We start from the raw sequence: 57,671 nt of genomic DNA on the forward strand, positions 1-57,671 counted from the left end.
AAACAATAAATACATTATCTTTTTGACGGATGGTGAACCTACTTTTTCCATCTTTAATGAAAAAATGACCTATAATAAACAAGTACAGGTAGGTACGAAGACTGAATGTATCCTAGGTATCTTATTTTGTAGTGAAAAACCTGTTTACGAAACAAAACAAGTTACTGAGGATGTTCCTGTGCATTATGAATTATATGGTTCCGGTAAAAGCATGACAAACAAAGTGTATTATGAATTAAATGGAACCAGATATAATAAGAGCATGTCGGTTACAGCAACTGTAAACAATATCAGAAGTCATGGAGTCTCAATGGCCAATAAACTAGCGGAGAAAAATATTAAGCTATTTTCCATTGGTTTCGGCAGTGACTCTGAAGTGGATATGGCCTATTTGCGTGAGCTTTCATCGAAAACCGGGGTTACCGCACGACAAGCTAATACAGATAATATTTCTGGTATTTTCCAGGATATTTCAAAAGACGTTGCCACTCCTGCTATTGATGGGGAAGTATCAGTCGATTTAAGTAAGTTTAACGGAAAAGTAAGTTTAGTAGACGGAACAGACGCAAGACTTGAAGGAAATACGGCTATTTATAAATTCAACTTTAATTTTCCATTCAATCAAGAGGTTAATCAATCAAAGGATATCAGCTTCCCATTCAGTTTTTCTGAAACAGGTACGTATACGTTCGATAATATTTATATGACTTACAGAAACCTTGATGGTACTATTGTCACACTCAAACACGAACCAGTTACAATCGAGGTTAAACCGGATGCACCACCAGGCTTTAAAGGCTCAATGACATTAAATGGAGTTACGAATACCGTTGATAATTTAATCAAAATTTCAAACGTTAAGCAAACAACGAACCAATTTAATGTGACATATAGTTTGTCTCCATATGGGCTTATAAATAATACCGTTAAGGGAACATTAAGCAATTTGAGAATTATACAACCATTGCCTGAAGGTATTTCTTTAATCCCGTCACCAGGTATTAAACTTATTACTTATAATGGCAAACCGGCAGTGCAGATTGATCTATCTCAGATTATCAATTATGAAAATGGGGCTTTTAGTCCAACCCAAGTTCCTGCGGTTCTTAATTTACAAGCTGATTGGGCACTGAGTAATACCGTGATGCCAAAAGCCATTTTGCAATTTAAAGATAGCAGGTTTACGCAAACACAAGAGACCTCTATTCCTGCCTCCAATCAGGTCATTAATATGAAGGTTAGATTGAATCAGTTTCCTGATATCATATATGAAGGAGATTCGTTTGGAATCATTACAAAAATAAATGATACATTAAAGAACACAATTTCCCAAACAGATTTTCCAAATAATTATGGTTTGAAAAACAAACCTGTTAAGGAAATGGTTTTCGGTCAAGATGGTACATCGATCATCATTACCTATTTTGATGACGAAACAGCAACCATCCATTTAAAACCTGATTTTGAGCTCAAAGGAAAAGACACCGGTAAGCAATATAATTCCGGGGATACAGCCAATGAGTTTGTCGATGTGAAATTATCAAAACTGATTCCGGGTAAAGAAGTGAAGTATTACTACTCGATTAATCAACAGCCATGGGTAGAATTTAATCCGAATGATGTTATTCCGATAACAAAATCAGGAGATAATACTATCACGATTAAAGCTGAAGGCGGGTTTGCTTTAGATAATCAGCCGATTACAAAAACCATTAAGATTTTAAAGAAAATTGAATCTGTCTCGGTTGCCCCGAATCCAATTGAGGTTGAAGTAGGTAAATCGGTTGAATTTACAGTGACGATCCTTCCAAATGATGCAACCAATAAAGACTTAACTATTTCTATAGCTAATGAGGAAGTTGCAAACTTATTGGATGCAAATCAAATATTTGGTGTAAAGGAAGGTACTACGGTACTAATTATTAAACCTAAAGATGGTTCCGATATTACCGTTACGGTTCCGATTCATGTAAAAGATCCATATGTCGCCTTAAAAGAAATTAAATTTAAAAAGGCTGTATTTAAAATTCCTAAGAATGAAAAGATCCCAGTCGAAGATCTACTGATTTTCAATCCAGCCAATGCCACCAATAAGGCGATAGCTGATGTAACAACCACCATGAAAGATAAAGTGGCGGTTACAAAAGAAAATGGAACTTGGTATATTATCGCTAAAGACATCGGTTATTCAACGGTAAAGGCAACGGCAGTGAAACAAAAAGACGGCAGCGAGCCAAGTGATTCCGCATTATTCGAAGTAGTAAACAGTGATCAGCCGTCTGATGATAATGGTGAAGATGGCGCAGGCCGTTGGTAATAAAAAACTCGTTCCCTTTGTTCGGGAACGAGTTTTTTACTCTACAATTAGTTCATCTGAATAGATTTGCAGATGGTCTACAATCGGCAGGGCCTCTATTCTTTGCAGGAGTATGTCGCTATTATAATTGACAATAAAACGGGAATACATATCTGTTTGAGTAAGACTTGGTGGTAAATCTTTTATATCTGTGACTTCCCCCCGAATTGCATTGATCTCTAGCCTGTCCTTGGCAAAAAGTCCGCCATCAATATAAAAGAGCGAACCAACACCATAGAGGATGGCATTCGATTCCGTATAGAAAAAGGCTTTTAAAGGTTTAATCGTATTTTCTTTCTCAGGTAAATAAGGTTTTGCACTTTCTTTAGAAGGTTGGAAATTTTTAAATTCATTAATCCTTGTAATCGTTAACTTACCATTGGCTAATAAGATTAATTGTTTTTCATTATCATTTGTGCCAAGGATGTTCACATTAGAAATCGATGCTTCATTTTCAACATAGACAACCGAGTCGAAAATAACCTCATCATTTTCACTTATTATTGGCTTGACCGCTAATTCATCATTACCATTAATGGTCAGCGAGCCGGCTGTCGCAATGTTCTTGTTGATATTTATAGAAGTATCAATTGGCTTAATCATAATATTGTTACCGGCTAGAATATCGGCATTTACGATAATGTCATTATTTGCGCTGGCTCCCATAGTTAATTTATTTCCACAAATGACTACACCATTTACTTCTATTTGTCCGCTATTTCCACTGGATTCTATATCTATATTGTTTGCCCCAACGATATTCCCATTTAGCAGAATCGTACCACCAAAGTTAACAATATGAATATCACCAGTCACATAAATATTGCTTAAGTTAATATTTTGATAGCTTACAATATAAAGATCTCCTTTTACAACGAGCTGTTGATCTAATGTAATATCATTACCACTGCTCATAATGACCAAGTCACCATTGACGCTAATCGGATCAACTATAGGCGGTGTGCTTCCCATAATATAGCTGTCCTTCGCTGTAGTAACTCCATTTGGCAGATTAATCGGGGCCTCTTTCCCATCTTTTTTAATAATTCCGAAATCTGATAGCGGCCGATTATTTTCCGTGTATTGAGCATTAATACGATCCAGCAAATCTGTTTGAAAAGCACCCCGATCCCCGTCCCAGGACAATCCTAAACCACCTTCCACAAGTATATCATTCATTTGATTATCGAATGATTCCCGAAAATTAATATTAATAAATTGACTGTCATTCTTAAGTTCAGGAATTTCTCCTTTATAAAAATGCTCCTTTTCCTTTACAATTGGCAGTAAATTTGCCGTCGAACTATAGAGATCCCCATTAATGGAAGGCATCGGTGTAGCGGATGTTTTATCAGATCCATCTCTAAGCTGATAATTCGCATTTTCACTGATCGTTAATTGATTAGCATAAACATTCCCGTAAATATTCGGTGAACCGTTTAACACCAGACCGAAATCATTCCCTTCACCGTAAGAGCCAACGGCATATTTTAAAAAGCTCGGCAGCGGGGAGAGAATAAAGCGTTTGCGAATTGTTCGCTGAATTTTACCCTCATTCTTGTTTGGATTTTTCGTGACAAGCACAATCTCAAACACTCTCGTAAAATCATTGTCCTTGTTAATCTGATAACTAGAAAACTTGCTTAAATCGTTAACACAGGAGCCAGACGATCCAATAATTTCAGAAGCGCTCGCGCCGCTTTCATCCACGAGACTAAGGCATTCTATTTTTGCTTTTTCGTTGTCTGTTATTTTAGTTAATGAATCTTTTAAGAGCTCTTGAAGCTTTGGATCGAATGTAGGATCAATCGTTGTTTGCCCGCCTGATCGCGTCATATACGATTTTAGCGATAGGGTATTTAGTTTATTCGTAATATTGGTTGTAATGTCACCAACCACTTTTATGGCGTTATAAGATACATCAATATCCGTTTTTCGGTTTTCTGTCCGTTTTGTACCACTGATTGAGGAGGAAATGATCGCCAAACCGATGATGGTAAATACTAATGATATGAGAAGTACGGTTATCAGTGCGTTCCCCTTTTGGTTATGAATCAATGAAACTTCCCCCCTTAAAAGCCAAATTGACTTGTTAATTTGAAAGGTTTTTCCAATCGACTATGATTTAATTCTAATTCAATCTTGACCATCCCCGCCTTACAGCCTCCATCAGCTGGTTGCGAATGGTCCTGATTGTCATTACATGTATAGGTCATGTTGACATTGCTAAAGTGCGAAATATCATCAAATCTTTTTCCGTCGATCTCAAGTATTTGATTTCCATCCGCATCTTTCAGAAACGTAATGATTTTACTCGTAGTCGTATCAGTATCTCGATCTTCATGCTGTTTGACTTCATAAAAGCTTCTCTTATCTACTTGTTGGATTTTGGTGTATTGATTATCAACCAGTTCAATGCAGTTGTTCCCACACTTCTTTACCTCATCAAAGGGATAGGAATAGAAGGTGTTCATGATCATGGTGACAGCATAATCAGCATCATCCCGGAGTTGTCCTTCAATTTGAATTTTATTGTAAAGCTTTAATCCTGATGTGAGCACACCATAAATAACCGGCAAAACGATCATTAAAAGTGTGAAAACGGCCAATAATTCAATTAGCGTAATTCCCTTTTCATCGAATATCTTCACTTTTTAAAGCCCCTTTGAGTTCGGTAGAATCTGGTTTTTTATTAACTTCCCACCCAACTTTTACTGCTAATGGAATCATAAAGGATTGATTATCCTCATCTGTAGAAGTAATCGTTACATTGTAGTCGATATTATTAATCGAAATTGGTGTACATCCAGCTGGCGTTGTCTCCTTACTCCAAACTAGTTGATATTCATCATGACATATAAAAAGGGATGCGGAAGCATGATTTTTAAAATTTTCTCTTGTTTCAATAAAATTTTGTTTTTCCATGTACATCATGGCATTTCGGGCAACGTTAATCGCTACCGTTTTATTTTGATTGGAATTTGTAAAAGAATAAGCCTGCGTAAAAAATTGCATAACTCCCAAGACAATAATTCCTAAAATCGTTAGCGAAAGTAATACTTCAATTATAGTTAGGCCATTTGTACCAGATAAATAATTTCTTAGCTTCATATTTTCTCCCTTCTTTTAAAAATCCCAAGATTATTATACAATATTTTTAAGTAGGATTTTGTAACTATGTGTCAATATCGGAAGAAATTTTCTGAGAATATGATGTTTTTGTCGAATGAATCATTCTTTTATACTATTTGAAAAGGAGAAACTCCATGACTGAGTTAATTTTTGCGTTACTCTCAATTGTGATCCTTGCTCCCGTCCTGTTCTTTTTAAGATGGGATTTCACCACAAAAGGTAAATTATTGATTTTAGGGTTTTCGTTCACAATTGCGCTAATTGGTTTGGCTTCAAAGGCTGTCCTGGCCCTTTGGCAATCCTACCTCATCCTTTTATTATTAGTAATGCTTACGTTTATTTTAGGGTATAAGAAATTGGAGTCAGTTACCTTTATTGAGGAAGTAGAAGGGAATTCAACTGATAGTGAAAAAGGGAGACAAAATGACCTGACTAAGAATCCAGTGGATCAAACAGCGAAAGTCACGATTGAAAAGGAAAAAAATGAAACTGACGCCCTGTTATTAACGACGGACTTGGACGAAAATGATGAGGAAATACCTATTCCATTAGAATCACTTGAACATGAAGGTCTGTCTGATGGAACAATCGATCGAAAGGATGCGAGCGAATCATTTGTTGAATCGATGGAAAGCGAGAATGATGTAAGTCGATTCATCGCTGAATTCTCAACCGAAGATCGAGCTGAAACAGATGAAGTCATTGAAGCTGAAGAGCCCGATCAAGATCATAGTGAGGTGATTCAGCCGGTCACAATAGCTGATGAACCATTAGAATCACCGTCGCATCATTACATGGCGGAACTGGAGCAAATGATTTTAGAAGATGGAGAGGCCTCCGCTGCTAGTGAACTTCCTGCGGAACATCCGGTTCAAGAATCAACTGCTGGCCCGAAGTTGTTAGATTTGGGCGATTCCTATTCATTTGATATGGAGGAATTATTAAACCATTCGACTGAAAGTGCTCCCCTGTTATCGATGAAAGAAGTGGCAGCTGGAAATGAAAGGGCTCAGGCAGAGGTTGAAGATTTGTTGGCTGAACAAAAAATGCTAGTTGAAACCATTGAACCTGATACCGAGTTGGAGCAAGCGCATGATACCCAACCGGAACAAGAACGTGAAGCCCAATTGGAGCAAGCGCATGATATCGATTTGGAATTAGAGGATGATACCGAGTTGGAACAAGAGCTGCAGCAAGAAACTCTTCAAAAACAGCTCTTTATTACGATGATATCGCAAATCCAACTTGCCCAAAAATTTATGGATCCCAATCAGTATGAGCAAATGATCATTGAATATTTACATCCGAAATTACCGATTTCCGAGTATTATACTTTTGCAACTTTATTAATTCAGCATTATATTTCGAATAGACAATTTGAAAAACTATACCCGCTGTTAGATCAATTAGAAGAAAAAGTTGCAGAGTACCCCATATTATTACAAGAAATACAATTTTTTAAATCACTTTATTCAAAAAAATAACGAAATTTGTTATAAAATAGAGTATATTATCAGCTATAATGGAGTAAGTGAAATTTTTTAGATTAGGTGTGGTGAAATAAATGAAAAGCAGCTCCCAAATTACTGGGCTCCCAATTATTAGTATTTCAGATGGTATTGAAGTAGGTAAAGTGAAATCTTTAGTCATTAATCCTGAAAAAGGCTCCATCGATTTTTTGACGATTGACAATGAAGATTGGCAAGTCAGTATTAAGGCGATTCCGTTTAAAAAGGTGGTCGGAATTGGCGAATATGCGGTTACCGTCGAAAGTGAAAATGCTATCATTGATTTAAATGAGATTCCGATCACAAACCAGCTTGTAAACAAAAAAATAAAAATATCTAATACGAAAGTCATGACGAGAAAAGGCGAGCTTTTAGGGACCGTTATGGAATATTTCGTTGATGAAAATACAGGCAGTATTCTTGGCATGGAATTGGAGATTGCAGGAAAACAGGTTGCATTACATGCGGAATACGTCCTCACATTCGGAAAAGATATTATTATTGTGAAAGAAGATTCTGGCAGTCATTTTTTAGAAGCAGCTGCCGAACTTGACCCTGAATACAGTACACCAGAACAAGCTGAAGAAACTAGCGATCACTTGAATGAGCATTCTATCGAGAGTTTGCTGAATGAGACCGGAATGCCCGAACCCCCCCTAAATGATGATTTAGATATGGCGGCCTTAAAGGAGAAGCAAATCGAAATTTTAAATGGAAAAATGCTTTTAAAAGACATATTTGATGCAAATGGAAACCTTCTTTTTAAACAGGGAACCGTATTAAACCCTGATGATATTAAAAAGGCTCAGAAGGAAGGGCCCAATGTATTAGTGGAAATATCCATGAATGTACAGGCATAGTGGTAGGAGGAACTCAATATGAGAAATCCTCGAGAATGGAAGTTTTTCTTGGCTTTGTTCACCTGTTCACTATTTATTTTTGGTTTTTCAACATATGGGGCAATGGGCTATGACCGCTTTTTCGGTAAAGTGGATCAGTTTGCTGGCAATACTAAGATAGGTACGATTGATGTTTCTGGTTTAGATCCAGCAGAAGCCCTTTCAAAACTTAAAGAAAAACAAAAGAACTGGTCGGAGAAGACAGAAATAATCGTGGTCTATAATGAAAAATCATCAAAAATAAATTTGAATCTTTTTCACTTTCAATTAGAAAAATCTCTTCAATCAGCCAAAAATGGTCAGCAGACAGAGTTGCAGGTCGACCTAAACAATCAAAGTTTAGCAGCGTTTCTTGAGAAATTATCAAAAGACTTATCAAAAGAACGGGCGGTTGATTTAACCAGAATCAAAACAGATTTAATTGGATATGCCTCGCTGCTTAGCACGGGAACGCATACGATTCCGTTAAACAATTATTTAGTTAAAAAGCAGCCGGATAAAGTTATTTCTGAGTCAACCATTCCATACCGTGAAACTGATTTTGAATTAATGGATTGGACAGAGAAATTCCCGCAAATTGAAATAATGCCTGAATCATCATTCTCACTCATGGAGTTTCTTGAAAAAAATCATCTAAAGAACTACTCAAGCAATAGTTTAAGTATGATCGCAACGGCCATTTATAAGACGATTCTTCCGACGAATTTTTTGATTACAGAAAGGCATATTAGCAGGGAACTTCCGGCATATGCAGAGGCTGGATATGAGGCAAAGGTCGATCAAAATAATCATATGGATTTTGTTGTGACCAATCCAAATAATCAAAAATATCAGTTGAATTTTAAAATAATTAACAATTTATTTTATGTTTCATTAAAAGGGCAACCATTTAGTTATACCTATGACATATTGTTGAAGGATAAAGAAACATTTCAGCCTAAGACGGTAGTTCAATATGATGCTAAACTTCCGTTCAATCGTGAAATAGTGAAAACACAGGGAAAGAAGGGTATTCTTGTTAAAGTATACCGGTACAAGGTTGATGAGGATGGAAATACCCTCGAAAAAACGCTGCTTGCGGAAGATTTCTATCTCCCGATAAATCGGCTTGTGTTTCATAGTTTATTAGTAAACGAGCAGCAAACTTCAGAAACGAACGCGGACGGAACAGTTACCGGAACAGAGAACGCTGATACAGGAAATAACGGAACGAAAAACGGCAATAAAGAAAATGGAAATTCAGCGGATTCTTCTAACGAAACGGATCAAAAGACCGGGAAGGGTCAGAGTAATCAGGGGACAAAAAATTCTGATCAAACCACAAATGAAGCTAGAAACTCTGGTGATTTATGGGGAAAACCGAATGAAGCTGCAAAATAAGAAAAAAAGCAGGGGTTATGATGATTCAAACGCGAAAGAGGCTTGGAGATTTACTGATTGAAGCAGGATTAATTACCGAAGAACAATTACAAATGGCCTTAAAAGATAAAAATCCAAAACAAAAAATTGGAGACGTCTTGATCCAAAAAGGGTTTATAACGGAACAGCAGTTGATTGAGGTTTTGGAGTTCCAACTGGGAATTCCTCATATTACCTTATACCGCTATCCTTTTGACCCAAGCCTTTTTTCCCTTGTTCCAAAAGAAATAGCCAAAAGGCGGCTAATTATTCCGTTGAAAAAAGAAGGGGAAAAGCTCTTAGTTGCCATGGCGGATCCAATGGATTTTATTACGATCGATGACTTAAGGCTATCGACGGGATTTCATATTGAGACGGCCATTGCCACTAAAGACGATATTCTTCGGGCAATAAACAAGTATTATGACATGGATGAGGGGTTTGAAGATTTATTACTTGACCGTGAGCCGTCTGTCCAATCAGAGGAAGAAAAAATTGTTGATAAGGATTCACCCATTGTTAAACTGGTGAATCAAATCATTTCCAATGCTGCAACGGCAAAGGCCAGCGATATTCATATTGATCCACATGATACGAAAGTTGTTATTCGAAATCGGATTGACGGTGTTTTAAGAACAGAAAGAAGTCTGCCAAAACATATGCAAAGTGTTTTGACAGCAAGAATTAAGATTATGGCGAACATGGATATAACCGAACATCGGATTCCTCAAGATGGGCGGATCAAGATGAATCTCGATTTTCATCCAATTGATATTCGTGTCTCCACTTTGCCTACTATTTATGGTGAAAAAATTGTTTTACGATTATTGGATTTAGGATCGGCCTTAAACGATCTTAATAGTTTGGGATTTAATAAAGTAAATTTAAATAGATTTATCCGATTAATTGAAAAACCGACTGGTATTATTCTCATAACTGGACCAACCGGATCAGGAAAATCATCAACCCTTTATGCTGCCTTGAATCGATTAAATAGTGAAGAGGTCAATATTATTACGGTTGAAGATCCTGTTGAATACCAGCTTGAAGGAATTAATCAAATTCAAGTGAATTCGAATGTTGGCTTGACATTTGCGGCCGGTCTGCGCTCTATTTTGCGTCAGGATCCCAACATTATTATGGTTGGGGAAATTAGGGATACAGAAACAGCAGAAGTTGCCATTCGTGCCTCGTTAACTGGTCACCTTGTTCTAAGCACACTTCATACGAATGATTCTCTTGGCTCGATTACCCGTTTAATCGACATGGGGGTAGAACCATTTATGGTGGCCTCTTCTATTAGCGGAATCGTGGCGCAGCGGCTGGTGAGAAGAGTGTGCCGCGATTGTGCCGAAGTACAGCAACCGACAAAGCGGGAAATTGAGATTTTTGCCAGAAGAGGGTTGAAAATTGACCAAGTTACCCGCGGGAAAGGTTGTGCTTCCTGTAATATGACGGGGTATAAGGGCAGGATTGGGATTCATGAAGTGTTAGTGATGGATGATCGGATGCGGCGGGTCATTATGAATGGCGAGCCGTTTTCGAGACTTCGCGAATTAGCCTTGGAAAATAAAACAATTTTTTTAATTGATGATGGTCTATTAAAAGTAAAACAAGGAATTACCACCACTGAAGAAGTTTTAAGAGTGGCCATCCCTGATTAGGAGTTTTCAAAATGAAGAGTAAAATTGACCTTCTGCTTAAAGCCGGGTTTGATGTAAAGGCATCGGATATTCATTTGACAGTTGGGGTTCCGCCGATTGTAAGAATCAATGGTGAATTAAAAAGACTTGGCAAAGAGCCGCTAACTCCTGTTGATACCGAAGAAATGGCAAAGGCAATTGTCCCCAGCGGGATGTGGGAAAGATTTAAGGAAAAAGGAGAGCTTGATTTTTCTTATGGACTGCCAGGGGTCTCAAGGTTCAGGGTCAATGCCTACTTTCAACGTACCTGTATCGCGATGGCGATTCGCGTGATTCCAACACGGATTCCCACACTTGACGAACTGGACTTGCCAGCTATCATCAAAAAAATTGCTGATCGCCCACATGGACTCGTGCTGGTAACCGGTCCTACGGGCAGTGGAAAATCGACGACATTGGCGGCATTGCTAAATTTTATGAATCAAACACAGAGAAAACATATCGTCACGCTGGAGGATCCGATTGAATATTTACATAAGCATGGAAACTGTATTATTGACCAGCGGGAGGTAGGGTTTGATACGGAAACCTTTGCGAATGGATTAAGGGCAGCGTTAAGGCAGGATCCCGATGTTATTCTGGTCGGTGAGATGCGGGATTTGGAAACGATCCAAACGGCCATTACGGCAGCTGAAACGGGGCATTTGGTTTTGGGAACATTACATACATCCAGTGCACCAGCAACGATTAACCGCATTATCGACGTATTCCCGCCTTCACAGCAGCCACAAATCAAAATTCAACTTGCCTCTGTTCTCGTAGCGATTGTTTCACAACGGCTGTTTCCAACTGCCGACAGAAAAGGAAGAAGAGCAGCTACCGAAATTTTAGTCAATAATTCTGCTGTTGCCAATCTGATCAGAAATGATAAAATTCATCAAATTGCCAATGTCATGCAGACTTCAAGAGCTTCAGGAATGCAAACGCTGGAAATGAATATTAAAGACTTACTGCAGTCAGGTGCAATCGCAAAAGAAGCAGTTGTTCCGTTCTTACAGGAAAAGGTGGAATAAGATGGCGCGATTTAAATACAGCGGACGTGATAAAAAAGGGAAAAAGTCAGGTGTGATAACCGCGTCTTCCAGAAGAGAAGCATTGCTTGAGCTGAAAGACAAGGGAATCAGAGTGTTGGAAATAAATGAAGTGCCGGAAACTTTCTTCACCAAAGAGTTAACATTGGGCAACCCTGTTAAACTGCAAGATTTTGTTATTTATCTAAGGCAATTCGCCACCTTGATCAGGGCAGGAGTTCCAATCGTCGAGGCGACCGCTATTTTGGCAGAACAAACAGAAAGTAAATCGCTTAAAAAGGTGTTACTCGAAGTAGAACAAGATTTACGTGAGGGTCATCCATTATCGGCTGCAGCCGAAAAACATAAAAGAATATTTTCCAATATGTTTGTCAATATGATTAGGGCTGGGGAAGCCGGGGGAAATATGGATGAGACGCTGGAAAAGCTGGCAGTGCACTTTGAAAAGCAACACTTTACAAAGCAAAAGATTGTCTCGGCACTTGCTTATCCCCTCACTGTTGCGATTATTGCTGTCGGTGTAGTCATTTTTCTTTTGGTCAATGTAGTGCCGACGTTTGTTGATATGTTCAAAGATTTTGGCGGGGAACTGCCGGCGATTACCCGGTTTGTGCTGAGTGCCAGCGATTTCATGCAAAAGTTTTGGTGGCTGGTCATTTTCATCTTCTTAGCGTTTGCCACAGCGATTATGGCGATCAAGAAAAATAAAAAAACAAAATATTATCTGGATTATTTCTTATTGCGAATGCCGATTTTCGGAAAAATGCTGCAGAAGGCGGCAATCGCCCGGATGACAAGGACATTAAGCTCGTTATTTTCAAGCTCCGTGCCGATTTTACAAGCGATGTCCATTGTCGAGACGATTGTGGAAAATGAAGTAATCGCAAGGGTGATCGAAAAGTCACGGAATTCGTTGGAACATGGACATTCACTAACAGACCCGATGAAGCAGCACTGGGCATTTCCACCTCTGGTAACACAAATGATTATTATCGGGGAACAGTCAGGTACACTTGATTTAATGCTGGCAAAAGTAGCTGATTTTTATGAAAAAGAAGTTGAAAGTGCCACCGATCGGCTAAAATCATTGATGGAACCGCTGATGATTGTTGTTTTGGCTGGTTTAGTCGGGACGATTGTCACCTCGATTTTGGTACCGATGTTTGATATTTTCCAACATGTTGGTTAATCAAAATTTTTCAAAAAAATTCAATTTCTATTATTTTGCTAATCTAGTATAATATAGTTGTATGACAAAGGTCATAATCCAAATTGACTATTAAAGGAGAATGGGTATGTTACAAAAAGTAGGGAAAAGATTGAAAGACCAAAAAGGGTTAACATTGATCGAACTACTAGCGGTTATTGTTATTTTGGGGATTATTGCAGCAATTGCGATTCCAGCTATTGGTGGGATTATTCAGAAATCGAAAGTGGATGCTGTTAAGTCTGATGCGATCCAAATTTTAAATGCTGCTAAGACATATGTAGCCTCAAACGGTATTGACGATACTAAAACAATACAATTAAAAAAAGTTACGGGGGCAGATGGTAATACTACTACAGATGACCTAGCCTCATTTGTTGAAAGCACAAAAATTGATAATTATACTGTAAATGTTAGTGTAGATAACAACAATAAGGTTACTTACTCAATAACAGCAACTGTAAAAGCAGGAAAACAAACAGTTAAGTTCACAAATGCTACGATTAAGGGAATAAATGATAGTGGTACGAATCTAACGATAAGTAATTAACCTTTAAGTTGAGGAATAGATCTTGATTAATCTACTAGTTTTTATTTACGGCACCGTATTAGGTTCCTTCTACAACGTAGTCGGCCTGCGGATACCAGTTAACCAATCCATCGTCAAACCGCGGTCGCATTGTCCAAACTGTAACCATACGTTATCAGCGATTGAGCTGATTCCAGTTTTATCATATGTATTATTAAGGGGGAAATGCCGGCGCTGCAAGGCGCCGATTTCGCCCTTCTATCCTATTGTCGAACTGCTGACAGGGCTTTTGTTCGCAGCTGCTCCGCTGATCATCGGCTGGTCCTATGAACTGATCATCGCCTGGACCCTGATCTCGTTAATGGTGATTGTCTTTGTTTCCGATGTCCATTATATGATCATTCCTGATAAGGTTCTCATCGTCTTCACGCTACTATTGGTAGCAGAGAGATTCTTCCTGCCACTTACTCCATGGTGGGACTCGCTTGCCGGCGCTGCAGCCGGTTTTATCTTACTGCTTGTGATTGCGATTATCAGCAGAGGCGGCATGGGAGGCGGAGATATTAAACTGTTCGCCGTCATCGGACTTGCCGTTGGAACGAAGCTCTTGCTCATCGCCTTTTTTTTGTCTACCCTTTTCGGCGCTGTGTTTGGACTAGCTGGCATGGTGATTGGCAAGATAAAAACAGGCAAGCCGATGGCCTTTGGACCCTATATCGGATTGGGCACCATCACCGCCTATTTCTTCGGCGAAAGAATCCTGCAATGGTATATTGATTTTTTTTAAGGAGTTTTCAACATGGCATTCAATTTGATGATCGGAAAACATAAAACGGTCAATTTGACCATAAAAGATCATGCCATCCGGTTTGTCGAGCTTAAACAAACTCAGCCGCTTGCCATTCAAAGGATGGGCGAGTATTATTTGCCCAATGGTTTGATCAAAGAGGGCAAAATACTCGATTTTGATACGTTAGCGACGATTCTAGAACAATGTGTTGCCGAATGGAAAATGGCCAAGAGACAAGTCCGATTTATTGTTCCAGACCCTTATATCGTTATCCGTAAAATACCCATTCCACATGATATCCAAGAAGATGAAATAAGGGGATATTTATATATGGAAATCGGTTCAAGTATTCACTTGCCATTTGACGAACCAGTATTTGATTATTACCTGTTAGACCACACAAAAGAAACAGAAGAAAAGGCGAATGAAATTTTACTATTTGCCGCGCCAGAAGATAAAGTAAGAGAATATACGGATCTATTTGAAAAAGCAAGGTTGAAACCGATTGCCGCTGATATTTCTGCCCTTGCGATCAACAGACTTCTGTTTCATTTGCAAGACCGCCCAAAATTACAACATCAATACTTAATTGTCCAAGTCGATTTACAATCGGCAAATGTATGTATCTTTGAAAATAATATCCCGGTTATTATGAGACATTTGTATATCGATATCGAAAGAGAAAAATGGAATTACACCCAGAAAAAAGATTCCTTCATCACCTTTGATTTTATCGGCGACAAACAGGAAGTCCTAAATGGATTAATCGATATGTATAGTGAAATGGAAAAGGTGATGAATTTTTATCAATATTCCTTGAAACAGGGGAATCAGCGAGTCCAACAAATTATTCTCGATGGAGACCATCCTTGGCTAGATGAAATATTCGCCCAATTGAAGGAAAGATTTGAGATTCCCGTTTTAAAAATCAACGATCTTCTAAAAAAACATACAGGCATTGAGCCGGTACCCGCCCAATTTCATCTAAATATGGGGTTAGGTTTAAAAGAGGTGTAATGATGTTAGTTGAAATTAACCTGCTGCCAAAAAAAGATGAAAAGAATATCGCCATTTATGTGATGGCAGGGATTTTTTTGTTTCTGCTCATCATATTGTTTGTTTGCTTCAGCTTTTATCTAAACGGAAAAAAGGAAGAACTGAACACCTTGGATAAACAAGTAACCATGAATCAAAAGATCCTCGAGATACAGCAGCAGAAATTAAAAAGCTACCAATCCTCCAATTCAGTGGTGAAGTTGGAAACTGTCATTAAATGGGCAAAGGATCAGCCCAATAATATCGTTTATGTGTTACAGAAACTGACGAGTGCTCTGCCACAACGGGGATTTATTCTTGAATTTGAATTGAACGAGGAAAGCAAAATCACCCAAAAGGTTCAGTTTGATACAAAAACGGATGCTGCCTACTATTTAAGTTCAATTTTAAAATATCCTTGGATCACGGATGCGGTGATTAATGATGTAAATCAGACTGATCTTAAGCAGTTAGCGAATAACCAGAATAGTACCCAGGATCAAACGGTAACAGAGGGAGAGATCGTACCTCGTTATCAGGCGGAATATCAAATCGACCTGAATATTCCGTTATTAAAAAAAGTCAGTACCAAAACGGATAATAAAGAGGAAGGGGGCGCAACCCCATGACCCTCGAGTTTTCCAAAAAACATACGCTTGGCTTCATCCTGGGACTGATCGTCATTGGATTATTAGCTGTTCTTGCCTACTACGTTTACATCATTCCAATTAATACCAACTTAGATCAAAAAAAGTCAGAGTTAAAAATGACAAACCAAGAATTAACGATCTATCAAAATAAACTTAAACAAACAAGTAATCAAACAATTGTCAGTTCAATGGAATTGCAACAGCAAGTACCTGTTAAACGAATGCTTGACCAATTGTTATTGGATATAGAAAAGGCAGAAATTATTTCCGGGGCGAATATTATTGAGACGAAACTAAATAGTTCTGGACAAGATGCGATCCAAGCTGCTACTAATGATACAGCGCAAAAAACGCAGAGCAATAGCAGTTCAGCGTCAACATCAAAAGCAACGGCAACGGATAAAACATTGCCTAACGGAATGAAACAAACATCGATTTTATTATCAGGGGAAGCTAATAGTTATTTTGAGATGGAGAAGTTCTTGGAGGAAATCAAGTCTTTAAAAAGGATTATCAAAATTGACCAACTTAAGTTTACCGGTCAGGAAGAAATGGTCTCAGTCGAACAAGCATCCTCACCGCTAAAATTTGAGGCTGTCTTGACTGCTTATTATGACCCTGAACTGGTTGACCTGCAGAAAGATCTGCCGCCTATTGATGTTCCTAAAGTTTCAAATAAAAAAAATCCATTAAGTGACTTTTTAGCTGAAGAAGACGATCAAGAACCTTAAATCATTTGGAAGAACAAAGGGTCCTGTGAATGAAAAAACGATTGCGCTTTAATGAAAAAGGATTAACTTTAATTGAGTTGCTCGCAGTCCTGGTCATTTTGGGAATTGTTGCTGCCATTGCGATAATCTCGATTTCAAGAGTCATACAAGATTCAAAAGACCGGGCCTTTGTTGCGAATGCACTTGCCTTAAAAGAGGCAGCTAATTTATTTTTAAGACAAGAAAGTGTACATGATAGTTTTCCGAGCAAGATTACCTATAAAATGCTCTATGATTCTGATTTTATCGATGAGTTTAAAGATCCTGATACGAATGATTACTTATTGCCAACTGATCAAACATATGTCGTTGTAAAGGGCCAAAAAATCGATGCTGTTTGCCTTCAAGGAACAAAAAGAAATTTATGCTCCTATCAAGGGGAAAACACCCCTGTTCCCTTTAATAAATTGTCCGTCGAGCTAATCAGTTCCAATAAAGTGAAACTTCCATCAGTGGGGGGTTCTTCATCCCCCACTGATGGTTAGTTGAACCAATCGGACCTTTACGGGCAGTTGATCCCCCACCTAGATTCCTTGTAGACTTGGACTCCCCGAGGTAGGGGTCTTACTGCCCGTTAAGGCGGGATAAATAAAAATTTTGGCGAAAGTCTACGATAACAAGACGACAAAAGTCTTGTTATTTTTTTTGCCCGTTATGATAGGATGAAACCAATCAGCTATCTTTATCGAAAGGAGCAGGCGAATGTGGACAAGCCTAAAAAAGGCAGTACCATCACAATTAAAATAAATGAAAACCATAAAGCCTATCAGGACGAACTTCGAAAAGGTGGGCTTAAGCCGATGAAGACGACAGCTTCCAAAATAGTAGAATGGCCTCAAACGGATAAAAAAGACGATCATTTGCTGGAAACAGCAGCGGCACATGAATCAGAGGATGAAAGTTTTGATTGGATCATTCCCGAATCATTGGAGAATGATCGTGAAAAATTCCATGCTACAGGCGGCAAAGGGAAGAGTAATGATCCTAAAAAAGCAGGCGTCAAAAAGACGGTTTCCTTTTCAAGCTATTATAAAAAGAAAAACGGCCGCCCGCTGCGAACCATTTTTATTACCGCTCTATTGGCAGTTTTAATTGGCTCAACGATTGGTATATTCATGCTTAAGCTATTAAATGGCCAGCCTGCCGAAAAGGTAGTGCCCCAACAAAATGCTGTCGATGAGGCGCAGTCGGGACCAAAGAAAACGAATAAGACGACAGCAAAAACGACTGCGGCCGCCAATAAACAACAAACCATATTCGTAATTCAGGGAGGTGTTTTTGCTTCCAAGACTGGTGCTGAGGAGACGAGTCAACAACTTGCTTCGATTGATATTCCATCACAATCAATCGATCTCGATGGCAAGTTTTATTTGTTTTTGGGTCTTGCCGATTCAATTGAAAACGCCAAATCACTGGGTGCCCACTATAAAGCAAACGGTGTCGCCGATGTTTTTGCCAAGCCGCTATTATTGGACGCGAAAAATATTACCGGCTTAACTAAAACGGAAAAAAACTTTTTTGAATCTGTCCCATCCATCTACCAAACACTTTCTCTAGCGACCTCAAGTGCACTGTTGACCAATGAGATTCCACCCGAATCTGCTGGTAAATTGGCAGACGTTAAGAAACAATTAAAGGCTGCTGACATGAACAACGAAAAGATCAAAAAAATAAACCAGGAATTAACGGCAGCATATGAAAAAGTAAAGCAGTATGAAACAGCGAAGGATGAAAAAAATTTAACTGATGCCCAGCAGCATTTATTAAACTTCGTGGCATATTATTTTTCTCTCTGAATGGTCATTTCGCCAGAGTCATTGCCACACAAATATTTTCCGGGAAATTATTTCTCCATAAGGTCTGTCCAGTCCGGGCAGACTTTTCTTAGGTGGAAAAATACTTTCACGGAAAAATACCTGTATAATTTTACAAATTTCATCAAAATTTAATGATATAAAAATTGTTTGCGACGACGATTTTTGATACGATTGAGTTGTATCTCCCTTTAAACGCAAAAAGGTAAGGTGATGACATGCAAAACCTCATTTTAGCCTCTTCTTCTCCACGGCGAAAAGAACTTCTAGAAAATCTCCACTTAACATTTGCAATTTCCAGCAGCGAAGTTGATGAAAGCTACAACCCGAAGCTTACACCGGAAGAAGTCGTTATGGAACTGGCAGAACGGAAAGCACGGGCGGTTTTTAACCAGCATCGGGATGCTTATGTAATTGGCGCCGATACAATTGTGGTGGCGAATGAGCAAATTTTGGGCAAGCCGGCAGATGAGGCGGAAGCTATTTCAATGTTACACAGTCTTTCCGGAAAACAGCATCATGTTTACACAGGTGTATCGATTGTCTCGCAGACAAACTCAACCAAATTTTATGAAAAAACAGAAGTATGGTTCTGGGAGTTAACAGATAACGAAATCACTACCTATGTGAAAAGCGGCGAACCATTTGACAAAGCAGGGGCATATGGCATTCAACAGCTGGGAAGTTTGCTTGTCAAAAAAATTCATGGAGACTATTTTACAGTTGTCGGCCTGCCTGTTTCCAGGACTTTACGAGAACTGAAGCGGCTTGGCTATCAACTGCCGTTCTAACCTTATTATCAGTAACTCCCGGCCAAAATGGGAGGAAAAAACAATGGCAACAAAAACATTAATGATACGTGATTTTCCGCAGGATGAACGACCAAGAGAGCGCTTTATTCAACATGGACCACAGAGTCTTTCGAACCATGAACTGATTGCCATTCTGCTTCGCAATGGGACAAAAGATGAATCGGTCCTGCAGTTGGCAAACCGTCTCCTGACCCATTTTGAAGGGTTACGGCAGCTGAAATCAGCGACTTTGGAAGAGATCACTGAAATTAAAGGCATTGGACCTGCTAAGGCGATTCAAATTCTGGCGGCGGTTGAAGTCGGCCGCAGAATCAGCAATTTGAATTTCCATGACCGTTATGTGATCCGTTCGCCGGAGGATGGGGCAAAATATGTGATGAATGATATGCGCTTTTTAACGCAGGAGCATTTTGTTTGCTTATATTTAAATACGAAAAATCAAGTCATTCATAAGCAGACCATATTTATCGGCAGTTTAAATGCCTCAATCGTCCACCCAAGGGAGGTCTTCCGCGAAGCCTTAAAGCGGTCGGCAGCCTCGGTTATTGCCCTGCATAATCACCCTTCTGGAGACCCTACTCCGAGTCGAGAGGATATTGAGGTAACGAATCGACTCGTTGAATGCGGAAAAATCATCGGCATTGATTTACTCGATCATCTCATCATAGGGGAAAACAAGTTTGTCAGTTTGAAGGAAAAAGGCTATATATAATCCTATGATTTTGTTTGATGTTGCGTTATAATATTGTTTATGATTTTTTAGGACTGCTTCTTAAAAATAGCTACTACAATCATTACAATTAAGACATGATATAAAAGTCATTGCCTGTAATTTTAAATTTTGTGATTCGGATTAGAAAGGGAGATACAATATTATGTTTGGATTTGGAACAAAAGATCTTGGAATTGACTTAGGAACTGCAAATACTCTTGTTTATATAAAAGGAAAAGGCATTGTGCTGCGGGAGCCATCGGTAGTGGCCATGCAAACGGATACTAAAAGTATTATTGCTGTCGGAAATGACGCGAAAAATATGATTGGCCGAACCCCGGGAAACGTAGTCGCCTTAAGACCAATGAAGGATGGAGTTATTGCTGATTTTGATACAACGGCGGCGATGATGAAGCACCTGATCCGCAATGCATTGAAGAGTAAAGGCCCTTTTTCAGGAAAGCCCTATATCATGGTTTGTGTTCCATCGGGAATTACCGCAGTTGAGGAAAGGGCGGTTATTGATGCGACAAGGCAAGCAGGGGCAAAGGATGCCTATACCATTGAGGAACCGTTTGCCGCGGCAATAGGTGCCAATCTGCCTGTTTGGGAACCGACCGGAAGTATGGTCGTTGATATTGGCGGCGGGACCACTGAAGTTGCGATCATTTCCTTAGGGGGAATTGTAACAAGTCAATCCATTCGCGTAGCGGGGGATGAAATGGATGAAGCGATCATTTCTTATATAAGGAAAAACTATAATTTGTTAATTGGTGACAGGACGGCAGAAACAATTAAGATGGATATCGGTTCTGCAGGAGAACCTGAAGGTATGGATAATATGGAAATTCGCGGCCGTGATTTGTTAACCGGTCTGCCAAAAACGATTGAAATAACCCCGAAAGAAATTTCAGCTGCGTTGAAAGATACTGTCTATTCGATCGTAGAGGCCGTGAAAAATACATTAGAAAAGACACCGCCTGAACTTGCCGCCGATATTATGGATCGTGGTATCGTTTTGACTGGCGGCGGTGCACTGCTGCGGAATTTGGACCGGGTCATCAGCGAAGAAACCAAAATGCCTGTATTGATTGCCGAAAATCCGCTCGACTGCGTTGCCATCGGCACAGGCAAAGCATTGGATAATATTCAACTGTTTAAAAATAAAGCCAAGGAATCTCGTTAATTCGATAATCGTAAATGAAAAAAAGAATTGCGAACCTATCCATTAGAAAAATAGAGGTGTATCAAAATGCCACAGTTCTTTTTGAATAAACGTCTGATCATTTTGTTAGTCAGCATTATTGTTCTCGTGGCATTGATTGGGTTTTCTTTAAGGGAGAGAGACAAGCTTACCTGGCCGGAGCAATTTGTGAAGGACACAACCGGTTGGGTTCAATCCCTGGTTTCAAAGCCTGCTGGCTATATTGCGGGCTTTTTTGAAAATCTCCAGGATTTGCAAAATACATATGAAGAGAATAAAGAATTAAAATCACGAGTTGAAAAAATGGCCAGCCTTGAAGCGGAAGTACAAGCGCTGCAAAAAGACAATAATGAACTGCGTGAAATTCTTGGTGAAAAGAAGTCTTTGCGAGATTATCAAACACAACCAGCCACTGTTATTGGCAGGAATCCTGATCGTTGGCATGAAATGATTATTATTGACAAAGGGAATCTAAAAGGAATTAAGAAAAATATGGCTGTGATTACCGCCAATGGGTTAATTGGCAAAGTGAAAAGTGTAAGCCAATTCAGCTCAACGGTACAGCTGTTAAGTGCAATGGATCCGAAAAACCGTATATCTGCTGTCATCCAAGGGAAAAAGTCCGATGTATATGGCTTTGTCCAAGGATTTGATGACAAAGAGAAATTGCTTCTAGTGAAAAGCATTCCCTCCGGGGCCAAGGTTGAAAAAGGACAAACGGTAACGACCTCCGGTTTGGGCGGTGTTTTTCCAGAAGGGCTTTTGATTGGGAAGGTTGTCGATGTAAAAACTGACCAATATGGACTCAACCAAACGGCGTTAGTCAAACCCGGAGCTGATTTTTATGATATTCAAAATGTCATCATTATTAAACGCTCGATGACACAGCCAGCTAAAAAAGATATGTCATCCGGGAAGGAGGAGGAATTGTGAAGAAATTCCTTCTTCCCCTTTTATTTTTGTTCCTGTTCATTTTTGAAAGTCTATTTATTCAATTTTTACCCGGGAACTTTTTGGGGCATAATCGGATTTTTGTTCCCCGTTTTTTATTCTGTGCGGTGCTTTTATTGACCATATTTATTGGCAGGAAACCAGGAATGATTTATGCCGCCATTCTAGGACTGGTGTTTGATATTGTCTATATTGAAATCATCGGCATTTATTTGTTTCTCTTTCCTTTCGTTACCTATCTAATTTCGAAAATAATGCATGTCCTGCAGGCAAATCTTATCGTTGCCTTTCTTGTTACGTTGATCGGAGTCGGCTTACTGGAGTTTGGCGTCTTTGCCATGGATTTATTAATTCATGTAACCAATCTTGATATCTTAAGCTTTCTAAATTTGCGACTCTATCCAACGTTAATGCTTAACGCCGTGTTTTTACTGATCTTTATTTATCCATTGAAACGGTTTATGGAAAAGTACGCAATCTTAGGCAGAGACGAATAATCCACGATAAAAAAAGGAAAATAACCAGTTTGTGTCGAATTTCAATTAAGATCATCTTTTATCCTTCTTGGTCAGAGTGCTATGAACCTGTGTGTTGAAATTGCTTTCTTAATTATGAGGTGAATTTTTCTCCATGAAAAAACGGCAAAATGTTACAATAAAAGGTACAAAGGACGGTCTTGTTCTCCGTTTTGCTGATAGCTGTTCCTATGATGAGCTTAAGCTGGAATTAGATCAAAAGCTTTCAGCAAACACCGGGACACAGGATGAGCACCACTCAATCTCCGTAAAACTGGAGGTCGGCAACCGCTATTTAACGGATGAGCAACGGGAAGAATTGAAAGAATTAATCCGAAAAAAAAAGAATCTTGTAGTTGATGATATAGTATCAAATGTTATTACAAAGGACGAAGCCGATCAGTTAAGGGCAGAAAACGAAGTAATGACCGTTACAAAAATTATCCGTTCCGGACAGATTTTGCAGGTTCCCGGGGATTTATTGCTGATTGGTGATGTGAATCCTGGCGGTACTGTGATTGCTGGTGGAAATATTTTTATTATGGGAGCATTAAAAGGAATCGCCCATGCAGGCTGTTATGGAAATGATCAGGCAGTAATTGCCGCATCGATTATGAAACCAACTCAGCTGAGAATTAACAATTCTCTTAACCTTGTATCAGACCTCATTCCGGCGACTGAAAAGCGGGAAATGGAATGTGCGTATATGGATGAAAACCATCAAATCAAAATTGATAGATTACAAACTTTAATTCAGTTAAGACCAAATTTAACGAGATTAGAAGGGGGACATTAAAGTGGGAGAAGCAATCGTAATTACATCCGGTAAGGGCGGCGTCGGTAAAACGACTACAACCGCTAACATTGGTACAGCACTCGCCCTTCAAGGTAAAAAAGTTTGCCTGGTTGATACAGACATCGGCCTTCGAAACTTGGATGTCGTAATGGGACTTGAAAACAGAATCATCTATGATCTTGTTGATGTGGTTGACGGACGCTGCAAAATCCATCAAGCTTTGGTCAAGGACAAACGATTTGATGGTTTATTATATTTATTGCCGGCAGCCCAAACCGTTGACAAATCAGCCGTTAGGCCGGAACAGATGAAGAAGCTGGTTGAGGAATTAAAACAAGATTACGATTACGTCATTATCGACTGTCCAGCTGGCATTGAACAAGGTTATAAGAATGCGGTTGCCGGCGCTGATAAAGCGATCGTTGTGACAACCCCTGAGGTTTCAGCTGTTCGTGATGCTGATAGAATAATTGGTCTACTCGAAAAAGAAAGGCAGTTGGAGGCCCCAAAATTAATCGTCAACCGGATCCGAAATCATATGATGAAAACTGGAGATATGCTTGATCTGGATGAGATTACGGAGCATTTATCTATTGGCTTAATCGGAATTGTTGCTGATGATGATGAGGTCATCAGAGCCTCAAACCATGGTGAACCGATTGCCCTAAATCCAAACAGTAAGGCCTCGATTGCTTACCGGAATATTGCCCGAAGGATTCTCGGTGAATCCATCCCGCTTCAGCCTCTTGAAGATTCTAATAAAGGTGTCTTTTCAAAAATTAAAAAGTTTTTTGGTGTTCGTTCATAGTAAATGGTCCTGTCTGCAAAATATGTGGACAGGCATTTTTTATTTCAATACAAAAAATATGGGTAAAGGAAAGAAAGTCATACTCTGTGAATCTCCTTCATAGACTTGTACAAATGTTAAAAAAGGGATTGATGGGTATGGCGCGGTCTTCAGCTGATGAAATACGGCGGCGAATAGCCAAACGAAAAAAGGGAAAAGGAACTTCTGGGAAACATAGCAGCGAGCAGCAATTACTATGGCCCGGTGATGAAGAAAGTTATGGTTATAATTATATTTCACCATCCAGAGATGAGGGGCATCCGCTATTTAAAAAAGAGGTGTTCTTCTTCAAGATCTTGGCCTCGGTTCTCCTTTTCTTAGTAGTGGCAATCATATTTCGCAGTCAAGTTCCTGCCTTCGAGCCGGCAAAGAACTTTATTGGCAAAACAATGGACACGGAGTTCAAGTTTGCTGTCGTCTCCAAATGGTATCAGGATAAGTTTGGCAAGCCCCTGGCATTGCTGCCTTTTACAGAAAAAGAAAATGGCGGCCGAAAGGAGGAGATTCAAAGAGGTGCTGTTGCCGTTTCCGGCAGGCTGCTTGAAAATTTCGAAAAGAATGGCCAGGGAATTATGATTGAAACTGGAAAGGATGCTCCGGTACAAACAATTAATGATGGCTTTGTACATTTTGCCGGTGTAAAAGAAGGTTTAGGAAAGACGGTGATAATAGAACATTATGATGGCACGGAAACCTGGTATGGCAATTTGGACAGCATTAAGGTAAATCTCTATGATACGATCGAAAAGCGCACCGTTGTTGGGACGGTATCGGCCTCTTCTGGTGAAGATAAATCAAAAGGGCAATACTATTTTGCCGTAAAAAAGGGTGATACTTTTATCGATCCAGTTAAGGTGATTCGCTTTGAATAGACTGTTCAACTTATTCAGGCTTGTCCACATTCACCCGCTGCTATGGTTAATTATCGCCCTGTCAATTATAACTGCGCATTTCTGGGAAGTTTGTTTATTGATCGGCATTATTTTTATTCATGAAATCGGGCATGCAGCTGCAGCTTCTTTTTTTTCCTGGAGAATAAAAAAAATCATTCTGCTGCCATTTGGCGGCGTGGCTGAAATGGATGAGCATGGGAATCGCCCGCTAAAGGAAGAGGCGATTGTAGTGCTCGCAGGTCCGCTGCAGCACGTCTGGATTATTGCAGCTGCATCTGTTCTGGTAACATTCAACTTCCTGTCTGAAGATCTATATCAATTATTCATTCAATACAATTTGATGATTCTTGTATTTAATTTATTTCCGGTTTGGCCGCTTGATGGTGGTAAGCTGGTATTTTTATTGCTCTCATTAAAAAATTCTTTTACCCGCGCCCATCGTATCACCTTGGTTATTTCACTATTTAGCCTAACCATTTTTTCAATCTGCGTCATCCTTGCCGCCCCGGCCCATATCAATGTTTGGGTTGTCATCGGTTACCTGTTTTTCTCTATCTATTACGAATGGAAACAACGGCGCTTTATTTTCATGCGGTTTTTATTAGAACGGTATTATGGAAATAAATCAAATCCGGATGAATTAGTACCGATCCTGGCAAATGAAGAGGATTTATTAATTCAAGTGTTAGAGAGATTCCAACGCGGCTGTAAGCATCCAATAGTAGTGGAAGCGGACGGGCAGCAGAAGGGTACCTTGGATGAAAACGAGCTGCTCCATGCTTACTTTACGGAAAAACGATTAACGGATAAAATCAGCGATCTTCTCTTTTTATACTAAAAAAAGTATAATGATACCAATTGAAGAAAAAGTGAGGACGTTAGGTTTGGAAAGGTTAATTGTAAATACCACTTCACGTGAGAAAAGGTATGCTTTCATAAGAGATCATCAAGTGGAAAAGCTTGTTTTTGACCGGCCGGAACATCGTTCTCTGGTCGGTAATATTTATTTTGGAACGGTAACAAAAGTCTTGCCGGGGATGAATGCGGCCTTTATCGATATCGGCACTGAAAAAAAAGCTTACTTGCATCGTAACGCGCTTCCTTCTTATGTGGCGTCGCAGGAAAAACAAAACAGTATCACCTCTTTTGTCCACGAAGGGGAAAAGCTGCTCGTTCAGGTGGACAAGGACGCCACAGGCACGAAAGGTCCAAAGGTAACTGGCATTATTGAAATTTTGGGGGCGCATCTGATCTATATGCCAAAGGGTCATTATCTGGCTGTTTCCAAAAAAATCCTCGATGACAGAAAAAAGGCTCAGCTTAAACAGTTGGGCAATCAACTCAAGAAGGAAGAGGAAGGGTTGATTTTTCGAACCTCAAGTGAGGTCGCCGCGGAACAGGAGATTCAGGATGAACTCAAGCAGTTAAGGCAGCGATACGATGAGCTTGAACGGCACATCGCCAACATGAAAAAGCCGGGTTTGATTTTTCAGAAGGACTTTTTTTATGACCTGTTAAAAGCGGAGACTGCGACAATGACTGCTGGTGAAGTCATTGTTGATGATTTAGCGCTTAAAAAGAAGCTTGAAGCCAAAGGTGAAGTTAAAGTAACTTATTATAATGGAAAAGAAAACATCTTTTCAGCATTTCGGGTGGAACCGGAAATTGCTAAGGCACTAAAACGAGTGATCTGGCTGGATAACGGTGCTTACTTGATTTTCGATGAAACCGAGGCATTAACGATCATCGATGTGAATACCGGCAAGTTTTCCGGAAGAACCGATTACCAGGATACCGTATTTAAAACCAATCAGCTGGCAGCAAAAGAAATAGTCCGCCAACTAATCCTCCGTGATATTGGCGGCATTGTGTTAATTGACTTTATCGATATGAAGCGGGAATCGGACAGGGAAAAGATTCGGCAGATAGTCGAGTCAGAGCTAGCAAAGGATCAGAAAAGAACAAAAGTTGTCGGTTTCACCCCCTTAGGCATCCTACAGCTGACGCGGAAAAGAACAAAGGTGGCGATTTCCGAGGCGATGCAGGTCAGATGCCCTGTCTGTCATGGAACTGGAAAAATCTTAAGCGCGGAAACAGTTGCTTTTCGGCTTGAGCGGGAACTGTTAGAGCACCGCAATACGGAATATGAGGCCGTGCTGGTGGAAACCACACCGGAAGTAAAACAGGCTCTTATAGGTTCGGATGGATCCTATAAGGAATTATTAGAAGAAATGCTTCATTATAAAATTTACTTTTCCATCACTCCATCGATTGAACATAATTTTGCTTTAACACAGTTTGGTGATGAACAGGAGATTTCCGAAAAAGCCTGCGACTCTCCCCACTTTAACGGTCAGTAAGATAACTGCCGGTAACAGTCCGATTCATTCACATAGTGGAGAAACCGCTCATATGATGAAGTTTCACTTTATATTGACACATAGGTTCCAATTGTGTTAGGATTGTAATGTTGTTTGTAGCACCCGTGCTACAACCGCACATATCAGGTTACAAGATTTTGCTTTTGAGTTGCAAAACACCTGCAGATGGCGAGTCTGAGTTTAAGAGGAGGTGCAGTTATGTACGCAATTATCGAAACTGGCGGTAAGCAATTGAAAGTGGAAGAAGGCCAAGCGATCTACATTGAAAAATTAAATGCAGAAGCTGGCGAAACGGTTACTTTTGACAAGGTTCTTTTCGTTGGCGGTGAAAATGTAAAGGTTGGCAGCCCTGTTGTTGAAGGCGCAACGGTTACAGCGAAGGTTGAAAAACAAGGTCGTGCGAAGAAAATCATTGTTTTCAAGTACAAAGCAAAGAAAAACTACCACAAGAAACAAGGTCATCGTCAACCTTACACTAAAGTAGTCATCGAAAAAATCAACGCGTAAGGTGTTGGAACCCTAGATGATTCAAGTAGTGATTAATCGTACGAAATCCGATAAGATTCATTCGTTTGAAATAAGCGGACATGCTCTATTTGACAAGCGCGGCAAGGATATTGTCTGTGCCGGAGTATCCGCAGTATCAGTCGGTGCTATTAATGCGGTGCACGAACTGACAGGTGTTACTCCTGAAATTGATCATGATTCCGGCTTACTTCGCTGTGTGATTCCGGATCCACTTCCGGAGGATACAAGCGAAAAAGTGCAGCTTCTCCTTGAAGGCATGATTGTTGCACTCCGAACGATTGAAATTGATTACGGGAAACACATAAATATTACCTTCAAAAAACAGGAGGTGGAATAACATGCTATTAAAATTAGATCTTCAGTTGTTTGCATCTAAAAAAGGGGTAGGTTCTACAAAGAACGGACGTGACTCGATCGCAAAGCGCCTTGGTGCTAAGCGTGCAGACGGTCAATTCGTAACTGGCGGTTCTATCCTTTACCGTCAACGCGGTACAAAGATTTACCCAGGTGAAAATGTTGGCCGCGGTGGAGACGATACTTTATTTGCAAAAGTTGACGGCGTTGTAAAATTCGAACGCTTTGGTCGTGACCGCAAAAAAGTAAGCGTATATCCAGTAGCTCAAGAAGCTTAATGGTGATGGAAAACTCTAACACACTAGTTAGGGTTTTCTTTTTTTTAATAGATAATTCGTAAAAAAAATACATATCGATCAAGGGATTCTCCTCGCACATATAGAAAACATAGAAAATTGCTTACTCATGGTTGTTTTTTTGATATACTAACAACAAACAGTTTTTCGGACAAACCAATTGGGAGCGAAAGTATGGAGAAGCAATGGGATATAATTGAGGTCCTGCGTCATTCCCGTCATGACTGGATGAATAGACTGCAGTTGATCAAGGGGAACATTGAATTAAACCGAATTGACAGGGCGAAAACGGTGATTGACGAAATTATCATTGAGGCACAAAATGAGACAAAACTCTCCAACCTGCCAATGCCCGGATTTGTTTCACTGCTGTTAAAAACGAACTGGGAGAACCCTTCATTTAAGCTCGAATATGAGGTATTAATTGAAAAGGGAGCAGTAAGAGTAGATGATAACCTTTTAACAAATTGGACAAGTCGATTTTTTTCATGCCTACATAACGCGATTGATGTATTTCAAGATAATCGATTACTTATTACAATTGAACCGCGATCAAACGGACTTCGTTTCTTTTTTGATTTTAGCGGGATAATAATGTACAGTGAACGAATTGAAACATTCCTTACTGAGCAAAGATCAACACTTAATGCGAGGATCAAGGAATTTTCTGAAAGCGAACTCGAATTGGAGGTTTTTATGCCGGCTTTATGAGCCTGTAGAAACTTGCGACCGACGGGAGGATTTTACAATGTTTGTCGATCAGGTAAAAATTTATGTAAAAGGCGGCGATGGCGGCAATGGAATGGTCGCTTTCCGCCGTGAAAAATATGTTCCTAAAGGCGGTCCGGCCGGTGGTGATGGCGGTAAGGGGGCTGATGTTATCTTTAAAGTCGACGAAGGCCTGCGGACGTTAATGGACTTTCGTTATCAGCGCCATTTTAAAGCACCACGCGGCGAGCATGGCATGTCCAAGAATCAGCATGGCAGAAACGCCAAAAATCTAATTGTTAAAGTCCCGCCTGGAACGGTAGTGATGGAAGCGGAAACGAAACAGGTTATTGCCGACTTAGTTGAGCATGGCCAACAGGCGGTGATTGCTAAGGGCGGCCGCGGCGGCCGCGGAAATACGAGATTTGCGACACCAGCTAATCCGGCACCGGAAATTGCTGAAAATGGTGAGCCTGGCGAGGAGCTCGAGGTCATCTTGGAGTTAAAATTACTCGCTGATGTTGGCCTTGTTGGTTTTCCAAGTGTCGGGAAGTCAACATTATTATCGGTCGTCTCTTCGGCTAAGCCGAAAATTGCCGAGTACCATTTTACAACCATTGTTCCCAACCTTGGAATGGTGGAAACCGAGGATGGCCGCAGTTTTGTGATGGCTGACCTTCCGGGGTTGATTGAAGGAGCACATGCAGGGGTTGGCTTGGGACACCAGTTTCTGCGTCATATTGAACGGACAAGAGTGATCGTCCATGTGATTGATATGGCGGCCACAGAAGGCCGTGATCCATATGAAGATTACTTAACGATCAATCGTGAATTAAACGAGTATAACCTGAGGCTGACAGAACGGCCGCAAATCATTGTTGCCAATAAAATGGACATGCCTGATGCTCTTGAGCACTTGAAAAAATTTAAAGAGCAGCTTCAGGAAGATTATCCAATTTTCCCGATTTCGGCCATTACCCGAAAAGGATTACGGGAGCTGTTGTTTGCGATTGCTGATAAATTGGCAGAGACGCCGGAATTCCCGCTGGATCATGAAGAGGAAACAATGGTTAATCGTGTTGTCTATAAACACGAAGCAGAGCCGCAGCCTTTCGTCATTACAAGAGAATCAGATGGAAGCTTTGTGCTTTCCGGCGAAAAACTGGAAAAGCTGTTTAAGATGACTGATTTTACCCATGATGAATCTGTCCGCCGTTTCTCCAGACAGATGCGCAGCATGGGAGTGGATGATGCACTTAGACAAAGGGGAGCCAAAGACGGGGATATTGTTAGGTTATTAGATTTTGAATTTGAATTTATCGAGTAAAGTTTCCAAAAAGGTAGAGATGAGTATGGATAACTTTGAAAAAAAATTCTATTTGGTTCGGGAAGACGTCCTGCCGGAAGCAATGAAAAAAACGATTGATGCCAAAGAGATGCTTGAACGCGGTAAGGCAGAATCGATTTGGGATGCTGCTCAAAAGGTGGATTTAAGCAGAAGTGCTTTTTATAAATATCGAGATACTGTTTTTCCGTTTTCGGCGATTCAGAAAGAACGATTAGTGTCCTTGTTTTTTCATATCGAGGATCGTTCAGGCACATTATCCAAGCTGCTAAGTACGGTCGCAAGGTTTGGCTGCAATGTCCTGACCATTCACCAAACGATTCCGCTTCAAGGACGGGCCAATGTAACGCTGTCGTTAAATACGTCAGAAATGGAGTTTGAGATTGAAATGCTGCTTTCGGAGTTAAGAAAGCTGGAATTTGTCGAGAAGGTAGAGGTATTGGGAACGGGTGCTTAGCGTCGTTCCTGGCTTTATTAGAAGGGGAGTAAGGGAGAAGTGAAGGTAGGATATTTAGGTCCAAAAGCAACATTTAGTGAATTAGCAGTGAAAAAGGTATTTGAAGGGTTTGAACATAAGCCGTATCAGACGATCCCGGAATGTATGGATGCTGTTTCAAGGCATGAAGTTGAACTTGCTGTGGTGCCGCTGGAAAATGCGTTAGAGGGTTCTGTTAATATTACGCTTGATTATTTAACACAGGTTGCAAAACTCCCGATTATTGGAGAAATTACAATTCCAATCAAGCAGCATTTAATGGTTCATCCGGCGAATGCAGACAAATGGCAGAATGTTGAAAAAGTTTACAGTCACTCCCATGCGATTGCTCAGTGTCATAAATTTTTACATCATCAATTAACGGGGGTACCGTTTGAAAGTGTGTCATCAACAGCTGCTGCAGCTAAAATGATTATGGAAACACCAGAAGTAAATGCGGCGGCGATTGCCAATGAATTGGCAGCAAAAGAATATGGACTGACGATTGTCCAAAGAAATATTCATGATTTTGACTATAATCACACCCGGTTTATTGTGTTGGCAGAAAAAAATATTGATTTTCAAGTGGTCAGCGGGTCCACACATTATAAGACAACGCTAATGGTGACTTTGCCTTCAGACCAAGCCGGTTCCCTGCACCAGGTTTTGTCAGCATTTGCCTGGCGGAAAATAAATCTCTCAAAAATTGAATCTAGACCGATGAAAACAGGGATTGGCAATTACTTTTTCATTATTGATTTGGAAATGAAGCTGGATGAAGTACTGATTCCCGGGGCGATTGCTGAAATGGAGGCATTAGGCTGCTGTGTCAAGCTGCTCGGAAGCTACCCGGCGATTATGGTCGATTTACACTAAAAGGACCCCGTGGGGTCCTTTTTATTCCAACAAAATTCCCTCTTTTTTAAGGGCCGTTTCCGCTCGATCTAAATCCGTTTCCCTTGCGGCCGTTAATGTATGTAAATGAATTCCGCCGGTTAATTCTGAGAGGAGCGGTGCTTTAGTCGTTTCCAGCTTATTCATAAACTGCTTAACTTCCTCTCTGTTAGATACCATAATCGAGGCGGTTAAATCTCCATAAACTGCATGTTCAATTTTGACATCTTTTACGGTTACTCCATGGTCAACAATCATATTTAGTTCTTTTTCTGTTTCAGCTGGTGTATGACGGCAGGCAATGATCCGTTGGTAGATAATATTCCCCGCCGGTTGTTGTAAAAACATGTATCCTTGGCTAGTGGCGATAATCGGCTCCCCTTTTGCTTTGAGCAAAGTAATGTCACCCACAATCACTTGTCTGCTAACATTTGTCTTCTCAGCCAATTCACTCCCTGTAATAGGATGACTGCTTTCCCTTAATAATTGTAGAATAAACTTTCTTCGTTCGTCCCCAAGTATCTTTTTTTGTTCCATCATAAAACGCTCCTTACCCGTTTACATGCTTCAATAGTACCACACCGCTTTTTAAAATGAAAAGTCGAGTACCGGATTACCGTTCCAGCTTGGATAAACATATTTTTTAAAATAAATGCATAAGTTTTTGTGAAGAATAATAGCATTTTGCCCATTCTCACATACACTATATGGACTTATGCCATAGGAGGGAAATCAGAGTGAAGATCCATATCGTACAGAAAGGGGATACTCTTTGGAAGATCGCCAAGAAGTACGGCGTGAATTTTGAAGAGCTGAAAAAGATGAATTCACAGCTCAGCAACCCTGATATGATTATGCCCGGAATGAAAATAAAGGTTCCGACTACAGGCGGAAATATTAAAAAAGAAGGGACAGGTAACCCGGGAGTAAAAAAAGAGGTTCCGATTGCTGAGCATCCGTTTGCCAAAGAAAAGCCCATTCTCAAGGAAGAGCCGATTAAAGAAGTACCGATTAAGGAAATGCCCACAAAGGAAGTGCCAATTAAAGAACAGCCGATCATAAAAGAAACACCCAAAGCACCTTATACCCCAAAAATGCCCCTGCAAATAGTCCCAGAAATCGATATTAATAATTATTATATGACGAACATGACGAATATGACGGTAAAACCGGAGCTGCCGCCGAAACCAGCTAATATCCTGCCGGAAGTTAAAGAGGTCCCAAAAAAAGAAGTTCCAAAGAAAGAGATACCAGTAGAGATGCCTCCGCCTCCGCTGCCGATACAGGAAGCCCCTTGTCCTCCGGTACAAGACTATTGTGTCCCGGTTACACCGATTTTACCAGGACCGGGATTTTGCCCGCCGTATGGAGGGATTCCGATGCAGCCCTATATGGTTCAGGGGGCAATGATGCCGGGGCCGTCCAATGTGCTTCCTAATCCAGTACCTAACATGCCACCGAATCCGGTTGCTGCCGGTCCAAATTATATGCCGATGCATTTTGATGACGAATCGTCCGCCTTTATGCCACAAATGCCGATGATGAATCCAGGGTTTAATCCGGGTAGTACAATGGCACAGGGCGCATATCCGGCTTCTCCAGCGCCTGGGATGCAGTCGATGGCAATGGATCCGGCAGCGTATGGCGGAATGGCGCAAACATTTCCACAGACACCGGGTGCCTATAGCGGCTTACCGATGGGATATGGGCCAACCTCGGCAGGGTATGGTCAAATGCCAATGAATTACGGACAGCTTCCTGCTGGATATCAGGGAGGTTTCGGGCAGACGCCAATGGGTTATCCAGGGGGATATGAACAGATGCCAGCTGGTTTTGCTCCAGCGCCGGGAGGAATGGAAGTCGGTTCAATGGCCCCGGCCATGCCCGATGGTTCGGCTGCCGGAGCACCATATGGAATGAGCGGAATGCCACCGTATGGTCCGACACCCTATGGATATCCACAAATGATGGGAACTGCGCCACAGGGAATGTATGGTTATGAAGCATCTGCCCGGCAAACTGTGCCAACAATTCAATCATCAGAGCAGCCCCCTCAAGGTTTCCCAGGAGGTAGTGGAGGCGATTGCGGCTGTGGTTCTCCAACACCGGTGGAAGCGCAAGCGACTTTTGTCCCGCCAACACCACCAATTTATAGTGCGCCATATACTGCATCACTTGACGCAGCACAGCCACCCTTTATGAATCCGTATGGGATGGGACCGGTTGACACAAGTTCTTATGGAATGTCCGAAAACAATGACGAAAGTAGTTAAACCTTCGAAGGGCAGGTATGGAGACGATGCTTATTATAATCGTCTCTTCTCTTATTTTCGGTCCCAATTGAAGGAAAAAATAAAGGAAATGGTCCCGCTGCAAAGATCGGTTTTGTTATTAAAAACGGAACAGCATCTCTATGTCGTCAAAGGATATCAGTCGAATCAAAGACTTAAAATCCAAGAAGCATTCACATCGACACTGAGAAAAGAAGGATTTATGAACACCTACGTCTTTTTGCAGTCTCCGGCAAAAGAACAGCTATTTTTTGAAGGAAGTTATTTTGGACTGATTGAATACATTCCCCAAAATAAAGTAGCATTCACCTTTCAAACACTAAAAAACCGGCGTGATGGACTGGACTTGCTAGAGAAATTTCATCATGCCACAGCCTCCTTTGAAACTAGGTATCGAAGGCTTCTTCCGAAAGCTGATTTAATCGGAAAGTGGACGGAGAGATTAGAGGTTTTTTCAAATAACCTGCCCTTTCTCATGTATTTTATGAATGAACCATTTATCTCTGAAATCGTCTCCTGGGCAAATTGGTCAGTCAAGGGAATGGAAGCAAACAGAGAATATTTTGAAGAAGAACCGTTTGTCATCCTTCATGGTGATGTTGCCCATCATAATTTTTTGCGTAATGAAGATGGTAAACTGTATATCATTGATTTTGATTTAATCAGTATCGGCCCTCGAGTGCTTGATTATTTGCAGTATGCCAACCGAATTCTTCCTTACCTGGACTGGTCAATCGATAAACTTGGCAGCCTGAAACAAATGCGAAAATTCCTTCATGACAATAGTTTTTTATATGCGTTAGCCTATCCGACTGACATATTTCGTGAATGGAATCGCTTGATCAGAGAACAATCCTATTCAGACCCTCATAAATTGCAGCAGGTTATGGATTTGTCTATTGGCCAATTTTATTCAAGGAAAAAATTTATTAGCAGGTTGAAAAGTATGGTGAATGAATCAGGGTATTAAAATAGAATGAAATCCCCTTGAAAATTACACCCTAAGAAAGAGCATGTTGGTCATGCTCAGGATCAAGTAAGGGGGTTTTTTCGCTTGAATAAGAACCGATGGACCATTCCTTTCACTGCTTTTCTGCTTTTGGGTGTTGTGGGCTGTGGAAATGATGACAATCGTACTGGTGCCAATGAAACCAATCATAATCCGCTTCGTCCAGTAGGATATTATTCCAATGAAAACCACCCGGACAATGGTAATCCTTTATTTCGAGATAATGATGGTCCTGTCACAGAATGGATGGACCACACTTTGGGGGATGAGGATCAGCTATATCATGAGCAGCAGCGAAAAATGCTGCAAACGAGGGATGAAAACGGTCATCCGGTCAACCCGACAAAACCTTTAGCGGAAACTGATCGTAATTTTTTTCAACGTGACAATCGCTTTAGTACCAGCGATATCAATTATCATGGCCATTTAAATCGCAATATCGCGAATACCGGGTCATATGTTGACGATGAGTATCAAGAGGATGTTACCGATGCAATTAGAAACAAGGTAGAAGATGTTGATAATGTTAGAAGTATTCGTTCGGTTGCTTACGGCAATACGGTTTGGATTTCAGTGAATTTACGTGATCAATCAAAGGCCGCTGACACAACAAGGGCAATTCAAAAAGCAGTCCGCCCGATTGTAAAGGGAAAGACGATTAGGGTCATTTCTGATGAGGGGGCCATTGGCCGGGATCGCAACATCAATAATGACATTCCACAACGGCAGGCGGTACCGCAAAAATAAACAGGAAAAAAGGCAAAGCATCCCGGCTTTGCCTTTTTGGCTGGTTCGTCAAGGAAGGTGCAGCAATATTGCTTGGATAAAAAGGCAAAAAAAGGTGACAATAGGAAGGAAAAGTTTGTTTTCATCTGAACAAAATGAGGTGAAGGGTATGAGGTTCAAAAGGAAAATACCAGCTCGCTTTTGTTTCACTGTCTTTGTAACTCTCTTGTTAAACATGGGGATATCATCGACTGGTTCCGCCACAGACGGAAAACCCCGGCAAGCGGCGGGACCTCAGCACGTAACAGTTATTCTGGAACGTGTCTATTTAGATGGAGAAGTGAGCCAAGAAGTTATTGAGGAAACATACTGGTCAAGGGAAAACTTTTGGGCAAAATATGATGCCTGGCAGGTTAAAGACAGGAGTGCTTCCAGAATCGTATTTACGAAGCAAATAGATGATATTTCACCTCTATTAAAAGCGAATGGTTATTTTGGGATCACCGAAGATGGGGTATTAACCATTTTCAATGGAAGACCCGGGCGCTCCAAAATTATCCAATCATTTTTTCAAATAGATATGAAAAAGCTTGAGAGTCATAAACAAGAAGAATTATTACAGGGAATTCCGATTAAAACAAAAGACCATTATGTAAAGGTATTGGAGACCTTTAAGCATTATTCCGTAACAAAACAATAGGCACTACATAAAATCAGACCGATGGATCTAATCGGCCTGATTTTTTTTGAAAATATGATAGAATGAAATATAGCGCTGATTTTACGCTGTTAAGTGTTAATAGACTTGGGGAGAGAATTGGATTGTTTGAATTTATCAAAGGTACTGTTCGTTTCGTCGGACCTGAATATATCGTGATTGAAAATAACGGAATCGGGTTCCAAATATCAACGCCTAATCCGTTTATTTATGCCGGTAAAATGGAAACAATGGTAATAGTTTATACGTATCATTATGTTCGTGAGGATATAATGGCCTTATATGGTTTCGAAACAAGAGAAGAAAAAATGTTGTTTACAAAGTTATTAAACGTTTCGGGGATCGGACCAAAAGGAGCCCTTGCGATCCTTGCCTCCGGAGATGTCGGCCAGGTAGTCAATGCGATTGAAAAGGAAGACGAAAAATTCCTGGTAAAATTCCCCGGTGTCGGCAAAAAAACGGCCCGGCAAATGATTCTCGATTTGAAGGGGAAATTGCAGGATATTGTTCCTGACTTTTTTCCGAATTTGTTTAATGCCGATAGCCTTCCATTACATAAGGAAGAAACGAATACAGCCTTTGAAGAGGCCGTTCTGGCCTTAAAGGCGCTTGGCTATTCTGAAAAAGAAATCAAGAAGATTTCCCCGGAATTATCGAAGGAACAATTAACCACCGATCAATATATTAAAACAGCCCTGCAGCGGCTTTTAAAATAGGTGATGCTGAATGGAAGAGCGGATCATTTCCAGCGAAGTTAACGAAAGTGAAGTCAGTTTCGAACAAAGCTTACGGCCTAGAAACTTACAGCAATATATCGGACAGGATCAAGTGAGGAAAAACTTGGATATCTTTATTGAGGCGGCAAAGCAACGGGAAGAAACCCTTGACCATGTTCTGCTTTACGGACCGCCAGGATTGGGAAAGACGACTCTCGCGATGATTATTGCCAATGAAATGGGGGTAAATATTAGGACTACTTCCGGACCAGCGATTGAAAGACCGGGAGATTTAGCAGCCATTCTTACGGCACTAGAGCCCGGAGATGTGTTGTTTATCGATGAAATTCATCGGCTGCCGCGATCGATTGAAGAAGTCCTTTACCCGGCGATGGAGGACTTTTGTCTCGATATTATTATCGGCAAAGGGCCGAGCGCCCGATCCATTCGCCTTGATCTGCCGCCGTTTACCCTTGTAGGCGCAACGACAAGAGCCGGTTCGTTATCGGCGCCATTACGCGACCGATTTGGAGTTTTGTGTCGCCTCGAGTATTATAATGTGGAACAGCTGACAAATATCGTTTTGCGCACTGCTGAACTATTCTTAACTGAAATTGACTTTCAATCAGCAGCGGAAATAGCCAGAAGAGCGCGAGGAACGCCAAGGATTGCCAACCGTCTGCTGAAACGGGTCCGGGATTTTGCCCAAGTAAAAGGGGATGGCGGAATCACCCTCCCGCTTGCGAAACAAGCACTTGAACTGTTGCAGGTAGACCGACTTGGCCTTGACCATATCGATCATAAACTGTTAAAAGGGATCATTGATAAATTTCGCGGCGGCCCCGTCGGTCTTGATACGATTGCCGCAACCATTGGAGAAGAGCCAGAGACGATTGAAGATGTGTATGAACCTTATTTACTGCAAATTGGGTTTCTGCAGCGGACACCACGCGGCAGAGTCGTCACGGCTGCCGTTTATCACCACTTTGGTATGGAGGTGCCGGCACCTTGACAGGATTATCAAAAACATTAATGATAATTGGAGCGATTATCTTTTTGATTGGCTTTTTAATGCCGTTTTTACATTTGGGAAAGCTTCCTGGTGATATTATCATTAAAAAAGGAAATACCACCTTTTATTTTCCGGTCGTCACCTGCATTTTATTAAGTATTGTTTTATCCCTAATTTTTTATGTTCTGGGGAGATTTCGTTAAAGTAAGGATGTTTGAGTATGAAGGTAGATTTATTTGATTTTCATTTGCCAGAAGAATTAATTGCCCAGGTTCCGCTAAAAAAAAGGGCCGAAAGCCGATTAATGGTGCTGAATAAAAAAACGGGCGAAATCAGCCATGAAATTTTTAAAAATATCACCAAATATTTGCGGGCAGGGGACTGCCTTGTCTTAAATGATACGAAGGTATTGCCAGCACGGCTTTTTGGCGTCAAAGTGGAGACCGGGGCAAAAATTGAAGTGCTGTTGTTAAAGCAGTTGGAAGGCGATACCTGGGAGACACTGGTCAAACCGGCCAAGCGGGTGAAGGTTGGAACCGTGATTGATTTTGGCGATGGTCTGCTGACTGCTGTTTGTACCGGAGAAGCCGATCATGGGGGCAGGACCTTTGAGTTTAAATATGAGGGGATTTTTTATGAAATCCTTGATCAGTTAGGTGAAATGCCCTTACCGCCATATATCAAAGAGCAGCTTGATGATCAGGACAGGTACCAAACAGTTTATGCAAAAGAACCGGGATCTGCGGCAGCTCCGACTGCGGGATTGCATTTTACCGAGGAATTGCTGCAGGAGATTGCCGAAATGGGCGTTCATATTGCCTTTATTACGCTTCATGTTGGCCTTGGAACATTCAGACCGGTCAGCTCGGATGTTGTTGAAGAACATGATATGCATGCAGAATATTATATTATGACCGACCAGACAGCCACCCTGCTTAACAAGGTCAGAAGCAGCGGCGGCAGAATTATTACGGTTGGAACAACCTCTACAAGAACGCTGGAGACCATTGCTGCTGCCAATAACGGGAAATTTAAAGCATCGAGCGGCTGGACGGACATTTTTATTTATCCGGGATATGAATTTAAGGGGATCGATGGTATGATTACGAATTTCCATTTGCCAAAATCCACCCTGATCATGCTTGTTAGTGCACTAGCTGGACGTGAACATATTTTGCATGCATATAATACTGCTGTAGAGGAGAAATATCGCTTCTTTAGCTTTGGCGATGCCATGTTTATCGTTTAGTGGAAAAGGGGCGGAGCGCCGCATAAGTGAATCACTTTAGCAAAGCTTGCTTTAAAAAAATTCTTCATTTAAATAAGTTTTTGCTTAGCTCTGCTCACACCGCTTTTAGGAAGGAGAAAAAACTTTGACTGCGATTCGCTATGAATTAATCAAAACATGTAAACAAACCGGCGCACGGCTTGGCCGGGTTCACACACCGCATGGTTCCTTCGATACACCGGCATTTATGCCGGTTGGAACATTGGCGACTGTGAAAACCATGTCCCCTGAAGAGTTAAAGGGGATGGGTGCCGGGATTATTTTGAGCAACACTTATCATTTATGGCTTCGTCCGGGCCACGAAATTATTAGAGAAGCGGGCGGATTACATAAATTTATGAACTGGGACCGGGCGATTCTTACCGATTCCGGCGGCTTTCAGGTGTTTAGTTTAAGCGAGTTTCGGAAGATTGAAGAGGAAGGTGTTCATTTTCGTAATCACTTAAGCGGGGAAAAATTATTTTTATCGCCGGAAAAATCGATGGAAATTCAAAATTCCCTTGGCTCTGATATCATGATGGCTTTTGATGAATGCCCGCCATATCCGGCAACTTTTGACTATATGAAAAAATCAGTAGAACGAACGTCAAGGTGGGCGGAGCGCTGTTTAAAAGCGCATCAGCGCCCCGAAGAGCAAGGCTTATTTGGAATAGTCCAAGGCGGGGAATATGAGGAGTTACGGAAACAGAGTGCCCAAGACCTGGTATCGCTCGATTTCCCAGGCTATGCCGTGGGCGGACTGTCGGTTGGTGAACCAAAGGATATTATGAATCGGATGCTGGAATTTACAACACCGCTTCTGCCAGCTAATAAACCGCGTTATTTAATGGGTGTCGGTTCGCCGGATTCATTAATAGACGGGGCGATTCGCGGCATCGATATGTTTGACTGTGTCCTGCCAACCAGGATTGCCAGGAATGGTACATTAATGACAAGCCAGGGCAGGTTAGTGGTAAAAAATGCGCAATATGCCCGAGATTTCGGGCCGCTTGATCCAGATTGTGACTGCTACACTTGCCGAAATTACAGCAGAGCCTATATTCGTCATTTAATTCACTGTAATGAAACATTTGGAATTCGTTTAACATCTTACCATAACCTTTATTTTCTGTTAAAATTGATGGAGAAAGTCAGACAAGCCATTCTAGAAGACCGGCTTGGTGATTTCCGCGAAGAATTTTTTGAGCGTTACGGGTTTAATAAACCAAACGCAAGAAATTTCTGATAAAGGATTGCTGAAAGGAGGGAAATTGGATGTCAGGTGGATTGGGAACATTTATACCAATAATTTTAATGTTCGTGTTATTTTATTTTTTATTAATTCGTCCACAGCAGAAGCGCCAAAAGGCAGTGCAGCAAATGCAAAGCGATTTAAAGAAAGGTGATAAAATTGTCACCATTGGCGGTTTGCATGGTACGATTGATTCAATTGATGAAAGTAAAGTCGTGATTAAATGTGGCGACGGCAGCCGTCTTACATATGATCGCAATGCGATTCGTGAAGTAACGGAAGCAGCAAAGGAAGCGCAAGCATAATCTTGCAGGAAAAAGGAAGCCGAAAATCATTCGCGCTTCCTTTTTTCAATTCGCTAATAAAGTGCTTCAATTCGCTAATAAAGTGTACTGAACAGCGAAAATCTCTCCGGTAAAGAACAGGTTAAGCCGATCTCGAGTTATTCGTTGCGACGTTGACCCCAAGAATCCCACCCATCATGGCAATTAATGTATAGCAGGTGTGATAAATTAATTGTTCCGCATCAAACAGCCGGTCGTACCCTAAATATTGAAATAAAAAAACAATGATTGAGTAAATGAGCCCTGTTACACCACCAATTAACCAGCCTTTTTCCTTACGCTTCCCGCCAGACAAAAAACCTCCTCCAAACAAGGCAATAAATGAAATGGCTGTGACAATGTATTGGAGTGTTGCTTCATCAGCGGAAGTAAACCTCATAATAAAAGACATGATCAGGCTACAGATCGCAGCAAAGGCAAAAATAAAGATTAACCCGTACAAAACCGCAGTACCAAAGCTTTTTGACTCGATTTTTCTCTCCCCCTTAAGCCCTTTGGCCATCAGTATTCCATCTGTTTAATTTTGTAAAGCTTAAACAGACTTTTTCCTAGTACAAGCATATTCATCGAGGATTGAAAATAGAATACAATTTTATAACGCTTCAAGTTCAGGATGGTATTTTATTCCGATCATGATATCTTCTAAAATGACCAACAATAAGAATTGAATCGTTTTGATAAAGGAGGGGCGATAATGGTAGTTTATTTGCATATTATTTTTCGAACGCTCATTTTATATATCATTTTACTGTTAATATTCAGATTAATGGGAAAGCGGGAAATAGGAGAATTAAGCGTCCTCGATTTAGTAGTCTTTATCATGATTGGTGAGATGGCAGTGATTGCGATTGAAAATACGAAGGATCCATTATTCCATACGCTCATTCCGATGGTGTTATTAATGTTGATTCAAATTACACTTGCCTTGATATCGCTAAAAAGCAAGAAATTTCGTGATATCGTAGATGGCAAGCCGACGATCATTATTAACCGCGGTAAACTGGACGAGCAAGCAATGAGAAAACATCGCTATAATTTTGATGATTTGATGATGCAGCTGCGCGAGAAAGACGTAAGAAGTATCAATGATGTCGAATTCGCGATTTTAGAGACTTCAGGAAAATTGTCAGTAATTGAAAAGATGGAAGACCCCAAAAAGCCGAAGAACCCCCAAAAAAACGGAGATATTACGATTCCGTTAATCATGGATGGAATGATTATGGAAGAGGGCTTGAGTAAAATTAAAAAAACTAATCTTTGGCTTCGTCAGGAAATAAAAAAGATGGGGTATCGCGATATTAAAAAAATTTCCTTTTGTAGCTATGAAAATGGTAAGTTTTTTATTGATTTAATGGATAATGAATAATGAGACACGCAGTCTATTTTCTGCGTGTCTCCCTTAGTTTTTGGCAAAAAATCCACCGATCCAGGGAATTCTCTTTAAGTCATCTTTTTTAATTAGGCCGATCATTAACAATAAGGCAGCATAGGCAATTGTCATGATGAACAATGAAATGAATACTCTGATGACTAACCATTCATCTAAAAAGATATGCTCAAATACCCAGTAGCCAATCCAACCTGCTGCAGCCATGACCAGAAAACCCTTTAAATAATCAAGGATAAAAAAGGAAAACGAAACTTTTTTCAAAACAGTGGCTAAATGGAGAAACGTGACTAAGACAAAGCCAACAATAATCCCCAGTGCTGCTCCCGTTATTCCGAATGAGGCTTGGGAAGCCAAGAGGAAAATGACCACTGTTTTTACAACTGCACCAATTAAGCTGTTGATCATTGCAGCTCTAGCAAGATTTAGCGCCTGCAGAACAGCCTGCAATGAACCTTGAAAATAATAAATGATAAAGAAAGGAGCCATCAGGCGGACTAAATAGGAACCTTTTGATGAACCGTACATGAGCTCCATCAGCGGATCAGCCAGGACATAAAGAACAATAACAGCTAATCCCCCGGATAAAAAAACAAACCGCAGCGCCTGTTCCAAGCGATATTCAATTAATTTATAATTGCTCCGCGAATTGGCTTCACTAATTGCCGGAACTAGTGATGTTGCCAGCGAAAAGGTAACAAAGGAGGGCAGCATTAACAGCGGCATCGCATATCCCGTTAAGGCACCGTATTGTTTTGTTGCATCGCCAGCAAGAACTCCTGCAAGGGCTAAGCTGTGGGCGACAACAATCGGTTCAAAAAACCAGGAAACCGATCCAATCATCCGGCTGCCCATCGTAGGAAGCGCAATTTCCATTAAATTTTTAAAAGTGTTTTTACCGGATTGAATGAATTTTAAAAAGTTTTTTCGCAGTTTAAACCGCTTTTTTAGTTTAAACGTTGTTACCAAATACAGCAGTGAAACCAATTCCCCTAGAACAGAGGCACCCATTGCGGCTGCGGCTGCATATTCAACTCCGTATGGAAGAAATGCCTTAGTCATCACAGCGATCAAGGTAATTCTAATAATCTGTTCTAATATTTGTGAGATGGCGGATGGCTGCATGTTCTGTCTGCCTTGAAAATAGCCTCTTAAAACCGAAGAGACGGCAATAATTGGAATGGCCGGTGTAATCGCAAGTAATGGATAAAGAGTTCTTGGATCGGTAAACAGCGTATTTGAAAGCAACGGTGCCAGTAAAATTAATGCCGGCGTAATCAGAATCGATAAGGAAATCGTGATAGCGAGGGACACGACAAGGATTTTTTTAATTTCGGCATAGTTCCCCCTGGCCTCTGCCTCCGCGACATTTTTCGAAATAGCAACAGGCAGACCCAGCTGCACCAGTGTGACCACAAGGATAAAGGTTGGATAGGCCATCATATATAAGCCAACACCTTCTTCACCGATGCTGCGTGCTAGGACTATTCGATAAATAAAACCGAGGACTCTGGTAACAAAGCCCGCTGCCAAAAGGATAAAGGTCCCCTTTAAAAACTTCGACATTCAGCTTCCCACCTTCTCAAACAAGAAGAATTCATATACAATTAACTATATGCTTCAAGGTGGACAAAGCATGACAAGTTGTCATTTGAACTTGAGGACGGATATATTTAGAGGAGGCAGTGATGATGGGAAATGTCCATGCTTATGATTATTTTCGAACCGAAGTGAAGCCAGCATTAGTCAGTAAATTAGAAGAATTCCATTTACTTGGATATGATTCAATAACAGAGGATGGGCTTTGGGATTTTTTTACCAAGAAAAAATGGAAAAAAACAAAGGCGGATATTCATCTTTATGAAATTATTGATGATATACTCGCTGTCAAGGTAAGTGATTACATTAGCTTTACGACCATAGAGTCGTTAAAAACGGCTGAGTTTTCATTTCGCGATGAAAATGAATTAAAAGAGTTATTAAAATAATGTTTCTGTTCCATCAATATTTTCATTTATTGTAAATTGACAGTCCTTCCTTCTTATTTCATAATGTAGAAAGTGACTTCACTTTACAGTTAATCAATGCTTGTATGATTTTTAGGCCCAATGACAGGCATTAAGGAGGAAAATTTACATAATGGTTAAGCGCAGTAGAATTGTTGCGTTCTTTTTGCTTGTTATCCTTTTAGGTAGCACAATGGGAGCAACAGCAAAGAATATATTACACAATATTAAACTTGGACTAGACCTTCAAGGCGGATTTGAAGTCTTATATCAGGTTCAACCCGCGAAAAAAGGTCAGAAAATTGACAAGGATGTCCTGGCCAGTACAGCTGAGGCGCTCGATAAGCGGATTAACGTCCTTGGGGTAAGTGAGCCAAGTATTCAAATCGAAGGAAAAGACCGGATCCGCGTTCAGTTGGCTGGGGTAAAGGATCAAAATAAAGCACGTGAAATTTTGTCTACCCAGGCCAATCTAACCTTTAGAGATGTGAATGACAAGCTGATGATGGATGGTTCCGACCTAAAGCAGGGCGGCGCCAAGCAAACATTTGATGAACAAGGAAAGCCAAGTGTTTCGTTAACATTGAAAAGTGCCGACAAATTTGCCAAAGTAACGAAAGAAATTTCCAGCAGACCTTATGGAGAGAATCTATTAGTTATTTGGCTTGATTTTGAAGAAGGTAAAGATTCGTTTAAAGCTGAAGCTGTTAAGAAAAAATCAAAATATTTATCAGCACCAACGGTCAATCAAGTATTTAACCAAGATACCGTTTCCATCGTCGGGAACTTTACCACCAAAGAAGCTAAATCCCTAGCCGATTTATTAAATGCCGGATCATTACCAGTAAAGCTTAAGGAAGTATATTCCTCTTCTGTGGGTGCTCAATTTGGTGAAGAGGCATTAAATGACACGATTTTTGCAGGACTTATCGGGGTTGCGATTATTTATTTGTTCATGCTGCTTTATTACCGTTTCCCAGGTTTCATTGCCTGCGTAAGTTTGAGCATTTACATTTACTTAATTTTATTAATATTTGACTGGATGAATGGAGTGCTGACGTTGCCTGGGATTGCCGCGGTCATCCTCGGGGTCGGGATGGCTGTCGATGCCAATATCCTTACTTATGAACGGATAAAGGAAGAACTTAAAGTTGGAAAATCAATCAAGTCAGCCTTCCAGGCCGGGGAGAAAAATGCCTTTACCTCGATTCTTGACTCGAACCTGACAACGATACTGACTGCCGCTGTTCTGTTCTTCTATGGCAATAGCTCTGTTAAAGGGTTTGCGACGATGTTAATCATCAGTATTCTGATGAGTTTCTTAACCGCCGTTTATGGTTCGAGGCTATTTTTGGGTCTATGGGTGCATAGCGGAATCTTTAAAAAGAAGCCAAGCTGGTTTGGTGTTAAGCAGGCTGATATTCACGATCTTAAGGAAAATGTCCATACATTAGACCTGCCAACCCGTTTTGACAAGCTCGATTTCGTTAAGCACCGGAAGAAGTTCTTTACGATTTCAAGTGTCCTTCTCGTGGCTGGCTTAATCGTTCTGATTGTGATGCGTTTGAATTTGTCAATCGACTTTTCAAGCGGAACGCGGATTCAAGTGGATTCCAATAAGCCTTTGACAACAGCAACACTGGATAGCGCTTTTGCAAAGCATGGTTTGACCGCCGATGATACTGTTCTATCTACGGATAAAATGAGGGGTTCAGCTCGCTTTGTTGGAGTTATTACCAAGGATGAAATCGCAAAGATAAAATCTGATTTTAAAGCAGAATTCGGCTATGAGCCAAATGTTAGCACGGTTTCTCCAATGGTTGGCAAGGAACTGGCGAAAAATGCAGTTATTGCGCTGCTAATTGCCTCGATTGGGATTATCATTTATGTCAGCTTCCGCTTTGAGTTATCGATGGCAATTGCCGCAATTGCCTCCTTGCTCCATGATGCCTTCTTTATGGTGGCTTTCTTCAGTATCACAAGACTTGAAGTGGATTTAACATTTATTGCCGCTGTGCTAACGATTGTCGGTTATTCGATTAACGATACAATTGTAACTTTTGACCGTATACGTGAAAATATGCAAAAGAAAAAGCGGCTTAAAACAGCTGCTGATATCGCCGAAGTACTGAATGTGGGTACCCGTCAAACTTTAACCCGTTCGATTAATACTGTCTTTACAGTATTAGTTACCGTCGTTGCTTTGATTATTTTCGGCAGCGAATCAATCCGCAACTTCTCGATTGCCTTATTCGTCGGCTTAATGGTTGGGGTCTATTCCTCGATCTGTATTGCCGGTCCGCTATGGTATGTGATGAAGACACGGGAGTTGAAAAAGAAGGGCGTTATCAAAACTGTAAAGGAAAAGAAAAAATATTCCGATCAGCCGCAAGTTTAACTTTAAGAAAAGCGCAAGCGCCTCGATCAGCCCCTCGAGGGGCTTGGCGCTGGAGCTGGACAACTGAACATAAAACCGCAGGAAAATTCTTCTGCGGTTTTATTTTTTCAAAGATTGAAAGCATGTTTGTGCTCCTGTATAATAAGAAAGTCTGAGAGGTGAACGGGAATTATGTTAAAACCGAAAACAAGATGGGTTGTCCGTCATTCCGATCATCAACTGGCTGAGTCGCTTGCCAATGAATTAAACATCACCCCTCTTGTTGCAACATTGTTAGTTAACCGTGGATTTGATACAGCTTCCTCCGCACGGTTTTTTTTATTTGGAAAAGAAGAGTTTTATGATCCATTTTTATTTAACGGAATGGAGACAGCTGTAAAGCGTATTCGTGCTGCCATTGATCAGAATGAACCGATTCTCATTTTTGGTGACTACGATGCAGACGGGGTCAGCAGTACTTCCGTGTTAATGCTTACACTTCGTGATTTAGGGGCCAATGTCCAATTCTATATTCCAAATCGTTTCTCAGAAGGGTATGGTCCGAACGAACCCGCCTTTCGCCATGCAGCGGAGCTTGGAATTAAACTGATTATTACCGTTGACACTGGCATAGCAGCGGTTCACGAGGCGGAAGTGGCCAAGCAGTTGGGGATTGACCTGATTATTACGGACCACCATGAGCCTGGGCCGGCATTACCACATGCGCTGGCAATCATTCACCCGAAGCTTGCTGACAGCACCTATCCGTTTCGCGAGTTGGCCGGGGTAGGAGTAGCCTTTAAATTAGCCCATGCTCTTTATGGACGCCTTCCTGAGCATTTATTGGAAATTGCCGTCATCGGGACGATTGCTGACTTGGTTTCCTTAACAGGTGAAAATCGCTTAATCGCTAAAAATGGTTTGCAGAAATTGAAGGAAACGGAAAGAATCGGGCTAAGAGCGATTTTTAAAACTGCGGGGATCGATCCGCTGGCGATTAATGAAGAGACGATTGGATTTTCAATCGCACCGCGAATTAACGCAGTTGGAAGGCTGGCGGATGCCGATTTAGCTGTTCAACTTCTCTTAACTGAGGACCCTGTTGAGGCAGAGGAGCTTGCAGCTGAGATGGAAGCCTTGAATAAATCACGGCAAGCACTTGTCAATACGATGACGGAAGAAGCGATTGCCGAGGTTGAAACCCATTACCCGATTGACAGCAATAAGGTTCTGGTGATTGGGAAAGAAGGCTGGAATGCCGGGGTAATTGGCATTGTTGCTTCCAAACTGGTGGAAAAATATTATCGTCCGGCGATCGTCCTCAGTTTTGATCAAGAAAAAGGCTTAGCGAAAGGATCAGCACGAAGTATTCCCGGGTTTGATCTATTTCAAAATTTATCGACTTTACGAGATATTCTACCTCATTTTGGCGGGCATCCAATGGCAGCCGGGATGACCTTGAGGCTTGACGATGTGGCGGAACTGCGTCAGAAATTGAATCAGTTGGCTGCTGATGTACTCACTGATGATGATTTTATCCCGGTAACGTATTTGGATAATGAAGTACCTTTGAAAGAAATTGATTTACAATCGCTGGAAGAAATGAGGTTACTCTCTCCCTACGGAATAGACAATCCTAAACCAAAGGTGTTAATTAATAATGTGGGGATTACTAGCCTCAGAAAAATTGGAAGTGACCAAAATCATTTAAAGATTACCGTTAATGATCATGATGCCCATCTTGATGGAGTAGGGTTTGGTCTTGGAGCGGTAGTCGATCAAATCTCACCTGCTGCAAAAATTTCATTAATTGGTGAATTATCGATTAATGAATGGAACAATATACGTAAACCGCAAATTTTTGTCCAAGATATCGCTGTTCGCTCATGGCAATTGTTCGATTTTCGCGGACAAAAGCATCTGGGGAGTATTCCGGTGACTGTACCGGAGGAAAATCGAAAACTCATTGTTTTCAACAAGCATCATGCGGAAAAGATAAACAAGCATCTTGGAATTGAGCCGGTTTGTATTGAAGATGTGGAATCGGCAAAAGCATTTGATGGCTATCATGCCAATATTGCCTTAGTCGATTTCCCGCCTTCAAAGGAAATTCTGATTCAATTATTGAAAGGGAAACAGCCAGCAAGAATATACGCATATTTCTATAAAGCTTCAAGTGACTTTTTCAGCACGATACCAACCCGTGATCATTTTAAATGGTTTTATGCCTTTCTTTTAAAAAATAATCCCATTGATCTTAACCGCTATGGAGATGACATAGCAAAATTAAGAGGCTGGTCTCAGTCAACAATCAACTTTATGACAAAGGTGTTTTCTGAACTGAATTTTGTTACAATAAACAATGGATTTATTACTTTAAATAAACAACCACAGAAGCGCGATTTAACTGACTCAAGAACATTTCAGCAAAAGCAGGCCCAATCAGAACTTGAACGGGATTTATTATTTTCATCATTTCAAGAATTAAAACAATGGTTTACCAATATTATTGAAGAGTCAGTTGAAATTGAGGAGGCTATTAAACAATGGATTTAAAACAATTTGTAGCAATCGTACCGGACTATCCGAAAGAGGGAATCGTGTTTAAGGATATTACGCCATTAATGAATAATGGCGAAGCCTATAAATATGCTACCGATCAAATTGTTGACTTTGCCAAAGATAAACAAATTGATCTTATTGTCGGCCCGGAAGCCCGCGGATTTATCATCGGCTGTCCGATCGCATACGCACTTGGCGTAGGTTTCGCACCGGTAAGAAAAGAAGGCAAACTTCCCCGTGAAACAATTAAAGTCAGCTATGGTCTTGAATATGGAAAAGATGTTCTAACCATTCATAAAGACGCAATTAAGCCAGGACAGCGAGTACTTATTACCGATGATTTGTTAGCTACCGGCGGTACGATTAACGCAACCATTCAATTAGTGGAAAAGCTTGGCGGTGTTGTTGCTGGAATCGCTTTCCTAGTCGAACTGACTTATTTGAACGGCAGGAAAAAACTTGACGGCTATGATATATTAACATTAATGGAATACTAATCAAACGAGGGCACTCATAAGGGGAGTGCTCTCTTTATATCTTTTATTTTCAAAAAGTTACAGAAATATCGACAAAATCCATCGTTTTTTCTGGTAAAAACGTCTCAAATACTTTACATCTTGGCGTTTTTTTTCGATAATAGTTACAATCATTCTAATTTATTCTTTTGAATTATAAAATATTTCCGATGCAGCTTTAAATAGCTGCCATAATGGGATGAAAATAAAGGTGATTTTATGGCGAATGATCAAGTGTTGACAGCCGAACAAGTCATCGACAAGACTAGAGAATACTTAAACGAAGAGCATGTTGCTTTAGTAAAAAAGGCATATGAATATGCGAAACATGCTCATCGTGAACAATATCGCAAATCAGGTGAGCCGTATATTATCCATCCAATTCAAGTTGCCGGCATTCTGGCAGATCTTGAAATGGATCCGGCAACGGTAGCCGCTGGTTTTCTTCACGACGTTGTCGAAGACACAAATGTTTCCTTACAGGATATTGAGGAAAATTTCAATGCTGAAGTTGCGATGCTTGTCGACGGGGTAACAAAATTAGGAAAAATTAAATATAAATCACATGAAGAACAGCAGGCTGAAAACCATCGGAAAATGTTTGTCGCCATGGCACAGGATATCAGGGTCATCTTGATTAAACTTGCGGACCGTTTGCACAATATGCGGACACTTAAACATCTTCCTGTAGAAAAGCAGCGCCGAATTTCCAATGAAACTTTGGAAATTTTCGCTCCTTTAGCCCATCGTCTAGGAATCTCAAAAATAAAATGGGAGTTGGAAGATACCGCTTTACGTTATTTAAATCCGCAGCAATATTATCGGATTGTCAATCTAATGAAAAAGAAGCGTGAAGAGCGGGAGAAGTACCTTGATGACGTGATAGAAGAAGTTAAGAGCCGCTTAAATGATGTCTCGATTAAGGCAGAGATTTCCGGCCGTCCGAAGCATATTTACAGCATTTATCGCAAAATGGCGCTGCAAAACAAGCAATTTAATGAGATATATGACCTGCTTGCGGTAAGAATTGTCGTAAATAGTATTAAAGACTGCTATGCGGTACTAGGGATTATCCATACCTGCTGGAAACCGATGCCCGGCCGTTTCAAAGATTATATTGCAATGCCTAAACCGAATATGTATCAATCGCTGCACACGACTGTGATCGGTCCTAAAGGAGACCCGCTGGAGGTACAGATTCGTACCTTTGAAATGCATCGAATCGCTGAATTCGGGATTGCTGCCCATTGGGCCTATAAAGAAGGAAAGACCGTAAATGACAGTTCAACCTTTGAGCAAAAATTGTCCTGGTTTAGGGAAATTCTTGAGTTTCAGAATGACACGAACAATGCCGAAGAATTTATGGAGTCGTTAAAAATCGATTTATTCTCGGATATGGTGTTTGTGTTTACCCCTAAAGGGGATGTCATTGAATTGCCGGCCGGTTCTGTCCCGATTGATTTCTCCTACCGGATTCACTCGGAAATTGGCAACAAGACAATCGGAGCCAAAGTAAATGGTAAAATGGTTACGCTCGACTACAAGCTCAAAACCGGTGATATTGTTGAAATTCTTACCTCCAAGCATTCCTATGGTCCGAGCCAGGACTGGTTGAAGCTGGCGCAAACGTCGCAAGCAAAAAACAAAATTCGCGCCTTCTTTAAAAAGCAGCGCCGCGAAGAAAATGTTATTAAAGGGAAAGAGCTTGTTGAACGCGAAATTCGCAGTATGGAGTTTGACACGAAAGAAATTCTGACGGCAGACAATCTGAAAAAGGTTGCTGAGAAGTTTAATTTTACCAATGAGGAGGATATGTTTGCCGCGGTGGGTTATAATGGTGTCACTGCTTTGCAAGTGGCCAATCGGCTGACGGAAAAATGGCGCAAAAAGCGCGATAAGGAGCAGTCGGCAAGTATTATAAATGCTGTAGCCGATTTGAAGTCATACCCGACAACGAAAAAACGGGAGTCTGGTGTTCGAGTTCAAGGAATTGATAATTTATTAATTCGCCTGTCGAAATGCTGCAATCCCGTACCAGGAGACGAAATTGTCGGTTATATCACAAAAGGACGCGGAGTCTCGGTTCATCGCGCGGATTGTACCAATATTGACTCTAATGACGCCCAATCGCGTTTAATCGAGGTTGAGTGGGAATCGTCTTTAAATGACCGCAAGGAATATAATGTCGACATTGAAATTAACGGCTTCGATCGCAGTGGTCTGTTGAATGAAGTCCTACAGGCAGTTAATGAAACCAAGACGAATATTTCGGCAGTAACCGGAAAGATAGACCGTAACAAAATGGCTACGATTATCATGTCAATTGCCATTCATAATGTCAGTCATTTGCAAAAGGTAGTGGATCGAATCAAACAAATCCCGGATATATATTCAGTCCGGCGAATGATGAACTAAGGAGATTTTGACATGCGAGTAGTACTTCAACGCAGCAAAGAGGCAAAAGTAACGGTTAACGGTGAGGTGACGGGGCAAATCACGAAAGGACTTGTCCTGCTTGTCGGTGTCACCCACGATGATACCGAAGAAGATGCCGCCTATTTAGCTGATAAAATTGTAAATTTAAGAATTTTTGAAGATGAAAATGAAAAGATGAATTTATCCCTGCTTGATGTCGGCGGGGAAATTCTTTCGGTTTCCCAGTTCACTTTATATGGGGATAGCAGCAAAGGCAGGAGACCCAGTTTTATAGATGCGGCAAGACCGGATCATGCTGTTAAGCTATATGATACTTTTAACCGTTTGTTACGCGAAAAGGGTGTCACAGTAGAGACTGGTGTCTTCGGTGCGATGATGGATGTCCAATTAACGAACGACGGTCCGGTCACATTAATAGTTGAAAGTAAAAAGTAAGAGGCTGCTAGGTCAGCCTCTTTTAATATTATGGCTGTGTAACTTACTAGCCTCTATTCAACTTCCAGTTTTAGGTAAAATCCTGTCCATCATGAAATATTTTTACGGCTATTGGAGATAATAGCAGTAAAGATAGCTATCATGAGGAGGGATGAATTTGCGTGCGAGTGAAAAGGGGATGAAGATCCAATCGATGGATAGCCGCCTGTTTGGGGTAGATTTTCATGACTTTCTGCAGAAGGAGCAGCATTCCACCCCGGTTGAGCTGGCATCAGAATTTGGGCTGACGATGCGGGATGTCAAAAACTTAAAAAAACATTTAGAACGGGCATAAACTTTACTTGACATTACTACTATTGCTTCGTATTATAATAAAATAAACTAAAAATTCGACACATCCAATGATGGAGCATAGTAGTTAAGGCAATATTCATGAAAAGAGAAAAAATGCCCTGGCTGAAAGCATTTTTGCATGAATCTTAATGAAAGAACACTCCGTAGGATTCGCTCTGAAAAAGAACTTACTTTAGTAGGAGATGAACGCAGCAGGCGTTAACTGTATGAGAGGAAAAGCAATCAAGTAAAACTGCTTTTCAACTAGGGTGGCACCGCGGAATAACTTCCGTCCCTTGTATTAATTGCAAGGGATGGAAGTTTTTTTATTTTAACCAAGTCTTGAATATACATAAAACCATATTTACAAAGGAGGACCTGCCATGTCTATCAGTATTCCCAGGGGAACACAGGATATTTTGCCAGGTGATGTCGAGCTTTGGCAGCAAATTGAGCAAAAAGCTAGAGAGCTTTGTGAGAAATATCAATATCAAGAAATTCGTACCCCGATTTTTGAACATACGGAACTTTTTTCAAGGGGAGTCGGCGATACAACAGATATCGTCCAAAAAGAAATGTACACCTTTGAAGATCGCGGCGGGCGCAGTATGACACTTAGACCTGAGGGAACTGCCTCTGTGGTCCGGGCGTTTGTCGAGAAAAAAATGTTTGGTCTTGCCAAACAGCCGGTCAAGCTTTATTACATGGGACCGATGTTTCGCTACGAACGGCCGCAATCAGGACGCTTCCGTCAATTTGTCCAGTTCGGGGTGGAGGCACTTGGAAGCAATGACCCGGCAATTGATGCAGAGGTTATTTCCCTGGCGATGAATTTATACAAGGAAATGGGATTGAAAAAGCTGAAACTGATTATTAATAGCTTGGGTGATAAGGAATCCCGCCTTGCACACCGTGAGGCTCTGATCCAACACTTCCAACCGAGAATCGGCGAATTTTGCTCAGACTGTCAAAACCGTCTGAAAAGAAATCCGCTCCGCATTCTTGATTGTAAGCAGGATCGCGACCACGAATTAATGAAAACAGCGCCATCGATTATTGATTATTTGAATGAGGAATCGAAGGCTTATTTTGAAAAAGTTCAAAAGTATTTAGGCTTGCTTCATATTTCATTTGAGGTTGATCCTAACCTGGTCCGTGGCTTGGACTATTATAATCATACGGCATTTGAAATCATGAGTGATGCCGAAGGATTTGGTGCCATCACCACACTTTGCGGCGGCGGCCGCTATAACGGCCTGGCAGAGGAGATTGGCGGCCCGGAAACGCCGGGGATCGGATTTGCCTTAAGTATTGAACGATTTATTGCTGCCCTTAAGGCCGAAGGAATTGAAACGGCGGTGAACGAAGGCATTGATTGCTACTTGGCGGTTCTTGGAGAAGAGGCTAAGGACTATTCCGTAGGTCTTCTGCAGCAGCTGCGCTTGGCTGGGTTTTCCGCGGAAAGAGATTATCTTAACCGAAAAATTAAAGCCCAATTTAAAGCCGCCGACCGCTTACATGCGAGATATGTAGCCATACTTGGTGATGATGAACTAAAAAATAATGTCATTCATGTGAAAAACATGGCAACTGGTGAACAAGTTGAAGTAGCACTCGATTCTTTCGTTGCCTATTTTCAAAAGTTACAATAATAGGGGGATTTAACATGATGTTTGGCAGGACGTATTTTTGTGGTGAAGTGCCTGAGACAGCAGTAGGTGAAAAGGTAACTTTAAAAGGCTGGGTGCAAAGAAGACGTGACCTTGGCGGTTTAATCTTTGTCGATTTACGTGACCGTTCAGGTATTGTCCAAATTGTCTTTAACCCGGACGTCTCTCAGGAGGCGCTTGCGGTTGCCGAAACCATCCGTAATGAATACGTACTCGATGTGGTTGGAACAGTCGTTGCCCGCGAGCCGGAGACTGTTAATGAAAACTTGAAAACAGGTAAAATTGAAATTCAGGCAGAAACGGTAACCGTGTTAAATGAGGCAAAAACACCGCCCTTTATGATTACTGATAAAACCGATGCTTCTGAAGATGTACGGTTAAAATACCGCTATTTGGATTTTCGCCGTCCGGTCATGTTTGAAACGTTAAAAATGCGCCATCAAGTGACAAAAACAATTAGAAATTTTCTAGATTCTGAAGGTTTTTTGGATGTTGAAACGCCAATTTTGACAAAAAGTACTCCTGAGGGAGCACGCGACTATTTAGTCCCAAGCCGTGTACATCCTGGTGAGTTCTATGCCCTGCCACAATCGCCGCAGCTTTTTAAACAGCTGCTGATGGTCGGCGGCATTGAACGCTATTACCAAATTGCCCGCTGCTTCCGGGACGAGGACTTGCGCGCTGACCGCCAGCCGGAATTTACGCAAATTGATATTGAAACAAGTTTTTTAAGCCAAGATGATATTTTAGCGCTAATCGAAAGAATGATGTCAACGCTCATGAAGGAAGTAAAGGGAATTGAAATATCCGTTCCTTTTCCAAGAATGGCTTATGAAGAGGCAATGAACCGATACGGTTCCGATAAACCGGATACCCGTTTTGGTCTTGAACTTGTAAATGTTTCTGAAATCGTCAAGGATTCAGGGTTTAAGGTATTTGCTTCTACTGTTGCTGGTGGAGGTCAAGTAAAAGCAATCAATGTTAAGGGGGCTGCTGCTAAATACTCCCGGAAAGATATTGATGCCCTGACAGAGTTTGTTGCCCGCTATGGCGCTAAAGGTCTTGCCTGGTTAAAAGTAGAGTCAGATGGGCTTAAGGGTCCGATCGCCAAGTTCTTCTCCGATGACGAAGCGGCGGCTCTCAAAGCAACCTTGGAGGCTGTTGAAGGTGATTTACTCCTATTTGTTGCGGATAAAAAGAGCGTTGTAGCCGATGCATTAGGTGCGTTGAGACTTAAGCTTGGGAAAGAGCTGGACTTAATTGATCAAAGCAGGTTCAATTTCTTATGGATAACAGACTGGCCGCTGTTGGAATATGATGAGGAGGAGGGCCGGTATTACGCGGCTCACCATCCTTTTACCATGCCTGTTCGCGAAGATTTAAAGTATCTTGATACAGATCCTTCCAAAGTCCATGCACAAGCCTATGATATTGTGTTGAACGGTTATGAGCTAGGCGGCGGTTCCTTGAGAATTTTTGAGCGCCCGATTCAGGAGAAGATGTTTAAAGTTCTGGGCTTTACACCGGAACAAGCACAAGCCCAGTTTGGCTTCCTGATGAATGCCTTCGAATATGGAACGCCTCCACATGGTGGGATTGCAATGGGATTAGACCGTTTGGTTATGCTGCTGGCCGGAAGTTCTAATTTAAGAGAAACGATTGCTTTTCCGAAAACTGCCAGCGCCAGCTGCTTGTTAACAGAAGCGCCAAGTGATGTTTCTGAGGCTCAATTAGAGGAATTAAGTTTGTCACTAAATGTTAAGAAATAACAAGAATTCGCTTTCAGGAAATCTTGAAGGCGGCACCAAAATATGCTAAGATGAAATCAGTCAAAGAGAGTCCTGAAATGTTCGTTGTGTTACCTGAAGTTTTGACCGAACATAGATTTATTGGGAATCCGGAGTTTTCTGATTGCGCACATGCCCTGATTCTTGATCTGGGGACTTGCAATATCGGAAATAGGATACCCACCTGCTGAGAGCGGGATCAAAACAAGGGATCAAAAGCGACGGCATTATTGGGACTCTTTTTTATTTGAATTTTCACCTCCTGCAGCGTTTCAGGAGGTTTTTTATTGTATTT

57 protein-coding genes, 1 other RNA gene and 2 other annotated features (1 of these 60 cut by a window edge) are annotated in these 57,671 nt (G+C 41.0%); of the genes, 52 read left to right on the forward strand and 6 right to left on the reverse strand.

Annotated elements, in window-relative coordinates:
* A protein-coding gene (locus tag JK635_RS03075; RefSeq protein ID WP_202652271.1) for a VWA domain-containing protein crosses the window boundary here: on the forward strand, window positions 1–2,317 show its 3' portion. It extends 530 nt beyond the left edge of the window; only the last 2,317 of its 2,847 coding nucleotides appear in the window; the start codon falls outside the window, past its left edge; the stop codon is at window positions 2,315–2,317.
* Between the two features lie 36 nt (window positions 2,318–2,353).
* Here JK635_RS03075 and JK635_RS03080 read toward each other — a convergent pair whose 3' ends face one another.
* From JK635_RS03080 to JK635_RS03090, 3 genes are read right to left on the reverse strand one after another with little or no spacing between them, the layout of a single operon-like run.
* Window positions 2,354–4,414: a hypothetical protein gene (locus JK635_RS03080; RefSeq protein ID WP_202652273.1), complete on the reverse strand. Its 2,061-nt coding sequence runs from the start codon at window positions 4,412–4,414 to the stop codon at window positions 2,354–2,356.
* Between the two features lie 14 nt (window positions 4,415–4,428).
* Window positions 4,429–5,007: a PilW family protein gene (locus JK635_RS03085; protein ID WP_202652275.1), complete on the reverse strand. Its 579-nt coding sequence runs from the start codon at window positions 5,005–5,007 to the stop codon at window positions 4,429–4,431.
* Window positions 4,991–5,467: a type IV pilus modification PilV family protein gene (locus JK635_RS03090; protein ID WP_202652277.1), complete on the reverse strand. Its 477-nt coding sequence runs from the start codon at window positions 5,465–5,467 to the stop codon at window positions 4,991–4,993. Before JK635_RS03090 ends, JK635_RS03085 begins: the two co-directional genes overlap by 17 nt.
* Before the next feature lie 155 nt (window positions 5,468–5,622).
* Here JK635_RS03090 and JK635_RS03095 point away from each other — a divergent pair, with 155 nt between their 5' ends.
* From JK635_RS03095 to pheA, 30 genes are all read left to right on the forward strand, one after another.
* Window positions 5,623–6,972 carry a hypothetical protein gene (locus tag JK635_RS03095; RefSeq protein WP_202652279.1) on the forward strand — a complete coding sequence of 450 codons (1,350 nt, stop codon included), beginning with the start codon at window positions 5,623–5,625 and terminating at the stop codon, window positions 6,970–6,972.
* Between the two features lie 80 nt (window positions 6,973–7,052).
* Window positions 7,053–7,856: a PRC-barrel domain-containing protein gene (locus JK635_RS03100; RefSeq protein WP_202652281.1), complete on the forward strand. Its 804-nt coding sequence runs from the start codon at window positions 7,053–7,055 to the stop codon at window positions 7,854–7,856.
* An 18-nt stretch (window positions 7,857–7,874) separates the two neighbouring features.
* Window positions 7,875–9,275, forward strand: coding sequence for a G5 domain-containing protein (locus tag JK635_RS03105; RefSeq protein ID WP_202652283.1), 1,401 nt, complete (start codon window positions 7,875–7,877; stop codon window positions 9,273–9,275).
* Between the two features lie 17 nt (window positions 9,276–9,292).
* On the forward strand, window positions 9,293–10,957 hold the full coding sequence (locus JK635_RS03110) for a GspE/PulE family protein (protein WP_202652285.1): 1,665 nt from the start codon (window positions 9,293–9,295) through the stop codon (window positions 10,955–10,957).
* 11 nt (window positions 10,958–10,968) lie between these two features.
* On the forward strand, window positions 10,969–12,009 hold the full coding sequence (locus JK635_RS03115) for a type IV pilus twitching motility protein PilT (RefSeq protein ID WP_202652287.1): 1,041 nt from the start codon (window positions 10,969–10,971) through the stop codon (window positions 12,007–12,009).
* A gap of 1 nt (window position 12,010) precedes the next feature.
* Complete coding sequence (locus tag JK635_RS03120; RefSeq protein WP_202652289.1) at window positions 12,011–13,216, forward strand: type II secretion system F family protein; 1,206 nt, start codon at window positions 12,011–12,013, stop codon at window positions 13,214–13,216.
* A gap of 106 nt (window positions 13,217–13,322) precedes the next feature.
* Window positions 13,323–13,784 carry a prepilin-type N-terminal cleavage/methylation domain-containing protein gene (locus JK635_RS03125; RefSeq protein ID WP_202652291.1) on the forward strand — a complete coding sequence of 154 codons (462 nt, stop codon included), beginning with the start codon at window positions 13,323–13,325 and terminating at the stop codon, window positions 13,782–13,784.
* A gap of 22 nt (window positions 13,785–13,806) precedes the next feature.
* Entirely contained in the window at window positions 13,807–14,550 is a 744-nt protein-coding gene (locus tag JK635_RS03130; RefSeq protein WP_202652293.1) for a prepilin peptidase, read from the forward strand.
* A 12-nt stretch (window positions 14,551–14,562) separates the two neighbouring features.
* The gene (gene pilM, locus JK635_RS03135; RefSeq protein ID WP_202652295.1) at window positions 14,563–15,570 is read left to right on the forward strand and encodes a type IV pilus biogenesis protein PilM; all 1,008 of its coding nucleotides are present in this window, start codon (window positions 14,563–14,565) and stop codon (window positions 15,568–15,570) included.
* Window positions 15,570–16,217 (forward strand): fimbrial assembly protein, encoded by a 648-nt coding sequence (locus tag JK635_RS03140; RefSeq protein WP_202652297.1) that lies wholly within the window; start codon window positions 15,570–15,572, stop codon window positions 16,215–16,217. Before pilM ends, JK635_RS03140 begins: the two co-directional genes overlap by 1 nt.
* Window positions 16,214–16,969, forward strand: a complete 756-nt coding sequence (locus JK635_RS03145; RefSeq protein WP_202652299.1) for a pilus assembly protein PilO — start codon at window positions 16,214–16,216, stop codon at window positions 16,967–16,969. Before JK635_RS03140 ends, JK635_RS03145 begins: the two co-directional genes overlap by 4 nt.
* A gap of 29 nt (window positions 16,970–16,998) precedes the next feature.
* On the forward strand, window positions 16,999–17,493 hold the full coding sequence (locus JK635_RS03150) for a type II secretion system protein (RefSeq protein WP_202652300.1): 495 nt from the start codon (window positions 16,999–17,001) through the stop codon (window positions 17,491–17,493).
* 219 nt (window positions 17,494–17,712) lie between these two features.
* Window positions 17,713–18,804, forward strand: a complete 1,092-nt coding sequence (locus JK635_RS03155) for a hypothetical protein (protein ID WP_202652302.1) — start codon at window positions 17,713–17,715, stop codon at window positions 18,802–18,804.
* Between the two features lie 236 nt (window positions 18,805–19,040).
* Window positions 19,041–19,613 carry a Maf family protein gene (locus tag JK635_RS03160; RefSeq protein WP_202652304.1) on the forward strand — a complete coding sequence of 191 codons (573 nt, stop codon included), beginning with the start codon at window positions 19,041–19,043 and terminating at the stop codon, window positions 19,611–19,613.
* Window positions 19,614–19,656: 43 nt separating this feature from the next.
* The gene (radC, locus tag JK635_RS03165) at window positions 19,657–20,346 is read left to right on the forward strand and encodes a RadC family protein (protein ID WP_202652306.1); all 690 of its coding nucleotides are present in this window, start codon (window positions 19,657–19,659) and stop codon (window positions 20,344–20,346) included.
* Between the two features lie 163 nt (window positions 20,347–20,509).
* A complete protein-coding gene (locus JK635_RS03170; RefSeq protein ID WP_202652308.1) occupies window positions 20,510–21,532 on the forward strand; it encodes a rod shape-determining protein in 1,023 nt (340 codons plus the stop codon).
* Between the two features lie 66 nt (window positions 21,533–21,598).
* Window positions 21,599–22,483 (forward strand): rod shape-determining protein MreC, encoded by an 885-nt coding sequence (mreC, locus tag JK635_RS03175; RefSeq protein ID WP_202652309.1) that lies wholly within the window; start codon window positions 21,599–21,601, stop codon window positions 22,481–22,483.
* Window positions 22,480–22,998: a rod shape-determining protein MreD gene (gene mreD, locus JK635_RS03180; protein WP_202652311.1), complete on the forward strand. Its 519-nt coding sequence runs from the start codon at window positions 22,480–22,482 to the stop codon at window positions 22,996–22,998. The genes mreC and mreD overlap by 4 nt, the downstream gene beginning before the upstream one ends.
* Window positions 22,999–23,131: 133 nt before the next feature.
* A complete protein-coding gene (minC, locus tag JK635_RS03185) occupies window positions 23,132–23,812 on the forward strand; it encodes a septum site-determining protein MinC (protein ID WP_202652313.1) in 681 nt (226 codons plus the stop codon).
* Between the two features lies 1 nt (window position 23,813).
* Entirely contained in the window at window positions 23,814–24,620 is an 807-nt protein-coding gene (gene minD, locus JK635_RS03190) for a septum site-determining protein MinD (RefSeq protein WP_202652315.1), read from the forward strand.
* Window positions 24,621–24,757: 137 nt separating this feature from the next.
* Window positions 24,758–25,531 carry a M23 family metallopeptidase gene (locus tag JK635_RS03195; RefSeq protein WP_235887846.1) on the forward strand — a complete coding sequence of 258 codons (774 nt, stop codon included), beginning with the start codon at window positions 24,758–24,760 and terminating at the stop codon, window positions 25,529–25,531.
* Complete coding sequence (locus JK635_RS03200; protein ID WP_202652317.1) at window positions 25,524–26,390, forward strand: M50 family metallopeptidase; 867 nt, start codon at window positions 25,524–25,526, stop codon at window positions 26,388–26,390. The genes JK635_RS03195 and JK635_RS03200 overlap by 8 nt, the downstream gene beginning before the upstream one ends.
* 10 nt (window positions 26,391–26,400) lie before the next feature.
* On the forward strand, window positions 26,401–27,912 hold the full coding sequence (locus JK635_RS03205; RefSeq protein WP_235887847.1) for an Rne/Rng family ribonuclease: 1,512 nt from the start codon (window positions 26,401–26,403) through the stop codon (window positions 27,910–27,912).
* Window positions 27,913–28,034: 122 nt separating this feature from the next.
* Window positions 28,035–28,119 (forward strand) — a sequence feature (ribosomal protein L21 leader region).
* Between the two features lie 12 nt (window positions 28,120–28,131).
* Window positions 28,132–28,440 (forward strand): 50S ribosomal protein L21, encoded by a 309-nt coding sequence (gene rplU, locus JK635_RS03210; protein WP_202652321.1) that lies wholly within the window; start codon window positions 28,132–28,134, stop codon window positions 28,438–28,440.
* A 16-nt stretch (window positions 28,441–28,456) separates the two neighbouring features.
* The gene (locus tag JK635_RS03215) at window positions 28,457–28,798 is read left to right on the forward strand and encodes a ribosomal-processing cysteine protease Prp (protein WP_202652322.1); all 342 of its coding nucleotides are present in this window, start codon (window positions 28,457–28,459) and stop codon (window positions 28,796–28,798) included.
* A gap of 1 nt (window position 28,799) precedes the next feature.
* Entirely contained in the window at window positions 28,800–29,093 is a 294-nt protein-coding gene (rpmA, locus tag JK635_RS03220) for a 50S ribosomal protein L27 (RefSeq protein ID WP_191269736.1), read from the forward strand.
* Between the two features lie 192 nt (window positions 29,094–29,285).
* Window positions 29,286–29,822, forward strand: coding sequence for a Spo0B C-terminal domain-containing protein (locus tag JK635_RS03225; RefSeq protein ID WP_202652324.1), 537 nt, complete (start codon window positions 29,286–29,288; stop codon window positions 29,820–29,822).
* Window positions 29,823–29,859: 37 nt separating this feature from the next.
* Window positions 29,860–31,146, forward strand: coding sequence for a GTPase ObgE (obgE, locus tag JK635_RS03230; RefSeq protein WP_202652326.1), 1,287 nt, complete (start codon window positions 29,860–29,862; stop codon window positions 31,144–31,146).
* A gap of 19 nt (window positions 31,147–31,165) precedes the next feature.
* The gene (locus tag JK635_RS03235; RefSeq protein ID WP_202652328.1) at window positions 31,166–31,621 is read left to right on the forward strand and encodes a transcriptional regulator ThrR; all 456 of its coding nucleotides are present in this window, start codon (window positions 31,166–31,168) and stop codon (window positions 31,619–31,621) included.
* 39 nt (window positions 31,622–31,660) lie between these two features.
* Entirely contained in the window at window positions 31,661–32,515 is an 855-nt protein-coding gene (pheA, locus tag JK635_RS03240; RefSeq protein WP_202652330.1) for a prephenate dehydratase, read from the forward strand.
* A gap of 21 nt (window positions 32,516–32,536) precedes the next feature.
* Here pheA and JK635_RS03245 read toward each other — a convergent pair whose 3' ends face one another.
* Window positions 32,537–33,073, reverse strand: a complete 537-nt coding sequence (locus JK635_RS03245; RefSeq protein ID WP_202652332.1) for a transcription repressor NadR — start codon at window positions 33,071–33,073, stop codon at window positions 32,537–32,539.
* Window positions 33,074–33,270: 197 nt separating this feature from the next.
* Between JK635_RS03245 and safA the strand changes: the two genes are divergently transcribed.
* The 10 genes from safA (at window position 33,271) to yajC (ending at window position 41,829) form a co-directional block, all read left to right on the forward strand.
* Window positions 33,271–34,806, forward strand: coding sequence for a SafA/ExsA family spore coat assembly protein (safA, locus tag JK635_RS03250; RefSeq protein WP_202652334.1), 1,536 nt, complete (start codon window positions 33,271–33,273; stop codon window positions 34,804–34,806).
* Window positions 34,757–35,794, forward strand: a complete 1,038-nt coding sequence (locus JK635_RS03255) for a phosphotransferase (protein WP_235887849.1) — start codon at window positions 34,757–34,759, stop codon at window positions 35,792–35,794. Before safA ends, JK635_RS03255 begins: the two co-directional genes overlap by 50 nt.
* An 84-nt stretch (window positions 35,795–35,878) precedes the next feature.
* On the forward strand, window positions 35,879–36,580 hold the full coding sequence (locus JK635_RS03260; RefSeq protein ID WP_202652336.1) for a YhcN/YlaJ family sporulation lipoprotein: 702 nt from the start codon (window positions 35,879–35,881) through the stop codon (window positions 36,578–36,580).
* Between the two features lie 148 nt (window positions 36,581–36,728).
* Entirely contained in the window at window positions 36,729–37,259 is a 531-nt protein-coding gene (locus JK635_RS03265) for a BofC C-terminal domain-containing protein (RefSeq protein WP_202652338.1), read from the forward strand.
* A 122-nt stretch (window positions 37,260–37,381) separates the two neighbouring features.
* Window positions 37,382–37,993: a Holliday junction branch migration protein RuvA gene (gene ruvA, locus JK635_RS03270; RefSeq protein ID WP_202652340.1), complete on the forward strand. Its 612-nt coding sequence runs from the start codon at window positions 37,382–37,384 to the stop codon at window positions 37,991–37,993.
* Between the two features lie 10 nt (window positions 37,994–38,003).
* Window positions 38,004–39,005, forward strand: a complete 1,002-nt coding sequence (gene ruvB, locus JK635_RS03275) for a Holliday junction branch migration DNA helicase RuvB (protein ID WP_202652342.1) — start codon at window positions 38,004–38,006, stop codon at window positions 39,003–39,005.
* The gene (locus tag JK635_RS03280) at window positions 39,002–39,208 is read left to right on the forward strand and encodes a DUF2905 domain-containing protein (RefSeq protein WP_202652344.1); all 207 of its coding nucleotides are present in this window, start codon (window positions 39,002–39,004) and stop codon (window positions 39,206–39,208) included. The genes ruvB and JK635_RS03280 overlap by 4 nt, the downstream gene beginning before the upstream one ends.
* A gap of 17 nt (window positions 39,209–39,225) precedes the next feature.
* Window positions 39,226–40,254 carry a tRNA preQ1(34) S-adenosylmethionine ribosyltransferase-isomerase QueA gene (queA, locus tag JK635_RS03285; RefSeq protein WP_202652346.1) on the forward strand — a complete coding sequence of 343 codons (1,029 nt, stop codon included), beginning with the start codon at window positions 39,226–39,228 and terminating at the stop codon, window positions 40,252–40,254.
* A gap of 124 nt (window positions 40,255–40,378) precedes the next feature.
* Entirely contained in the window at window positions 40,379–41,518 is a 1,140-nt protein-coding gene (gene tgt, locus JK635_RS03290) for a tRNA guanosine(34) transglycosylase Tgt (protein WP_202652347.1), read from the forward strand.
* A gap of 29 nt (window positions 41,519–41,547) precedes the next feature.
* Window positions 41,548–41,829: a preprotein translocase subunit YajC gene (yajC, locus tag JK635_RS03295; RefSeq protein ID WP_202652349.1), complete on the forward strand. Its 282-nt coding sequence runs from the start codon at window positions 41,548–41,550 to the stop codon at window positions 41,827–41,829.
* Window positions 41,830–41,950: 121 nt separating this feature from the next.
* On the opposite strand, the gene JK635_RS03300 is transcribed toward yajC, so the two are convergent.
* Window positions 41,951–42,370 (reverse strand): TIGR04086 family membrane protein, encoded by a 420-nt coding sequence (locus JK635_RS03300; RefSeq protein ID WP_202652351.1) that lies wholly within the window; start codon window positions 42,368–42,370, stop codon window positions 41,951–41,953.
* Between the two features lie 192 nt (window positions 42,371–42,562).
* Here JK635_RS03300 and JK635_RS03305 point away from each other — a divergent pair, with 192 nt between their 5' ends.
* Window positions 42,563–43,234 carry a DUF421 domain-containing protein gene (locus JK635_RS03305; protein WP_202652353.1) on the forward strand — a complete coding sequence of 224 codons (672 nt, stop codon included), beginning with the start codon at window positions 42,563–42,565 and terminating at the stop codon, window positions 43,232–43,234.
* A gap of 33 nt (window positions 43,235–43,267) precedes the next feature.
* On the opposite strand, the gene spoVB is transcribed toward JK635_RS03305, so the two are convergent.
* Window positions 43,268–44,821, reverse strand: a complete 1,554-nt coding sequence (spoVB, locus tag JK635_RS03310) for a stage V sporulation protein B (RefSeq protein WP_202652355.1) — start codon at window positions 44,819–44,821, stop codon at window positions 43,268–43,270.
* 122 nt (window positions 44,822–44,943) lie between these two features.
* On the opposite strand from spoVB, the gene JK635_RS03315 reads away from it, so the two are divergent.
* The 10 genes from JK635_RS03315 to ssrS all read left to right on the forward strand — a co-directional run bounded on the left by JK635_RS03315 (window position 44,944) and on the right by ssrS (window position 57,617).
* A complete protein-coding gene (locus JK635_RS03315) occupies window positions 44,944–45,243 on the forward strand; it encodes a post-transcriptional regulator (protein WP_306792899.1) in 300 nt (99 codons plus the stop codon).
* A gap of 151 nt (window positions 45,244–45,394) precedes the next feature.
* Window positions 45,395–47,659, forward strand: coding sequence for a protein translocase subunit SecDF (secDF, locus tag JK635_RS03320; protein ID WP_202652357.1), 2,265 nt, complete (start codon window positions 45,395–45,397; stop codon window positions 47,657–47,659).
* Between the two features lie 171 nt (window positions 47,660–47,830).
* Entirely contained in the window at window positions 47,831–50,194 is a 2,364-nt protein-coding gene (gene recJ, locus JK635_RS03325; protein ID WP_202652358.1) for a single-stranded-DNA-specific exonuclease RecJ, read from the forward strand.
* Window positions 50,185–50,697 (forward strand): adenine phosphoribosyltransferase, encoded by a 513-nt coding sequence (locus JK635_RS03330; RefSeq protein ID WP_202652360.1) that lies wholly within the window; start codon window positions 50,185–50,187, stop codon window positions 50,695–50,697. Before recJ ends, JK635_RS03330 begins: the two co-directional genes overlap by 10 nt.
* Window positions 50,698–50,934: 237 nt before the next feature.
* Entirely contained in the window at window positions 50,935–53,130 is a 2,196-nt protein-coding gene (locus JK635_RS03335; RefSeq protein WP_202652362.1) for a RelA/SpoT family protein, read from the forward strand.
* A gap of 12 nt (window positions 53,131–53,142) precedes the next feature.
* A complete protein-coding gene (gene dtd, locus JK635_RS03340; RefSeq protein WP_202652364.1) occupies window positions 53,143–53,586 on the forward strand; it encodes a D-aminoacyl-tRNA deacylase in 444 nt (147 codons plus the stop codon).
* A gap of 157 nt (window positions 53,587–53,743) precedes the next feature.
* A complete protein-coding gene (locus JK635_RS03345; RefSeq protein ID WP_202652366.1) occupies window positions 53,744–53,920 on the forward strand; it encodes a hypothetical protein in 177 nt (58 codons plus the stop codon).
* Window positions 53,921–53,978: 58 nt separating this feature from the next.
* Window positions 53,979–54,219, forward strand: a binding site (T-box leader).
* 83 nt (window positions 54,220–54,302) lie between these two features.
* A complete protein-coding gene (gene hisS / locus JK635_RS03350) occupies window positions 54,303–55,571 on the forward strand; it encodes a histidine--tRNA ligase (protein ID WP_202652368.1) in 1,269 nt (422 codons plus the stop codon).
* Between the two features lie 17 nt (window positions 55,572–55,588).
* Window positions 55,589–57,358, forward strand: coding sequence for an aspartate--tRNA ligase (gene aspS / locus JK635_RS03355; RefSeq protein WP_202652713.1), 1,770 nt, complete (start codon window positions 55,589–55,591; stop codon window positions 57,356–57,358).
* A gap of 66 nt (window positions 57,359–57,424) precedes the next feature.
* Window positions 57,425–57,617, forward strand: a non-coding RNA gene (ssrS, locus tag JK635_RS03360) — 6S RNA.
* The last annotated feature ends 54 nt before the right edge of the window (window positions 57,618–57,671 follow it).

Source organism: Neobacillus paridis (assembly GCF_016765675.1).
GTDB classification, from domain to species: Bacteria; Bacillota; Bacilli; order Bacillales; family Cytobacillaceae; genus Neobacillus; species Neobacillus paridis.

Excerpts from the sequence above, each read along its gene's own strand:
- JK635_RS03300 (WP_202652351.1), bottom strand. The coding sequence starts at position 42,370 with ATGGCCAAAGGGCTTAAGGGGGAGAGAAAAATCGAGTCAAAAAGCTTT.
- JK635_RS03125 (WP_202652291.1), top strand. The coding sequence starts at position 13,323 with ATGTTACAAAAAGTAGGGAAAAGATTGAAAGACCAAAAAGGGTTAACA.
- JK635_RS03140 (WP_202652297.1), top strand. The coding sequence starts at position 15,570 with ATGATGTTAGTTGAAATTAACCTGCTGCCAAAAAAAGATGAAAAGAAT.
- JK635_RS03095 (WP_202652279.1), top strand. The coding sequence starts at position 5,623 with ATGACTGAGTTAATTTTTGCGTTACTCTCAATTGTGATCCTTGCTCCC.
- JK635_RS03160 (WP_202652304.1), top strand. The coding sequence starts at position 19,041 with ATGCAAAACCTCATTTTAGCCTCTTCTTCTCCACGGCGAAAAGAACTT.
- JK635_RS03170 (WP_202652308.1), top strand. The coding sequence starts at position 20,510 with ATGTTTGGATTTGGAACAAAAGATCTTGGAATTGACTTAGGAACTGCA.
- JK635_RS03205 (WP_235887847.1), top strand. The coding sequence starts at position 26,401 with ATGATACCAATTGAAGAAAAAGTGAGGACGTTAGGTTTGGAAAGGTTA.
- recJ (WP_202652358.1), top strand. The coding sequence starts at position 47,831 with ATGTTAAAACCGAAAACAAGATGGGTTGTCCGTCATTCCGATCATCAA.
- dtd (WP_202652364.1), top strand. The coding sequence starts at position 53,143 with ATGCGAGTAGTACTTCAACGCAGCAAAGAGGCAAAAGTAACGGTTAAC.
- secDF (WP_202652357.1), top strand. The coding sequence starts at position 45,395 with ATGGTTAAGCGCAGTAGAATTGTTGCGTTCTTTTTGCTTGTTATCCTT.
- JK635_RS03245 (WP_202652332.1), bottom strand. The coding sequence starts at position 33,073 with ATGATGGAACAAAAAAAGATACTTGGGGACGAACGAAGAAAGTTTATT.
- minC (WP_202652313.1), top strand. The coding sequence starts at position 23,132 with ATGAAAAAACGGCAAAATGTTACAATAAAAGGTACAAAGGACGGTCTT.
- JK635_RS03110 (WP_202652285.1), top strand. The coding sequence starts at position 9,293 with ATGATGATTCAAACGCGAAAGAGGCTTGGAGATTTACTGATTGAAGCA.
- JK635_RS03335 (WP_202652362.1), top strand. The coding sequence starts at position 50,935 with ATGGCGAATGATCAAGTGTTGACAGCCGAACAAGTCATCGACAAGACT.
- JK635_RS03265 (WP_202652338.1), top strand. The coding sequence starts at position 36,729 with ATGAGGTTCAAAAGGAAAATACCAGCTCGCTTTTGTTTCACTGTCTTT.
- obgE (WP_202652326.1), top strand. The coding sequence starts at position 29,860 with ATGTTTGTCGATCAGGTAAAAATTTATGTAAAAGGCGGCGATGGCGGC.
- yajC (WP_202652349.1), top strand. The coding sequence starts at position 41,548 with ATGTCAGGTGGATTGGGAACATTTATACCAATAATTTTAATGTTCGTG.
- JK635_RS03215 (WP_202652322.1), top strand. The coding sequence starts at position 28,457 with ATGATTCAAGTAGTGATTAATCGTACGAAATCCGATAAGATTCATTCG.
- JK635_RS03315 (WP_306792899.1), top strand. The coding sequence starts at position 44,944 with ATGATGGGAAATGTCCATGCTTATGATTATTTTCGAACCGAAGTGAAG.
- JK635_RS03235 (WP_202652328.1), top strand. The coding sequence starts at position 31,166 with ATGAGTATGGATAACTTTGAAAAAAAATTCTATTTGGTTCGGGAAGAC.
- spoVB (WP_202652355.1), bottom strand. The coding sequence starts at position 44,821 with ATGTCGAAGTTTTTAAAGGGGACCTTTATCCTTTTGGCAGCGGGCTTT.
- rpmA (WP_191269736.1), top strand. The coding sequence starts at position 28,800 with ATGCTATTAAAATTAGATCTTCAGTTGTTTGCATCTAAAAAAGGGGTA.
- ruvB (WP_202652342.1), top strand. The coding sequence starts at position 38,004 with ATGGAAGAGCGGATCATTTCCAGCGAAGTTAACGAAAGTGAAGTCAGT.
- radC (WP_202652306.1), top strand. The coding sequence starts at position 19,657 with ATGGCAACAAAAACATTAATGATACGTGATTTTCCGCAGGATGAACGA.
- JK635_RS03150 (WP_202652300.1), top strand. The coding sequence starts at position 16,999 with ATGAAAAAACGATTGCGCTTTAATGAAAAAGGATTAACTTTAATTGAG.
- pilM (WP_202652295.1), top strand. The coding sequence starts at position 14,563 with ATGGCATTCAATTTGATGATCGGAAAACATAAAACGGTCAATTTGACC.
- JK635_RS03195 (WP_235887846.1), top strand. The coding sequence starts at position 24,758 with ATGGCGCGGTCTTCAGCTGATGAAATACGGCGGCGAATAGCCAAACGA.
- hisS (WP_202652368.1), top strand. The coding sequence starts at position 54,303 with ATGTCTATCAGTATTCCCAGGGGAACACAGGATATTTTGCCAGGTGAT.
- aspS (WP_202652713.1), top strand. The coding sequence starts at position 55,589 with ATGTTTGGCAGGACGTATTTTTGTGGTGAAGTGCCTGAGACAGCAGTA.
- JK635_RS03145 (WP_202652299.1), top strand. The coding sequence starts at position 16,214 with ATGACCCTCGAGTTTTCCAAAAAACATACGCTTGGCTTCATCCTGGGA.
- JK635_RS03115 (WP_202652287.1), top strand. The coding sequence starts at position 10,969 with ATGAAGAGTAAAATTGACCTTCTGCTTAAAGCCGGGTTTGATGTAAAG.
- mreC (WP_202652309.1), top strand. The coding sequence starts at position 21,599 with ATGCCACAGTTCTTTTTGAATAAACGTCTGATCATTTTGTTAGTCAGC.
- queA (WP_202652346.1), top strand. The coding sequence starts at position 39,226 with ATGAAGGTAGATTTATTTGATTTTCATTTGCCAGAAGAATTAATTGCC.
- JK635_RS03105 (WP_202652283.1), top strand. The coding sequence starts at position 7,875 with ATGAGAAATCCTCGAGAATGGAAGTTTTTCTTGGCTTTGTTCACCTGT.
- JK635_RS03100 (WP_202652281.1), top strand. The coding sequence starts at position 7,053 with ATGAAAAGCAGCTCCCAAATTACTGGGCTCCCAATTATTAGTATTTCA.
- JK635_RS03090 (WP_202652277.1), bottom strand. The coding sequence starts at position 5,467 with ATGAAGCTAAGAAATTATTTATCTGGTACAAATGGCCTAACTATAATT.
- JK635_RS03120 (WP_202652289.1), top strand. The coding sequence starts at position 12,011 with ATGGCGCGATTTAAATACAGCGGACGTGATAAAAAAGGGAAAAAGTCA.
- JK635_RS03305 (WP_202652353.1), top strand. The coding sequence starts at position 42,563 with ATGGTAGTTTATTTGCATATTATTTTTCGAACGCTCATTTTATATATC.
- JK635_RS03225 (WP_202652324.1), top strand. The coding sequence starts at position 29,286 with ATGGAGAAGCAATGGGATATAATTGAGGTCCTGCGTCATTCCCGTCAT.
- rplU (WP_202652321.1), top strand. The coding sequence starts at position 28,132 with ATGTACGCAATTATCGAAACTGGCGGTAAGCAATTGAAAGTGGAAGAA.
- JK635_RS03330 (WP_202652360.1), top strand. The coding sequence starts at position 50,185 with ATGGATTTAAAACAATTTGTAGCAATCGTACCGGACTATCCGAAAGAG.